Source organism: Leifsonia sp. SIMBA_070, assembly GCF_046534635.1.
Lineage (GTDB): Bacteria > Actinomycetota > Actinomycetes > Actinomycetales > Microbacteriaceae > Leifsonia.
Genome location: NZ_JAWRYK010000001.1, coordinates 1,248,300 through 1,304,618 on the forward strand (window position 1 = coordinate 1,248,300; position 56,319 = coordinate 1,304,618).

Genomic DNA, 56,319 nt, shown 5'->3' on the forward strand with positions numbered 1-56,319 from the left:
CGTGGTTCCGACAGCGGAAGACGCTCGCCGTGACCACTGCACTCGCCGTCGTCGTCGGCGTCCCGCTGACGGTCGCCGTGCTGCACAAGGGCTTCCCGGTGAACGCGGTCGACCTCGACACGCGCGACGTCTGGGTGACCAACGGCGAGAAGCTGCTCGGCGGCCGGCTGAACCACCAGATCGACGAGCTGGATGCCGCGGTCACCGGCGCCAGCGCCGACCTCGACGTGCTGCAGGACGGGTCGTCCTACTTCCTCACCGACCTGCCGCACGGGACGGTGGACCGCATCGACCCCGCATTCGTCTCCCTCGGCGGTCGCATCCAGCTTCCGCAGAACTCGCAGGTCGGCTACGGCGGCAACACGTTCTCGGTCCTCTCACCGGACGGCTCGCTCTGGGTCCTCGACGCGTCGGGGCGCCTCGACTTCGACCGGTCGAAGACCAAGCCGGTCGCGAAGGTCGGCCGCGGCGCCGAGCTGACGGTCGCGAAGTCGGGCACGACGTTCGTCGTGGCGCCGCAGGGCAAGAAGCTGCTCACGGTCGACCGCCCGGGAGCGACGGCGCAGACGCGCGACTTCCCGGTGCCGGGCGCTTTTCAGCTGACGGCCGTCGGCGACCAGCCGGTGGTCCTCGACACGCAGGGCAACACAGTGATCACCGGCGGAGGGACGACCGTCGCCCTCCCCGCGAAGGGGCTGAAGCTGCAGCAGCCGGGTCAGGACGACTCCGTCGCCCTCGTCGCCACGGCGAACAGCCTCCTCACCGTCCCGCTCGGCGGGGGAACGGTGACGTCCAGTCCGGCGGGGGCGACGTCCACGGGCGGGGAGAAGGCGGTCTCGGCACCGGTCCGGCTCGGCGCGTGCTCCTACGGCGCCTGGTCCGGCTCCGGTCGCTACCTCTACGCCTGCGACGGCAAGAAGCCGATCGGTCTCGACATCGAACAGCCGGTGCGCGGCGACGACCTGGAGTTCCGCGTCAACCACGGGGTGATCGCGCTCAACAATCTGCGTGACGGCAACGCCTGGGTCGTCTCCTCCGATATGCGCCTGGTCCAGAACTGGGCGCAGCTGAAGCCGAACGACACGACCGTCCAGGGCGACACCGGCGAGGAGAAGCCCGTCGTGCAGTCCTTCGCCGACACGCTCGCCCAGCGGACGGAGGTCAACCGGCCGCCGATCGCGGTGGACGACGCCTACGGGGTCCGCCCGGGGCGGTCCACGGTGCTGCACGTGCTCGCCAACGACACGGACCCGGACGGCGACGTGCTCACGATTTCCGACGTGTCCGCCATCCCCGCCGCGCAGGGCGAGCTTCAGACGGTGGAAGGCGGGCGGGCGCTCCAGTTCACGCCGAAGGAGGGACTGAGCGGCACGATCTCGTTCCGCTACTCCGTCGACGACGGCCGGGGCGGGACCGCGTCGGCGCAGGTGGACGCCACCCTCAAACAGCCGGCCGAGAACGCGGCGCCGGCCTCCACCCGGCCGAGCACGGCGCAGACCGAGGTCGGGCAGTCCGTCTCGTACAACGTCCTCAACGACTGGATCGACCCGGACGGCGACGACCTCAGCCTTGTGGCTGCGACGGCGACGACCGAGGACGACGTCCGCTTCAAACCCAACGGCGATGTGACCTTCACCAGCAAGACCGGACAGGCGGGGTCGAAGGAGGTCCGGGTCACGGTGTCGGACGGCCGAGCGTCCACGACCGGCAGCCTGATCATCACGGTGAAACCCGCCGGGACGCTCGAGCCCGTCGCGGTAACCGACTTCGGAGACGGCTTCACGGGGCGGCCGGTGGTGCTGCATCCGCTCGACAACGACCAGTCGCCGTCCGGCGAGCCGCTCACCCTGGTCGGGGTGAGCCTCGATGGTTCCGGCGCCCAGGTCACGGCCGACGCCGCCAAGGGGACCGTCACCGTCAAGAGCAACGCGCCCGGGGAGTACTACGTCGTCTACACGCTCGGCGCCGGCCCGAAGACCACGACCGGTCTGGCCCGGGTCGACATCCAGGCCCAGGGTGCCAGCCAGGCGCCGCCGATCGCCGTCACCGATAAGGCGTACGTGCGCCCAGGCGAGCCCACGTCGGTCGCCGTGCTCGACAACGACGTCTCACCGTCCGGCCGGGTGCTCGCCGTGCGCTCGGTCTCCGTCGGAAAGGGTGCGGAGGATCTCAACGTGGAGGTGCTCGACAACGCCGTCGTCAAGGTCACGGCGCCGACCGTGCTCACCCAGCAGGTGCAGCTCAGCTACGTCGTGTCCGACGGCGTCAACGAGGCGACGGCGGGTATCACCGTGGTCCCCGTCCCGCCGCTCGTGCAGCACCAGCCTCCCGTCGCCGTCGACGACCAGGTGCCCGTTCGCGCGGGCGACGTGGCCACAGTGTCCGTGCTCGACAACGACTACTCGCCGGACAACGCGCCGTTCACCCTCGACGCCCAGCTGCGGGATGCGAGCGGAGCCGGCGACGGCGCCACCGCGTTCATCAGCGGCGAGACCGTCCGCTACCAGGCCCCGACCGCCCCCGGGCAGTACAACGTGGTCTACGGCATCACCGACAAGTACGGGCAGAAGGCCCAGGCGACGGTCACATTCGTCGTCGGCGCGCCCGACAAGGGGTCCGATCACGCGCCGCAGCCGCAGCCGCTGACCGTGCGGGCGTTCGCCGGCTCCTCCGTGCCCGTCGAGGTCCCGCTCGACGGTATCGACCCGGACGGCGACTCGGTGACGCTCGCCGGACTCGCGACGCAGCCGACCCTCGGCCGGATCTCCGACTCCACCAGCCGCTCCTTCACCTACGAGGCGTACCCGGATTCGGCGGGAACCGACACCTTCACCTACCAGCTGAAGGACACGTACGGGAAGGCGGCGACCGGCACGGTCTCCATCGCCGTCATCCCGCGCCCGAGCCAGGTCCGTCCGCCGATCGCCGTCAACGACCCGGTCCAGGTGAGGCCCGGCCGCACCATCGCCGTCCCGGTCCTCGAGAACGACTCCGACCCGAACGGCTACGCCATCGCGCTGCAGAAGAAGCTGTTGCAGGTGGATGCGGGGCTTACGGCGTCGGTGCACGGCAAGATCGTCCTCGTCACGGCTCCCAAGGATGAGGGGTCGTTCGTGGTGCGGTACCAGATCACGAACGGGCAGGGCGGTGTGGCGAGCGCGTTCATCCAGGTGACCGTCACGCCGAATGCCAAGGACATCCCGCCGACGGCGATCGACCACGTGCTCGAACCGGACCAGGTCGCGAACAAGAGCAGCGTGAAGGTGAACGCGTTGAGCGGGGCGACCAACCCGTCGGGGCTCGTCGACGATCTGAAGGTCGAGGTCACCGGCCCCAACGCGTCCGCGGCAGACGTCGGCGAGGGCGGCTCGATCGCGGTGAAACCGGCCGAGCAGCGCATCGCCATCGCCTACACGCTGACCGACACGGTCACCGGGCTGAAGGGCGCGGCGTTCATCGTCGTCCCGCCCAAGGGCTCCGCCACCGCGCCGCCGCGGATCAGGGACGGCCTCCCGCAGCAGATCGTGCAGGCGGACGGGTCCAAGAGCTGGAAGCTCTCCGACATCCTTACGGTCCCCTCGGGCCGCGGCTACAAGCTGACCGGGGCATCCGGCGTCACCGCCACCAACAGCTCCGGAGGGTCGTCGTACGGCGACGACCAGACGCTGACCTTCACGGCCGCGAAGGGCTACCGCGGTCCGGCCGCCATCACGTTCACCGTGAACGACGGCCGGGAGGCCGGGCAGAACTCCGACCGCGTCACCACCCTGGTGCTCCCGATCACGGTCGGCCAACCCGACCAGTCCGATGTCGCGCCGACCTTCACGTCGCCGAGCGAGAAGATCGAGCCGGGCGAGGCTCCGCTGTCGGTCGACCTGCGGGCGTCGAGCTTCCATCCGAACCCGGACATCCTGAACAAGCTCACGTACTCGGGCGGGACGTCGTCCAACCCGAAGATCCAGGCCGCTCTCAGCGGGTCGACGCTGACGCTCTCCGCTCCGCTCGGCGTCCAGGCGGGGGAGACCGCCACGGTGGCGGTGACCATCAGCTCGGGCACGCACACGATCTCCGGCACAGTGAACGTGCAGGTCGTGAGTTCGAGCCGGCCGGTCGCGACGCAGAAGAACCCGCCCCAGACCGAGGAGGTCAAACGCGGGAACACCGCGACCCTCGACGGCGCCGCGAGCGACGCGCAGTGGGTGAACCCGTTCCCGGGCCAGCCGCTGACGATCACGGACGCCACGGCGCAGAGCGCTCCAGCGGGCGTGACGGTGACGCACACGGGCTCGTCGATCAGCGTCAGCGCGGCCTCCGGCGCGGCCATCGGCGCCGTCAACGTGATCTACCACGTCGAAGACGCCACGAAGGACCCCAAGCGGACCGCCTCCGCCATCGGGCAGCTGCGGGTGACCGTGCACGACGTGCCGGCGAAGCCGAGCGCGCCGTCGAACGCCCAGGCCACCGACGGGGAGGCCACCGTCACGATCTCGGCGCCGGCCGACAACGGCAAGCAGATCGACTCCTACGAGGTGAGCGGCGGTCCGAGCAGCGTGGTCGTTCCGAGCGTCGGGAAGGTGACGATCACCGGGCTCACGAATGGCAAGTCGTACGCGTTCGCGGTCCGCGCCCACAACTCCGACGGCTGGGGCGAGAAGTCCGCGCCGAGCGCCACCGTCACTCCGTACGGCACCCCGGCGAAGGTCGCGAACCCGAGGATCACCGGCGACCAGTACGCACCGAGCGATCTGACGATGAGCTGGTCGGCGCTCTCCGGAGTGGCCGAGACCGGTGGGGGGTCCGTGACCTACCACTACAAGCTGGAGGGCGGCAGCTGGGTCAGCACCAGGTCGACCTCCGCGACAGCGTCGAACCAGGGTGTCGGAACTTACTCGTTCGAGGTGTACGCAACGAACGACGGCAACGGCAAGCCCGGCGGCCACGCCACGTCGAGCGGGTTCCAGGTGCAGAAGAAGCCCGACCCGCCCGCGTCGGTCGACCTGGCGAAGGGCGACCTCAAGCCGGGATGGGTTCACAGCTACACGTACGACGTGACTCTCCACAACTTCCCGAAGAACGGGTCGTTCAGCATGCAGGTGCACTGCAATGGAGGGACGTTGTCGACCCGGACGATCTCGACCGACGGAAGCGGCTACGGCCACTACCACGGCAACGCGGGCAGCGACATCGAGCCGTGGTGCGGCTACCCGGGTGCGTACGTGGTCGTGAACGGCGTGCAGAGCAGTGTTCAGGACTGGTCCAAGTGACCGGCCGGAGTAAGGAGAAGCAGCGGTGGCAGTGACACAGGAGCAGGCGGACTGGTTCGCCGGAGCGTTCGCGCAACTGGTGGCGAACGTCGACAAGGCGATCCTCGGCAAGGAGCACAGCATCCGCCTGGTGATCACGGCGATGCTGTCGGGCGGGCATGTACTGCTCGAAGACGTGCCGGGAACCGGCAAGACGGTGCTCGCGAAGGCCCTCGCCAACACGGTCGAGGGCACGCAGTCGCGCATCCAGTTCACGCCGGACCTGCTGCCGTCCGACGTGACCGGCGTCACCATCTACGACCAGTCCACCGGGCGGTTCGAGTTCCACCCCGGCCCGATCTTCGCGACGGTCGTGCTCGCCGACGAGATCAACCGGGCGAGCCCGAAAACGCAGTCCGCGCTCCTGGAGGTGATGGAGGAGGGTGTCGTCACGGTCGACGGCGTCGGGCATCCGGTCGGGACTCCGTTCGTCGTCATCGCGACGCAGAACCCGGTCGAGCAGGCCGGAACCTACTCGCTGCCGGAGGCGCAGCTCGACCGGTTCCTGATCAAGACGTCCCTCGGCTATCCCGACCATGCCACGACGGTCGACCTGCTGCTCGACTCGTCCAACCGGTCGCGTGCGGCGGCCGTGCGCCCGATCATCGCCGCGGACTCGGTCTCGACGCTCGCCCAGCTGGCCTCGGAGGTCCACACCGACGCGAGCGTGATGGGCTACCTGAGCGAGATCGTCACCGCGACCCGCGACGACAAGGATGCCGCGCTCGGTGTCAGCATCCGCGGCGCGCTGGCGCTGGCGCGCGCGGCGAAGACCTGGGCGATCTCGTCCGGGCGCACCTTCGTCACGCCGGACGACGTCCGTGAACTCGCTCTGCCCGTGCTGGCGCACCGGGTGATCGTCGACCCGGAATCCGAATTCGCCGGAGTGACGGCGGCCGACATCGTCGAGCGGGCGGTCGCTTCCGCGACACCGCCGGCGTATCGCGCCGCCTGACCGCAGCCCGCATCCGCCCGACCGCATCCGCCCGACCGCATCCGCTCGACCGCAGAGGATCCCCGATGACCACCGACAGCCCCGCCCGCGCCCGGCGCCGCCGCGCCTCTGCGGCGGATCAGGCGCGGATCGCGGCAGGCCAGCTGGGCGCGGGGATCACACGTGCGGCGAAGGCCGCGGCAGGCCGGGGCGCGCCGCTCGCCCGGGCGGTCGGGGCCCGCATCGGTCCGGTCGTCGGCGTGGTGAGCGCGCTGGGCTGGATCGTCCTCGGCTCCGCTGCGGTCTCCATCGTGCTGGTGGTGTGGCTCGGGTGGGCCGAGTTCGCGTTCATCGCCGTGACGCTGATCGCTGCTCTGCTGATCGCGACCGCGTTCGTCTTCGGCCGCTCCACCTACCGCGTCGGCATCGAGCTCAACCCGCGACGAGTGGTCGCCGGCGACCGCGCGCTCGGCCGGCTCACTGTCGTCAACAGCGGGACGCGCTCTGTGCTGCCCACCCGGATGGAGCTCCCGGTCGGCGAAGGCCAGGCCGACTTCACCATCCCGCGACTCGCGCCCGGCGCCGAGACGGAGGAGCTGTTCGCCGTGCCGACCGCACGCCGGGCCCTCATCCTGGCCGGTCCGGCCCTCTCCGTCCGCGGCGACCAGTTGGGGCTGCTGCGCCGCACCAACCAGTGGACCGAGCAGATCGAGCTGTTCGTGCACCCGCGAACGGTCCGCCTCGCGGCGACGGCCCGTGGCCTGGTGCGCGACCTGGAGGGCCAGACCACCAAGGTCATCACCGACAGCGACCTCGCCTTCCACGCGCTGCGCACCTATGAGCCAGGAGACGACATCCGCAACGTGCACTGGCGCACCTCGGCGCGCACCGGGCAGCTGATGGTCCGGCAGTACCAGGAGACGCGCCGGTCGCAGCTCCTCCTGGCCTTCGACGCCGAGCGGTCGCACTTCGCGTCGGACGACGAGTTCGAGCTGGGCGTGGCCGTCCTCGCCTCCGTCGGCTGCCAGGTGATCCGGGAGGAGACCGAGATCCGGGCGCTCTGGCAGGGCGGCGCGATGCGGGTGGAGACACCGACGGCACTGCTCGACGACTCCTGCCGCATCCAGCCGGTGGACGGAGCGCACCCGACGCTCCGCGAGTTCCTGCGGCAGGCCACACTGCGGGTGCAGGCGCCGAGTCTCGCCGTGACCGTGGTCGGCTCCCAGGTCGAGGCCGCCGAGCTGCGCGGCGCGGCGGCCCTCTGGGGAGGCGACACCGAGACCATCGTGATCCGGGTCGACGAGGCGGCAGAGCCGCGGCTCACCCGCCTCGGGCGTTCCATGCTGATCACCGTGTCGGCGCTTCCCGAGCTGCCCGCGCTGCTGAAGCGGGCCGGCCGATGAGCGCGACCACGGGCGGCACTCGCTCACGCGCCGCGGCCTCATCGGCGGGCCTCGTCGACCGGCTCACGACGACGAGCTGGATCGACGTCGCCGTCCTGACGGGGCTCAGCCTGCTGGCCGTTGCGGGGTTCGAGCCGGCGTTCGGGCACTACGCGTTCGTCCCCGCGGCCGTCGGGGGGATCGTCGTCGGTGGCGGCGTCGCCCTGGTGGGGCGGCTGTTCCGGCTCTCCTGGCCGCTCACCGCCGTCATCGCGCTGGCCGCCTACTTCCTGCTGGGGACGCCGCTGGCCCTGCCGGGGCAAGCGCTGTACGGGGTGCTGCCGTCGCTGGACAGTCTGTCCGGGCTCGTCCTCGGCGCCGTCTTCGGGTGGTCGGATGCGGTGACGCTCCAAGCGCCCCTCGAGGCGCCGCCGTACGTCGCCGTCGTCCCGTACGTCGCGGGCTGGCTGGTCTCGCTGGTGTCGATCACGCTCGCCGTGCGGTGGCTTCCGCGCCCAGGGCGCCGTCGCTCTGCGGTCGGCCGGGCCGCTGTGCTGCTGGCCGGCCCGGCTCTGCTGCTGCTCGCGGCCATCCTGCTGGGGACCCGCGACCCCTACTTCGCCGGGGTGCGCGGAGTCCTGTTCGCCGCTGCGGCTCTCGTCTGGCTCTCCTGGCGCCGCGGGCGCTTCGCCAGGGACAGGATCGAGACGGACTCCGCCGTCCGGCGCAGCCGTCTGCTCGGCGGGGCGGCCGTGGTCCTCGGAGCGGTGCTCGTCGGCGCCCTGGCCGGCTCTGTGCTCGCACCGCCCGCCGCGTCGCGCTTCGTGGTCCGCGACGCGGTCACTCCGCCGTTCGACCCGCTCGACTACCCCAGCCCGCTCGCCGGATTCCGCAAGTACACCAAGGACCTGCAGAAGACGAAGCTGTTCACCGTGACCGGGCTCAAACAGGGCCAGGTCATCCGGCTGGCAACTATGGACAGCTACGACGGCATCGTCTGGTCGGTGGCCTCGCCCGGCAGCGACACGGACGCCTCCGGCGCCTTCGAACTCCTCGGGAGCACCATCCCGCAGCCTCCGCTGTTCAGCCCGGCGGGGTCGTCCACGGCGTCGATCGACGTGCTCGGCTACTCGGACGTCTGGCTTCCCACCCTCGGCTACACGAACCGCCTCACCTTCGACGCGCACACCGGTCAGGACCCGGCGAGCACCGTGCGCATCAACACCGCAACAGGAACGGCGGCGGTCACGAGCGGCGTGCGGGAGGGGCTGAGCTACACCGTCGGAGCGACCGCGCAGAAGGTGCCCAACGACCGCGCGCTGGCGAAGGTGCCTCCGGCGACGCTCACGCTGCCGACGGTCACCAACGTCCCGGACGTCGTCTCGGCGAAGGCCCAGGAATACGCAGGCTCCGCCGACACGGCGATCCAGAAGCTGCGCAACATCGAGCGGTCGCTCAGGTCGCTCGGGTTCCTCAGCCACGGCCGCGCGTCCGATCCCGTCCCCTCCCGGGCGGGCGAGGGAGCCGACCGGATGACCGACCTGCTCTCCAAATCGCCCATGGTCGGCGATCAGGAGCAGTACGCGAGCGCGTTCGCCCTGATGGCGCGCCGGCTGGGCTACCCGACGCGCGTGGTGATGGGATTCGCCCCCAAGGTCACCGGAAGCACGACGACCGTCACCGGTGACGACGTGACGGCGTGGGACGAGGTGGCGTTCCAGGGTGTGGGCTGGGTGCCGTTCTTCCCGACCCCGACGAAGACGGACGCGCCCAAGAACCAGACCACGAAGCCGAAGCTGGAACCGCAGCCCCAGGTGCGCCAGCCTCCGCCCGCCGACCCTCGCACTGAAGACCTCCTCACCCCGGTGAAGACGAAGGACAACGACCCGAAGGACAAGGCGTCGTCGTTCCGGATCCCCGTCTGGGCGTGGGTGGTGCTCGGCGTGATCGGCATCCCGTTGCTCGCCTACTTCGTGCCGCTGCTCGTGATCGGCGCGCTGAAACGCCGCCGGCGCCGCCGACGGGAGAACACCGGGCCGCCCGATCGGCGGGCGGCCGGAGCGTGGGACGAGCTGGCCGACGGCTACGCAGAACTCGGTCTCGCGGTTCCGGAGCGCGCGACGCGCCTGCAGACCGCTGCCGCGCTGGAGGCGCAATCCGGCGCGCAGAACCTGCCGGTGCCTCCCGGCGGCCTGCGCGACCTCGCCCGGCACGTCGACGCGGCCGTCTTCGACGGCACCGACGTCCACGAGGACAGGGTGCATCACGCCTGGAGGGCCGCTGACGACGCGATCGCCGCGGCCACGAAAGCCGCCGGCTCCGTCCGTTCCCGCCTCGCCGCGTTCCGCTACCGCCGCGCCCGCCGCGCCTGACCCGGCGCGCCGACGTGCGTAGGCCGACGTCCGTATAGTGGGCGGCATGGACGACAGCGGGTTCATCGTGCCTCCGCCCGGTCTCATCCCGTCGTGCCCGTCACCATCATCACCGGGTGCGTCCGACGGCCCCGTTCCCGTCCGTCCCTTACCGGCGTTCACGCCGCCCCCCGGCCCCGGTGCGCCTCCCGCACCCGTCCGCCCGGTCTGGCGTCTCCTCCTCCCGGGGGGACGAGCCGTGCCGGTCACCCGCACGATCCTCGTCGGCCGCAATCCGTCGCGCTCCGCCTACGCCGGCGCTGACGCCGCAGATGCCGAGCTGATCGCCCTCGACGACCCCACCTCCACCGTGTCGAAGACCCACGCGGCGCTCACCCCGGAGGGCGACACGCTCCGGGTGACCGACCTCCACTCCACCAACGGCGTCCTCGTCGGCGGTGCGCGCGCGGAACCCGGCGAACCCACGATCGTCCCGCCCGGCGCACGGCTGCTGCTGGGGGATCTGCTCGTCGACGCCGAGCGTTCCTGACCGAGCTTCCGGCCGGCCGGTGATAACCTGTCAGTCGTGTACGCGGGTCTTCTCCTCCTTAGCCGCCGCGGCGAGTCCTAGACATCAGGCCACCCTCGCCGCGGAGTCCGTCGACGGCTGATCCGTTCACACGCTAAGGAGTTCGCACGACATGAGCACCACTGTTCCCATTTCCACGGGGCCGCAGCCGTCCTCGGGGCCGCTGACGCTGGCCGAGAAGGTCTGGAACGACCACCTGGTCGCGAAGGGCGAGGACGGCTCGCCCGACCTCATCTACATCGACCTGCACCTGGTCCACGAGGTGACCAGCCCGCAGGCGTTCGACGGCCTCCGGATGGCCGGACGGCCGGTCCGCCGGCCCGATCTGACGATCGCGACCGAAGACCACAACACGCCGACGATCGGCATCGACAAGCCGATCGCCGACCTCACCAGCCGCACCCAGATCGAGACCCTGCGCCGTAACGCCGAGGAGTTCGGCATCCGGCTGCACTCGCTGGGCGACATCGAGCAGGGCATCGTGCACGTCGTCGGTCCGCAGCTCGGCCTCACCATGCCGGGCATCACGGTCGTCTGCGGCGACTCGCACACCTCCACGCACGGTGCGTTCGGCGCGATGGCGTTCGGCATCGGCACCAGCGAGGTCGAGCACGTGCTCGCGACCCAGACCCTGCCGCTCAAGCCCTTCAAGACCATGGCCATCACGGTCGAGGGCGAGCTGCGTCCCGGCGTCACCGCGAAGGACATCATCCTCGCGGTGATCGCGAAGATCGGGACCGGCGGTGGCCAGGGCTACGTGCTGGAGTACCGCGGCAGCGCCATCCGCTCGCTCTCGATGGAGGGCCGGATGACGATCTGCAACATGTCGATCGAGGCCGGTGCCCGCGCCGGCATGGTCGCGCCCGACGAGACCACCTTCGCGTACCTGAAGGGCCGTCCGCACGCCCCAGAGGGCACCGACTGGGACGAAGCGGTCGCGTACTGGAAGACCCTGCAGACCGACGACGACGCCATCTTCGACGCCGAGGTCTACCTCGACGCCGCCGAGATCGAGCCGTTCGTCACCTGGGGCACGAACCCCGGGCAGGGCGTCTCGCTCAGCCAGGCCGTGCCCGACCCTGCCACGATCGCCGACCCCAACTCCCGTGCGGCCGCCGAGCGGGCGCTGGAGTACATGGACCTGCAGCCGGGCACCCCCATGAAGAGCATTCCGGTCGATGCGGTGTTCATGGGCTCGTGCACCAACAGCCGGATCGAGGACCTCCGGGCGTTCGCCTCCATCATCCAGGGCCGCAAGAAGGCCGACGGCGTGCGCGTCATGGTCGTGCCAGGATCCGCCCGGGTGCGGATCGAGGCGGAGGCCGAGGGCATCGACAAGATCGTCGAGGAGTTCGGTGCGGAGTGGCGTTTCGCCGGCTGCTCGATGTGCCTGGGCATGAACCCGGACCAGCTGGCACCGGGGGAGCGCTGCGCGTCGACCTCCAACCGCAATTTCGAGGGCCGCCAGGGCAAGGGAGGCCGCACGCACCTGGTCTCGCCCCTGGTGGCGGCGGCGACCGCGATCCGCGGAACGCTGTCCAGCCCCTGGGATCTGGTGCGCGACGAGGAGATGGTGGACGCCTGATGGAGAAGTTCGAGACCGTCACCGGGACCGCCGTGCCGTTCCGCCGCTCCAACGTCGACACCGACCAGATCATCCCCGCCGTGTTCCTCAAGCGCGTCACCAAGACGGGCTTCGAGGATGCGCTCTTCCACGCCTGGCGTCAGGACCCGGACTTCATCCTGAACCGGCCGGAGTACCAGGGCGCCACCGTGCTGGTCGCCGGTGCCGACTTCGGCACGGGTTCGTCACGCGAACATGCCGTGTGGGCACTCCGCGACTTCGGGTTCCGGGTGGTCCTCAGTCCCCGTTTCGCCGACATCTTCCGTGGGAACGCGGGCAAGCAGGGCCTGCTGACGGGCATCATCACCGAGGAGGACGCCGAGCGCCTCTGGGAGGCCATCGAGGCTCAGCCGGGAATAGCGGCCACGGTCGACCTGGTTGCCAAGACTGCGACCGTCGGTGAGGTCCAGGTGTCTTTCGACATCGACGACTACACTCGCTGGCGTTTGCTCGAAGGGTTGGACGATATCGCCCTGACCCTGCGCGACGAGGCGCTCATCTCCGAATACGAATCGGGCCGCGCTCACTGGCGGCCCACGACCCTCCCGGTGAAACTTTGAACTCACTTCTTCAGGACGCACAGGCAGCTGGAGCACACGTCGGCCTCAAGGGCGACCGCATCACGATCAACGGCGGCATCCCCCTCCAGGGCCGCATCGAGGTCCGCGGCGCCAAGAACTTCGTCACCAAGGCGATGGTCGCGGCGATCCTCGGCGAAGGCCCGAGTGTTCTGCGGAATGTTCCGGACATCTCCGACGTCCGGGTCGTCCGCGGGCTCCTCGAGGTGCACGGCGTCAAGGTGACCAACGGCGCCGAGGAGGGCGAGCTGCTGCTCGACCCGAGCGCCGTCGAGTCGGCGCACATGGCCGACATCGACGCGCACGCCGGCTCCAGCCGCATCCCGATCCTGTTCTGCGGCCCGCTCCTGCACCGTCTGGGCGAGGCGTTCATCCCGGACCTCGGCGGGTGCCGCATCGGCGACCGTCCGATCGATTACCACCTCGAGGTGCTCCGCAAGTTCGGCGCCGTGGTCGACAAGCTGCCGAGCGGCATCCGGATGACCGCGCCGAACGGCCTGCACGGCGCGAAGCTCGAACTCCCGTACCCCAGCGTCGGTGCGACCGAGCAGGTCCTCCTGACCGCAGTGCGCGCCGACGGCATCACCGAGCTCAAGGGCGCGGCGATCGAGCCCGAGATCATGGATCTCATCAACGTCCTGCAGAAGATGGGCGCGAGCATCACGGTCGACACCGACCGCGTCATCCGCATCGAGGGCGTCGACAAGCTCGTCGGCTACAGCCACACCGCCCTGTTCGACCGCAACGAGGCCGCCAGCTGGGCCGCAGCCGCGCTCGCGACCGGTGGCGACGTCTTCGTCGGGGGAGCCCGTCAGCCCGAGATGCTGACCTTCCTCAACGTCTTCCGCAAGGTCGGTGGGGCCTTCGACATCGCCGACGACGGCATCCGGTTCTACCACCCGGGTGGCGAGCTGAAGCCGGTCGTGATCGAGACGGACGTCCACCCCGGCTTCATGACCGACTGGCAGCAGCCGCTCGTGGTCGCCCTGACCAAGGCGAACGGCGTGTCCATCGTGCACGAGACCGTGTACGAGCAGCGTTTCGGCTTCGTGGACGCGCTGATCGACATGGGCGCCAAGATCCAGGTGCACAAGGAGTGCCTGGGCGGTCACCCCTGCCGGTTCGGCCAGCGGAACTTCAACCACTCCGCCGTCATCATGGGCCCGGTCGACCTCAAGGGCGCCGACATCGAGGTCCCGGACCTGCGCGGCGGCTTCAGCCACCTCATCGCGGCCCTGACCGCCGAGGGGCGCTCAACGGTCAGCAATGTGGGCATCATCAGCCGCGGCTACGAGAACTTCATCACGAAGCTCGAGCTGCTCGGCGCCGACTTCACCCTCGAAGGCTGAACACCCGAGTTATCCACAGATTGCTCGTGTCTCACCCGTGATACAGTCCCCGCATGGAGACTGTAAGCGTGAGAGATCTACGCAACCATGGCGGCGACATCCTCGACAGGGTGGCACGCGGCGAACACCTGACCATCACGCGTGACGGGGCGGCGGTGGCCGAACTGTCACCGCTGTCCGGGCCGGGGCGAGCGCTCTCCGCGCTCATCTCAGCGCGGCGAACCCTCCCGCCGGTCGACCCGCGCGCTCTGCGGTCCGACATCGACGCGGTCGTGGACCAGCAATGGTGATGCGGCCGGGACTGCTCGACACCTCGACCCTGATCCTGCTCGACCGGGTCGCCGACCCGGGCGAGCTGCCGGACATCCCATCGATCAGCGCCGTCACCCTGGCCGAGCTGTCGGTCGGGCCGCTCGTCGCCACGAACGAAGTGGAGCGGGCTGCCCGCCAGGCGCATCTGCAGCTGGCCGAGGCGGACTTCGACCCGATCCCGTTCGACTCGGCGGCCGCGCGCGCGTTCGCGCAGGTCGCCCACTCTCTGCGCGAGGCGGGGAGAAAGCCCACTGCCCGAGCGTTCGACGCTCTCATCGCGGCGACCGCCATCTCGCGCGATCTGCCCCTCCACACCTGCAACCCGGGCGATTTCGCGGGCATCCCGCAGCTCGACCTCCGCCCGGTGACGGTGACGGCATGAACGTCCGTCCGAACTGCGCATGCCGTCACCGCGATGACCGTCACGGATAATGGGATGGTGCCTCCTACCGATTCACCCGTGAAGAAGCAGCGCTCCGAGAAGAGCCGCCCGTCCGTCTTCTGGGTCCTCGCCGGCCTCGTCGTCCCGATCGGCAGCCTGCTGGCACGGTTCCGGATCGTCGACGGCGACAAGCTTCCGCGTACCGGCGCGTACATTCTCACGCCGAACCACTACAGCGAGATCGACCCGGTCATGGTCGGCATGGTCGCGTGGAAGCTGGGCCGGCTGCCGAGGTTCCTCGCGAAAGAGAGTCTCTTCCGCATCCCGGTGGCGGGGTGGTTCCTGCGCAGGTCCGGGCAGGTGCCGGTCTCCCGTGGCGGCAGCGCACGCGGTGCGGCTCCGCTCGAGGCGGCTCAGAAGATCGTCGAAGAGGGCCGGATCGTCGTCATCTACCCGGAGGGCTCGCTCACCCGCGACCCCGAGATGTGGCCCATGCGCGGCAAGACGGGCGCCGCGCGCATGGCGCTCGAGCTCGACCTCCCGGTCATCCCGCTCGCCCACTGGGGAACCCAGCAGGTGATGGCGCGCTACGGCAAGAAGATCAGCTGGTTCCCCCGCAAGACCATCGACGTCAAGATCGGCGACCCCGTCGACCTGTCGGCCTTCCGCGGGCGGCCGCTCGACAACGCGACGCTCACCGAGGCGACAGCGGTCATCATGGATGCGATCTCCGCCCTGCTGGAGGACCTCCGCGGCGAGAAGGCCCCGGCCGAGCGGTGGGACCCGTCGCAGCACAACCAGAAGGAGACCGGCCGCTTCGATGGCTAAGGCAGTGAAGGCTCCCGTCGTCCGCCCCCGCCGGATCGCCGTCCTCGGCGCCGGCAGCTGGGGGACCACGTTCGCGAAGATCCTCGCCGACGGCGGCTCCGACGTCGTCCTCTGGGCGAGGCGCCCCGAGCTCGCGCGCGAGATCAACGAGGTCAAGCGCAACAGCGACTACCTGGAGGGCATCAACCTGCCCCGCAACCTGCGCGCCACCTCGCGGCTCGGCGAGGCGATGAGCGACGCCGAGCAGGTGTTCGTCTCGATCCCGAGCCAGACCCTCCGGTCCAACCTGGAGGCGATGATCCCGTTCCTCGGCCCGGAGACCGTCGTCGTGAGCCTGATGAAGGGCGTCGAGAAGGGCACCGGCCTCCGCATGAGCGAGGTGATCGCCCAGGGCCTGCCGATCGAGCAGGAGCGCATCGCCGTCGCCTCCGGCCCCAACCTGGCGCTGGAGATCGCCCGGGAGCAGCCGACCGCGGCGGTCGTCTCCTCCGCGAGCCTCGAAACAGCACAGGCGGTGGCGATCTCGGCGACGAACCGCTACTTCCGCAGCTTCGTCAACACCGACGTCATCGGCACCGAGTTCGGCGGCGTGCTCAAGAACCTCATCGCGGTCGCCATCGGCATCGTCGACGGCGTCGGCTACGGCGAGAACACGAAGGCGTCGATCATCACCCGCGGCCTGGTCGAGATGACCGACTTCGCCGTGGCGTACGGCGCGAAGCCCGAGACGCTGTCGGGCCTCGCCGGCCTGGGCGACCTGATCGCGACCTGCGAGTCGTCGCTCAGCAGGAACAACACCGCCGGGCGGCTGCTCGGCCAGGGCTACGGCTTCAACGACGTCGTGAAGCAGATGAACCAGACGGCGGAGGGTCTCGCCTCCGTCGCGCCCATCCTGAACCTCGCCGAAGCGCGCGGAGTCGAAATGCCGATCGTCCGTCAGGTGAGCCAGGTGCTCGCCGGTACGCTCGATCCGAAAGACATCGCACCGCATCTGACGACGGATTCGGACGAGCCGCAAGGCGAAAGGACTTTGGATGACGGACAGGATCGCGGTCGCGCTTCTCTTTGGGGGTCGCTCAAGCGAGCATTCGATCAGTTGCGCGACGGCGGCGGGCGTTCTTGAGGCGATCGACCGCGACCGCTATGACGTCATCCCGATCGGAATCACCCACGAGGGTGCATTCACGCTCCAGCCGGACGACGCGGCCCGCTTCGCGCTGAACGCCGAGAAGCTGCCCGAGGTCGACGACAACGGCACCCGCATCGTCTGGCCCGAGAGCGCGACGACGCGCGAACTCTCTGTCGCACGCCCGGACGGCACCCGGTCGTCGTTGGGCGACGTCGACATCGTGTTCCCGATCCTCCACGGGCCGTGGGGAGAAGACGGCACCCTTCAGGGGATGCTCGAGCTCGTCGGCCTCCCGTACGTCGGCAGCGGCGTTCTCGCCAGTGCGCTCGGGATGGACAAGCACTTCACCAAGACCGTGCTGCAGCAGGCCGGCATCCCGGTGGCCCCGTGGCGGACCGTCTCGGCGTACGAGTGGGCGACCGCCCCGGAGGCGATCCGCGACGGCGCCCGCGCGCTCGGGCTTCCGGCGTTCGTGAAGCCGGCTCGGGCCGGGTCCAGCGTCGGCGTCACGAAGATCACGGACTGGTCCGGGCTCGATGACGCCATGGCGACGGCTCTGGCCGAGGACGACCGTGTCCTGATCGAGTCGATGGTGGCCGGCCGGGAGGTCGAGATCGCGGTCCTGGGCGGGCGTCCCGGTGAGTCCGCACGGGCGTCGGTCGCCGGTGAGATCGTGCTCAGCGGCCGCGACTTCTACGACTTCGCGGCCAAGTACCTGGAGGCTCCCGGCATCGACCTGGTCTGCCCCGCCGACCTGACCCCGGAGCAACTGGCCGAGATGCGCGACCTCGGCATCCGCGCCTTCGACGCCATCGGCGGCGAAGGACTGGCCCGCGTCGACTTCTTCCTGACGGCGGAGGGATTCGTCGTGAACGAGATCAACACGATGCCCGGCTTCACGCCGATCTCCATGTTCCCGCGCTGCTGGCAGGAGTCCGGCCTCAGCTATCCGGCCCTGATCGACGAGCTCATCCAGGTCGCCCTGGCCCGCGCCGCCGCCTAGCGATCAGGGCGTCGGCGTCGCGGTCGGGTCCGTGTCGAGCGTGGAGAGGCACTTCTCGGTCTGCTTGATCGTGGAGATCGCGCTGGCGAACTCCGGCAGCACCGACGAGTCCGACACCCCGGAGACGTGGTCGATGATGACCTCCGTCGCCGGTGTGCGCCCGAACGTCTGGTAGACGATCGTCTTCGCGGCCGGGTCCGTCATGAGCACCCAGTCGACGCCGTTCACGTTGACGCACGGCTTCGTGGTCGCGCCGATGGGCGGCACACCGCAGCGCAGGATGACCGCGGCCGGATCGCCCCACGCCCCTGTCGCCTGCGCGTCCGTCTCGCGCGCCGCCTTGTCGGCGACGGTGTCCGGCAACCGGACGCTGATCTCCGCGCACCCGGGGGCGTTCGCGCCCTCCGCCGGGTCGAGCGAGACGGTCGGCGTGCAGCCGGCGAGGAGCAGCGCGGCGGCGGCGAGGAGGAGGGCCGGGAGGGTTCGGCGAGGGGACGTCATCGGTTTCAGGCTACCGTTTCAGATCATGGGAATCTCTGGGAGCGATCCGTCCGGCCTCACCCTCGGCGAGGCGTCGGAGCGGGAGGCGCTGCGTCGCATCTTCCCGCGTCTCCCGGAGTCCTCGGCGACGCTCGTGGGGCCCGGCGACGACGCCGCCGTGCTCGCGGCGCCCGACGGTCGTTTCGTGGTGACGACGGACATGATGGTCCACGGTCCGGACTTCCGGCTCGCCTGGTCCGGCCCGGTCGACCTCGGCTGGAAGGCCGCGGCGACCAACCTGTCCGACGTCGCCGCGATGGGCGCCGTCCCCACCGCTCTCGTCGTCGCCATCGCGGCCCCGCCCGAGACGACCGTGGAATGGCTGGAGGGCGTCGCGGATGGCTTCCGGCTCGCCTGCGAGACGCTCGCACCCGGGTGCGGGGTGGTCGGCGGTGACCTGTCCGTGTCCGCAACGCTCACCTTCGCGGTGACGGCGTTCGGCGACCTGGAGGGTCGTGCGCCCGTCCTCCGCAGCGGCGCCCGGCCCGGCGACGTCGTCGCGGTCTCGGGTGCGCTCGGACAGGCCGCGTCCGGCCTCCGGCACCTGTTCGCCGAGGCGGTGGATGCGACGGGGGAGCCGGACCCGGAACGCTTCGCCGGCGTGGCTGCCGCGCATCCCGAGTCGGTGGGCGCTCAGCTCCGGCCGACGCCGCCGATCGCGGACGGCCCGCTCGCCGCCCTCGCCGGCGCCACCGCGATGCTCGACCTCAGCGATGGTCTTGCGCTGGACGCGCGGCGCGTCGCCGAGGCCAGCGGGGTCGCCGTCGACCTCGACTCCAGTGCTCTCGGGCCCGATGCGCGCACGGCGCTGACCGGCGGCGAGGACCACGGCCTGTTCGCCGCGTTCCCGGCCGGGACGTCGCTTCCCGGCGGCTTCCGTGCCGTCGGCACCGTCCGCGAGGGCACCGGTCTGCTGGTCGACGGCGTGCCGTTCGACGAGCGCGGCGGCTGGGACCCGTACCTGGAGTGGGACGGCGGCAGCGGCTAGGCCGGTCCGAGCCAGAAGATCGCCGTCTCTCCGTAGTCCTTCCGCCGTTCGAGCACGAGCCCGTCGGGGAGCGCGGGTTCTGCGCCGCGCGCGCTCCGCTCGACGCAGACCACGGCCTCCTCGGAGAGCAGGGGCACGAGAGCGGTCAGCACGGCCGAGACGTCGGCATCGCCCACGTCGTACGGCGGATCGATGAAGACCACGTCGAAGGGTCCAGCGGCCTGCGTCAGGTACGACTGCACGGAGGCCGCCCGCACCTCGATGCTGGGAGGGGGACCGCCGTGGCGGCTGCTGGACCGTGCTGCGGCCGCCACCGCAGCCGCGTTCCTCCGGCACACCTGGGCCGCCGCGGCGCTGCGCTCGACGAGCACCACCGACGACGCTCCGCGGCTCCCTGCCTCCAGGCCCAAGGCGCCGGATCCGGCGTACAGATCGAGCACGCTCGCCCCTCGCAGCGCGTCACGAGCCTCCAGTGCCGAGAAGATGGCCTCCCGCACCCGGTCGCTGGTCGGACGCGTGCCGCTCTTCGGCACCTGGAGGGTCAACGATCCGGCGAAACCGGCGACGATTCGGGTCATGGCCCCACGAGCCTAGCGGTGCGCCGGATCCAGCGGCCAAGATATGAGGATGGAGGAACGCCTGGAGCAGGCAGAGCTCGACCGCCTGTGGCTCCCCGGCGACCCGATCGCCTCCGCGGAACGGCTCGCCGATGCTGCCGCGCGCCCGGACCGGTCGGAGCTCGTGCGCGCCGAACTGGAGACGCAACGCGCGCGTGCGCTGGGCCTCCAGGGGCGGACCGAGGAGGCCGAGGCCTTGCTGGACTCCTTGGAGCCGGCGACGGGCGTTCTGGAGGTCCGGGTGCTGCTCGAGCGCGGCAGGCTGCGCGTCGGCGCCGGCCGGCCGGAGGAGGCCGCCCCGCTGCTCGAAGCCGCGCTCCGAGCCGCACGCCGGGACGGCGAGACCGGCTTGGCGATCGAGTCGGCCTTGGCTCTCGCCGAGGCGGACCGTTCGCGCACCGACCAGTGGATCGAGGAGGGTCTGGCGGACCTCGTGGGCACCACCGACAGACGCATCCTGCGCTGGGGCGCCGTGCTGCTCGACGTCCGCGGGTGGGCCCGGTTCGCCGACGGCGACGCCGCAGCCGCCCTCGTCTCCTTCGAGGACGCCGTCCGCTACGCCGACCGCTATGGCACTCCGGATCAGCGATTCGCCGCGCAGTGGGCGGTAGGGCGCGCCCTGCGGGAGCTGGGGCGCACGAACGAAGCGCTGGCCCTGCAGAGCACTCTGGCCGCTGAGCGACCGGAGGAGCCCGCGGTCGCCGCCGAACTCACCGAACTCGCCGAACTCGCCGCGCTCGCCGAACCGGCGGACACCGCGGCCACCGGGAGCACTGCGGCCACCGGGAGCACCGCGGCCACAGACGACGAGGCGCGTACCGCGGACGACCGCACAGAGCACCCGGTGACGGGGGAGACGCATACCATCGAGTCATGACCTCCGCCTCCGCCCCGGCCGCCCCCGGGAACTCCGATGCGGGCGCCGTCGGCCTCGATGCTCGCCTGAGCGGCGTCCTCGGCGGCCGGACGGCGTCGGCGTTCGAGAAGGCGTTCGGGATGCGCACGATCGCCGACCTGCTCAGCCACTACCCGCGGCGTTATGCGAAGCGCGGCGAGCTGACCGCCCTGGCGAACCTCCCGCTCGACGAGAACGTCACCATCATCGCCGAGGTGCTGCGTGTGCAGGAGCGGCCGATGCGGGCGAGGCGCGGCAGCATCCTGGAGGTCAAGATCTCCGACGGCGAGGGCATCCTGACTCTCACCTTCTTCAACCAGGCGTGGCGATCCCGTGAGCTGATGCCGGGGGTGCGCGGCATCTTCGCCGGCAAGGTGTCTGCGTACCGCGGCGCTCTGCAGCTGGCACATCCCGACTACGAGCTGTTCGAGCCGGACGCCGAGAACGCCGTCGTGCCGGGAAGCGCGGCCGCCAGGGAGTGGGCGCTGACGCCGATCCCGATCTACCCGGCGACGGGGACGGTGGCGAGCTGGCAGGTCCAGAAGGCAGTGGGGCTGGCACTGGATGCGCTCGGGCCCGTGCCCGATCCGATCCCGGAAGCCGTGGTGGCCGAGCGCGGGCTCGTGCCGTTCCGCGACGCGCTCGAGGGCATCCACCGCCCGCAGAAGGACGCCCAGTGGCAGCGGGCGCGCGACACGCTGCGCTTCCAGGAGGCGTTCGTGCTGCAGGCGGCTCTGCTGCAGCAGCGGGCTGCGACGAGGGAGGTCGCCGCAACTCCGCGGACGCCCGTCCCTGGTGGACTGCTCGAGCGCTTCGACGCCGCGCTGCCGTTCGCCCTCACCGGCGATCAGGATGTCGTCGGCGGCGAGATCGAGCGCGACCTGGCCGGCACGGCGGCCATGCACCGGCTGGTGCAGGGAGAGGTGGGTTCGGGCAAGACGCTGGTCGCCCTCCGCGCCATGCTGGCGGTCGCCGACTCGGGTGGTCAGTCCGCGCTGCTCGCGCCCACCGAGGTCCTGGCGTCGCAGCACCTCCGCTCCATCGCAGCGATGCTGGGGCCGGATCTCTCCGCGCAGCTCATGCCGACGCTCCTGACCGGCCAGCTGTCGGCGGCGGAACGCAAGCGCGCCCTGCTGCGGACCGTGTCCGGTCAGGCGCGCATCGTGGTGGGCACGCACGCGCTGCTCGGTGACGCGGTGACCTTCTTCGACTTGGGGCTCGTCGTCGTCGACGAGCAGCACCGGTTCGGCGTCGAGCAGCGGGAGGCTCTGCGTGCGAAGGGCGGAACGCCGCCACACGTCCTCGTCCTCACGGCGACGCCGATCCCGCGCACCGTGGCGATGACCGTCTTCGGCGACCTGGACATCTCGACGATCGCCCAGCTTCCTGCCGGCCGGCAGGGGATCGAGAGCTTCGTCGTTCCGCTCGCCGACCGCCCCGGGTGGGAGCGCCGGATCTGGGAGCGCGCCTCCGAAGAGATCGGGAAGGGCCGCCAGGTGTTCGTGGTCTGCCCGGCCATCTCGGGCAAGGATGCGGAGGACGACGGCGAGGAGCCGGAGCCCGAGGCCGAGCAGGCCGACGGCGCACCGCCGCGGCCGGTCGCCAGCGTGGAGGCCGTCGCCGCACAGGTGCGTGCCGACCCGCTCTTCCGCGACGCCCGCGTCGGCGTCCTCCACGGCCGCCTGCCCTCGGACACGAAGGACGAGGTCATGCGGGCCTTCGCTGCGGGCGACCTCGACCTCCTCATCGCCACGACGGTGATCGAGGTGGGCGTGAACGTTCCGAACGCCTCGGCGATGGTGGTGCTCGACGCGGACCGCTTCGGCGTCTCGCAGCTCCACCAGCTGCGCGGCCGGGTGGGCCGGGGCGACATCCCTGGGCTGTGCCTGCTGGTGACGGCCGCCGAGCAGGGATCCCTCGCCCGCGAGCGGGTGGAGGCCGTGGCCGCGACGCTCGACGGCTTCGAGCTGGCCAACGTCGACCTGGAGCTGCGGCGCGAGGGCGACGTGCTCGGCAGCCGGCAGTCGGGCGGCCGGTCGTCGTTGCGGCTGCTGCGCGTCGCCTCCGACGGCGAGCTGATCGCGGAGGCCCGCGTCGCCGCTGAGGAGACGCTGGAGGGCGATCCTGCTCTGGAGCAGCATCCCGCCCTGGCTGCAGCGCTGGCCCGGCGGCTGGATGAGAGCGAGCGGGCGTTCCTCGGCAAGTCCTGAGAGGCGCCGTCCGCCACGCGGACGAAACCCGTTGGTAACGGATTCACAACGAAATGCCGGTTTCCGCGGGTTAGTCTGAAGGTCTATGAACAGGATCGCCGTTGTCCCTGGATCGTTCGACCCGGTCACTCTCGGGCACCTCGACGTGATCGAGCGTGCGGCGGGGATGTGGGACGAGGTCCACGTCGTCGTGGTCCACAACCCCGACAAGTCGGCACTCCTGCCGATCGCTCAGCGGGTCGCCCTGCTGGAGCGGTCCATCGAGGATGCGGGCATCGTCGGCAACATCGTCATCGCCTCCTGGTCGATGGGGCTGCTGGTGGACTACTGCACTGACGTCGGCGCGCACGTGCTCGTGAAGGGCATCCGCTCGCAGGTGGATGTGGCATACGAGACGCCGATGGCGATCGTGAACCGCCACCTCGCCGACGTGGAGACGGTCTTCCTGCTCCCGAACCCCGCCAACGCGCACGTGTCCAGCTCGCTCGTCCGGCAGGTCTCCGCCCTCGGCGGGGACGTCAGCCCGTACGTGCCGGCGGCCGTCCACGAATACCTCCAAGAGACGTGAGCTGAGAGCCATGAACAGTTACGCGACGCGCCAGCCCACCGAGTCCTCGGTCGCTCCGGAGGAGCAGACGGACGACGTCGTGCGGATGGACCTGGACGAGCTGCGTCGCGCCGCCGAGCAGATCACCACCAACGTCGAGTCGGTCATCGACGGCAAGCACGAGGCGGTACAGACGGCGCTCGTCGTGCTGCTGGCCGAGGGGCACCTGCTGATCGAGGACGTTCCAGGGGTCGGCAAGACCATGCTGGCGAAGTCGCTCGCCAAGTCCGTGGACTGCACGGTGAGCCGGATCCAGTTCACCCCCGACCTCTTGCCGAGCGACGTGACGGGCGTCTCGGTCTACAACCAGGTGGAGCGGCGCTTCGAGTTCAAGCCGGGCGCCATCTTCGCCAACATCGTCATCGGCGACGAGATCAACCGGGCCAGCCCGAAGACGCAGTCCGCCCTCCTGGAGTGCATGGAGGAGCGACAGGTCACGGTCGACGGGTCGACGTATCCGCTGGCTGCGCCGTTCATCGTGGTCGCCACGCAGAACCCGGTCGAGATGGAGGGCACGTACGCCCTCCCGGAGGCTCAGCGCGACCGGTTCATGGCGCGCATCGCGATGGGATACCCGGACGAGGGCTCCGAGCTCGCCATGCTCACCACGCGCGACACGTCGAGCCCGCTGTCGCGCATCCGCCCGGTCGTCACCTCGGACGAGCTGCGGGCGATGATGATCACCGCACGCAACGTCTTCGCCTCGACGCCCGTGAAGCAGTACGCGGTGGACCTGGTGCGCGCGACGCGTGAGGACCGCGACCTCCGCCTCGGCGCGAGCCCGCGCGCGACCCTCCAGCTGATCCGCGCGGCGAAGGCCATGTCCGCGCTTGCCGGCCGCGACTTCGTCCTGCCCGACGACGTGGATGCGTTGGCCGTGCCCGTTCTCGGCCACCGGCTCCTGCCGACCAGCCGCGCTCTCGGACACCACCACGAGAGCGCCCCGGTGATCGCCGACATCGTCCGGCGCATCGTCGCCTCGACGCCGGTCCCGGTCGGCTCCGGGTCCGGTTCCGGATCGCTCGGCGCCGGCCCGCTCGGCGCCGGACCGGTCCGCGCTGCGGGCGGTTCGGGGCGCTAGCATGCCGGTCCGCGGTCGCGCCTCCTCTCCGCTCAAGCGGCCGCGCCCGACCGCGCGCGGCTGGACCCTGGGCGGCGTCGGCGTGGCCGCGCTGGTCGCCTCCGCCCTGCTCGGACGGACCGACGTGCTGTTCGTCGGCGTCTTCCTGACCGTCCTGCCGCTCGCCGCGATGATCTCGGTCACGGTCGACCGGCCACGACTGACGGTGACCCGCAGCTTCCACCCCGACGTCGTCGCGGTGGGGGAGCGGACGACCATCGTCACCACCGCCCGCAACCAGTCGTCGCGTCCCAGCCCGGCCGCCCGCTGGCGGGAGTCCGCTCCGGCGTCGGTGGGCGTGCAGCGGTCGGCTCTCTTCCCGCGCCTCGGAGCCCACCAGGCGGACGGGCCGCTCGGCCGGGACGCGGTCGTCCTGCGGCAGGATGTCGTCCCCGAGCGCCGCGGGGCGCACCCGGTCGGGCCGCTCGTCGTGAGCCGCACCGACCCGTTCGGAGTCGCCTACGCGGAATACGCCATCGGCCAGCCGCGTCAGCTCCTGGTGACGCCGCGCGTCGTGCCGCTCTCGCGCGGAGAGCTGGACGTCGCTCACAGCGAGGGGACGGAGCACGAGCTCCTCCGGCACAGCATCCCGAGTGCGGACGAGCTGATCGCCCGCGAGTACCGTCCGGGCGACCCGCTGCGGCGGGTCCATTGGCGCGCGACCGCCCGGCACGACCAGCTGATGGTGCGGCAGGAGGAGCAGCGCAGCAACCCGGAGGCGTGGATGCTGATCGACACGCGCCCGCTCCCTGTGCACGCGCCGTCCGCCGCCGCGGAGTTCGAGACGCTGGTCGACCTCGTCGCCTCGATCGGCGTCCACCTCCTCGACGAGGGCTTCGTCGTCAGCGTCGTGGAGACCGGCGATCGCCAGTTGTCCGGCCGGAGCGGCGCAGGCCGGACCGGGACCCTGGGCTCGACGACGGCGACCTACGACTCCGGAAGCGCCGACCGGATGCTGCTGGCCGACCTCGCCGGGGTCGAGACCTCGGTGAGGGCCCGAGACGACGCCGTGGCGGAGCTGGGCGCCGGACTCAGGAAGGCCGAACGGGCGGTCCCGGTCTTCGCGGTTCTGGCCGGCACGGCGCCGGCGGAGCTCGGCGCGCTGGCGTCGCTGCGGTCGATGGGCGACCCCGCGGTGGCGTTCGTCGGCTCCTCCTCTCCGGCCGAGACGGCCGACATCCTCGCCGACGCCGGCTGGCTGTGCGTACGGTTCGAGGCCGGTGAGGACCCTGCCGAGTGCTGGCAGCGCGCCCTCCACCGCCAGCGGTCGCGGGTGGTGCCCAGTGGCGACTGAGTCGATCGCCCTCGCCGTCCCGCGCGTCGCCGGGCGTCGGCGGATCGGGTACTGGAGGATCACCGGTGCGCTCATGCTGCAGGTGGTCGCGGTCAGCTACGCGCTGATCGGGCTGATCCAGGGCGGCGGCTGGTGGTTCGCGCTGGTCGGCACCGCAGCGCTCGTCCTGGCGACGGGAGCAGCGCTGCGCAGCATCGGCGTCCCGCGGGGCGTCGTGCCGGTGCTGCTGGCGGTGGAGTGCGCCGCGATCATGACCGCGGCGTTCGGTCGCGGAACGGGACTGCTCGGTCTCTTCCCGACCCCGGCGACCTTCGCCGCCTGGGGCCAGTACCTGCAGCAGGCCATGCTCTCCATCTACCAGCAGGGGACGCCCGCCGACGCGCTTCCCGAATTCCTCTTCCTCGTCGTGGGCGGGGGCTGCCTCCTGGCGCTGATGCTCGACATCCTCGCGGTCGCGATCCGGACGCCCGCGTTCACCGCCGTCGCCATCGCGTCGGTGCTGGTCGTGCCGGCCGCGCTGCTCGGGGACGGACTGGACCCGATCGCCTTGGCGGCCTCCGCAGCGGCGTACCTCTGGCTGCTGCGCAGTGACGTACGCACCCGTCGCTCCGCCACCCCGCGGCCCGGCGCGGCCTTCTCGGTGGGGGCGGCGGCCGTCGTGGTCGCGGTGGTCCTCGGCGGGACGGCGCCGGGCTTCGAGCAGGGTGGTGCGACCTCGTTCACCGCAGGCGGCATCTCGATCGGCGGGACCGTGACGCCGCTGGTCGACCTCGGCAAGGACCTCCGCCGTCCGGCCGCCGTGCGCGCTCTGACCTATACGACGTCTGCTGCCAACGGCCAGTATCTGAAGCTGGCCTCACTGGACCAGTTCACCGGGTCGGTGTGGAAGCACCGCGAACGCGACACCAAGCGGCTCACGGACGGCAGCACGATCGGGGCGGTCGCCGGCCTGTCCACTGCCGTGAAGACCACGAAGATCACGTCGACGGTCGAGATCGACAACATGACGAGCCGGTGGCTGCCCGCGCCGGCGCCGGTGCGATCGGTGAAGGGCCTCAGCGGGACCTGGTCGTGGGATCCCGACGACCTCACGATCGGCGGCATCAACTCCACCACCCAGAACCAGAAGTACACCGCGACGAGCCTGATCCTCGAACCGACTGCCGACCAGCTGAAGGCGGCGGGCGGCTTCGTGCCGGCGGACGTTCAGCGCGACCTGTTCCTCCCGCCGAACATGCCGTCGATCATCGAGCAGACCGCCCTGACGGCGACGAAGGATGCGCTCACCGAGTACGACAAGGCGGTCGCACTGCAGGACTACTTCCGCGACAACGGATTCGTGTACTCCACCCAGACGCCGCTCAAACAAGGCTTCGACGGCGACGGCTCCCGCGTGATCGCCCGCTTCCTGGAGGTCAAGAGCGGCTACTGCGTCCACTACGCCTCGGCGATGGCACTGATGGCACGCACGCTCGGCATCCCGTCCCGCGTGGCGGAGGGGTACCTGCCAGGAGCGACGAGCGGAGGGACGGCCACCAACCCCGGCGAGTACACGGTCACCAGCGACGACCTGCACGCCTGGCCGGAACTGTACTTCGCCGGCGTCGGCTGGGTGCCCTTCGAGCCGACCGTCGGCCGCGGCACGGTTCCCGACTACACCCGGCCGCAGACGGACCCCGCCGCTCCGCCGCCCACCTCCGCCTCCACCTCCGGTGCGGCGCCCCGCGCCCTGGTGCCCACGGACCCCGCCAACCCGTCCGGATCGGCGAGCTTCACGCCGCAGTCGAGCGCTCAGCCGATCGCGACCGGGATCGGCGTCGCACTGCTGGCCGTCGCCGTGCTTCTCATCCCGGCCGTCTGGCGTCGCCTGCGCCGGCGGAGACGGTTGCGCGAACTCACGGAGGAGTGGGGCGGCGCGACGATCGTCTGGTCCGAACTGCGGGACACGGTGCGGGATCTGGGCTGGTCGGCGCCGCCGACGGAGACCCCGCGTGTCTTCGCCGGGCGCGTCTCCGCAGCGGTGGCGGGCACGCCGGGGGAGGAGGCTGTGCGGCGGCTCCTCGCCGAGCTGGAGCGCGACGCCTACGGTCCGCCGTCGCGACGGTGGTCGGGCGGGCTCGCCGACGACCTGACCGCAGTGCTGTCGGCCCTCGAAGCGCAGGCCGGACCTGTCCTGCGGATGAAAGCCGCGCTGCTTCCTGTGTCCTTGCTGCCAGCGGGCTGGCCTTCCGCCGCGCGACCCCGGAACGCCGCGTAAAATAGTTCCTCGTGACTACGAAGAACTCCCCGTACGCGGTCAATGTGTACGACCTCATCCGCCACCCGGGCGCCATGCGCGAACAGCGCATCAGCATCCCGGTGACGGAGAAACTGGGCGAGGGTCTGCTCAGCGTCCCGGAGGGCGCGACCATCGATCTCGACCTCCGCCTCGAGTCCATGCACGAGGGCATCCTGGCGACCGGCGATGCCGAGACGACGGCCGTCGGCGTGTGCGGACGCTGCCTCACCGACATCGAAGAGACCGTCCAAGTCGATTTCCAGGAACTTTTCGCGTATCCTTCTGACGAAGCTTTCGATCATGAGGTTCACGACGACCACGTGGATCTTGAACCTCTGATCAGGGATGCGGTGGTGCTGTCACTGCCCTTCCAGCCGGTGTGCCGGCCGGACTGCCCGGGTCTCGACCCCGAGACCGGGGAGAGGCTGGCGGATGTACCGGATCGTGAGCCCTCGCAGATCATCGACCCGCGCTGGTCTGCGCTCACGGCCTTCCAGGCTTCCGACACCGATGAACCCCGTACGAATCCTCGCGGAACGAATACAGAGAAGAGATAGTCATGGCCGTCCCCAAGCGGAAGCAGTCGCGCGCCAACACCCACGCCCGCCGTTCGCAGTGGAAGGCTTCGGTCCCCACGCTGGTCAAGACCATCGAGAACGGCAAGGTCACCTACAGCCTCCCGCACCGCGCGAAGGTCGTGGAGGACTCCGCCGGCACCGAGCTCTTCATGGAGTACAAGGGCCGCAAGGTCGCCGACGTCTGATCGTCGCCCCCAAGCGGCGAACACAGGCGCAGTGAACACCGTGGTCGGAGAGAACACTGACCGCAGCGCACTTCTCGAGAAGCTCGGGGTCGAGATCGACCCCGAGCTTCTCGAGCTTGCGCTGACGCACCGGTCGTACGCGTACGAGCACGGGGGCATCCCCAACAACGAGCGCCTGGAGTTCCTGGGCGACTCGATCCTCGGCCAGGCCGTCACGGTCAAGCTGTTCCGTGAGAATCCGGACCTCGACGAGGGCGAGCTCGCCAAGCGACGAGCGAGCCTGGTCAGTTCGGTCGCCCTCGCCGAGGTCGCGCGGGGCATCGGGCTGGGGGAGTACCTCCGCCTCGGCCGTGGCGAGAACCAGAGCGGCGGCCGTGAGAAGGCGTCCATCCTGGCCGACACGGTCGAGGCGCTCATCGGCGCCGCCTACCTCGACGTGGGCGGGGATGCGGCGACCGCGCTCGTGCTCCGCCTGATCGAGCCTCTGCTCGACGACCCCGAGCGGTTCGGGGCCGCCATGGACCCGAAGACGAGCCTCCAGGAGGCCGCCGCCCACCGCGGGGCCGGACTCCCCGTCTACACGGTGACGAACACCGGGCCTGACCACTCCAAGACCTTCCACGCGACCGTCGCGGTCGGCGAGCTCGTCACCGCGACCGGCGAGGGCACCAGCAAGAAGCAGGCCGAGATGGCCGCGGCGCTCAGCGCGTGGACGGAACTGACGAGAAAACGTGCCAGAGCTTCCCGAGGTTGAGGTCGTCCGGGCGGGACTGGCTCCCGCGGTCACCGGCGCGACCATCCTCGGTGTGGAGGTCTTCGAGCCCCGCTCGCTGAAACGGCACGATCCCGTCGCGGGGGCTTTCGAAACCTTACTGACCGGCCGTGTGATGCAGGTTCCGGTCCGTCGCGGCAAGTTCCTCTGGATACCGCTCGACGGTGCTCCTCGTCGTGCGATCGTGGCGCACCTCGGCATGAGCGGACAGATCCTGCTGCGCGAGCCGGGGACGGAGGAGGCGGGCCTCCTCCGCATCCGCCTGCACATCGAGAGCCCCGACCACGGCGAGCTGTGGGTGCACTTCGTCGACCAGCGGATCTTCGGGTCCATGGCCGTGGACACGCTGGTGCCGACCGCCGACGGCGCGCACGGTGGGCTGGGCACGGATGAGGCGCTCATCCCGTCCCAAGTGACGCACATCGCCCGGGACCCGCTCGATCCCGCCTTCGACGACGCGCGCTTCGCCGCAGCGCTGTCGCGCAAGAACACCGGCATCAAGCGGGCGCTGCTCGACCAGACCCTGGTGAGCGGGATCGGGAACATCTACGCCGACGAGGCGCTCTGGGCTGCGCGCATCCACTACGCCCAGCCGGCGAACTCGCTGAGCCGCCCGAAGGTGCGCACTCTGCTCGCCGAGGTGCGGCACGTCCTCGAGAAGGCGCTGGCCGAGGGCGGCACGAGCTTCGACGCGCAGTACGTCAACGTGAACGGCGCCTCGGGCTACTTCTCGCACAGCCTGAACGCCTACGGCCGTCAGGGAGAGCCGTGCCCGCGCTGCGGCACCCCGATCGTGCGCGAGCAGTTCATGAACCGCGGCTCCCACTTCTGCCCGCACTGCCAGCGCCTCCGCACCCCCACGCCCCGCAAGCCCTCCTGAGTTCAGGAGGGGTCAGCGCTCTTCCATACGTGACCCCTCGAAGATCAGGAGACGCAACTCGCGGCCCTTCGTGCCGCGCTCCTCGCGGGCGAGGCGAGCGGCGAGCCGGAGCCTTTCGACTTGGACGCCTTCATCGCGTTGAAGCGGTCGTGAGGGTTTTCCGTCTCATTCCGGCCGCGCAGCAGGACCTCTCCTCGATCTGGGACTTCGCCGAGGAACGCGGGGACGACCGTCCAGCTCACGACAGGGTCTTCTGCCAGTGGCCGGTGAGCGCATGCGGACGGAAGCCGAAGGCGCGGTTGATCGCGAGCATCGGGTCGTTCTCGTCCGCGTTCCAGGTCAGGATGCGCCGGATGTGCGGGGCGCGGCGGCCGAGCTCCTGGATGTTCCGCAGCTTCACCGCCGTCCCCAGCCGGTGGCCGCGGTGAGCACGCGCGACGAGGGTGTCGTACTGCTCGGCCTTCGTCCCGTCCGCCGGGACCGCCAGCTCCGTGTAGGCCGCGATCTCGCCGGTCGCCTCGTGCACCGCCGCCGTGACCAGCAGCGGTTCGCCGCGCGCGACCAGGGTGCGTTCCTGCGAGCGCACCCGCTCGCCGTCCCAGTCCTCCGGGTCGACGGCGATGCCGCTCTGCGGGATGTCGGTGGACATCCGCGCCTTCATGGTGGCGAAGCGCTCCAGCAGCTCGTCCGGGGCCGAGCCCCACCAGGACACCAGGCGGAAGCCGTTGAGCGTCATCGTCAGCCCGGCCTCCCGCTCGGGTGGAAGGGGGAGGTGCAGCTCGCTGGATCGCTCGACCTGCCCCAGCGAGTAGCCGTGGCGGAGCGCGAACCGGACGTCGGGCGACGCCGCGGGCAGCCCCGCCGTCCCGGCCGGCGCCCGCACGAACCGGTCGACGCCCTCCAGAGTGCGGATGGGGTGCTCGGTGTAGACGGAGACGACACGCCGTCCGCCCTCGGCCGCGAGTTCTTCACCCGTCTCGAGCAGCGCCGAGCCGATCCCGCGCCCACGCACGGCCGGCGCCACATCCACCAGTAGCGACACCGTCTCCGAGTCCTCGTCGAGCGGGAAGATCGCCTCCACGCGCCCGACGATCGTGCCCTCCTCGACGGCGACATGCACGATCCGTTCTGCGTACTCCTGCTCCCGGTGCGCAGCGAGCGCCTGCTCCGCCGTCTGTACGAAATCGTCGTCGCCCCAGAGGTCGACGACGATGCCGTTCAGCACGCCGACGAGCTCCTCGAAGGCGGCCGACTCCCGCGTGCCGAGCGCATCGGGGATGGGCAGCCGCATCACGTGCATCGGGACACCTCCTCGAGCCGGTCCGGGCAGGCATTCAGACTAACCAGGGACGCGCGACCGTGTGAAGCCAGGGGCACGGTTTGGTTTCGATCGTGTAAATCTGCGTTCGAGTCGTGGTTGCAAAACGTTGCGAGCCCTGTATTCTCAGCACACATATTCGTGGCACGAACCGGCGAAAACGGCGAGTTCGTGACGGATTAACGTCGAGAGGCAAGAGATGCTACGGAAGAAAGTCATCATCGGTGCGGCTGTTGCAGCGTCAGTCGCACTGTTCCTCGCGGGATGTGCGAACCAGCCGTCCACGGGAGGTTCCAGCAACGGGAACTCGTCCAAGGTCGACATCCCGGCGATCACGTCGGTCGATGTCCCGAAGGACGCGGTGCTCCCCGCTGGCGACGGCAAGGCCACGTGCCCTGCCGGCCTGACCATCGGCTACGTCGGCGCCGAGACCGGCCCGAACGCACAGCTCGGAATCAACATCTACAACGGCATCCAGCTGGCGATCAACCAGCACAACGAGTCCAACAAGGGATGCCAGGTCGCGTTCAAGAAGTTCGACACCGAGGGTGACCCGAACAAGGCGACCGGCCCGGTCACCCAGGCGGTCAACGAGGCCGACATCGTCGGCGTCGTCGGCCTCCCGTTCTCGGGTGAGTCGAAGGCCACCGGCAACATCTTCGAGCAGCAGGGTCTGGTCCACATCACCCCGTCGGCGACGAACCCCGGCCTGACGCAGAACGGCTGGAAGACCTTCTTCCGCGGCCTCGGCAACGACGCCGTCCAGGGTCCCGCAGCAGCGAAGTTCCTCACGGACAAGCTGCAGGCCAAGAAGGTCTACCTGGTCCAGGACGACTCCGACTACGGCATCGGCCTCGGCACCCAGACCTCGAAGGCGCTCGGCGACGCGCTCGTCGGCACCGACAAGGTGACCACCGGCCAGAAGGACTTCTCCGCGGTGATCTCCAAGATCATCAACGCGAAGCCCGACGCGGTCTACTACGCCGGCTACTACGCCGAGGGCGCTCCGTTCGACCAGCAGCTGGTCAACAAGGGCTACAAGGGCACGTTCGTCGGCCCGGACGGTGTGAAGGACGACCAGTTCATCAAGCTGGCCGGAGACGCGTCCAGCAACGCGTACTTCACCTGCCCCTGCATCCCGGGTGAGCTCATCACCGACTTCGAGTCCGCCTACAAGAAGCTCGCGAACGCCGAGCCGGGCACCTACTCGATCGAGGGATACGACGCCGCCACCGTCCTGCTCTCCGGCATCGACAAGGGCAAGACGACCCGCGCCGACCTGCTCGACTTCGTGAAGAACTACGACGCCGACGGTCTGAGCAAGCACTACAAGTGGGACTCCACCGGTGAGCTCCAGGCCCCGGCCGTCTACGGCTACAAGGTCGAGAGCGGCAAGATCGTGCCGATCGGCACGATCGGCTGATAGCGACACCGGAGGGTGCCGCGGGCCCCGGGCCCGCGGCACCCTCGTTCTTTCGACTACGCTCGCTACCGACCGGATCGACGATGATCCGGCACTGAACCCTGGATGTTCGAATGCTCGAAACCCTCGTCCTCCATCCCGCCCTCGATAGCTCCTGGATCAACTTCGACGTCAACGCGCTCGTCCAGAACTTCTGGAGCGCAACGTTCGACGGCCTCACCTTCGGTGCGGTCTACGGTCTGATCGCCGTCGGCTACACGCTCGTCTACGGTGTGCTGAACCTGATCAACTTCGCCCACTCCGAGGTCTTCATCGTCGGCGCCTACGGCGTCGTCGTTACCCTCACCGCGCTGGGCTTCGGCCCCAGCGCACCCACCCTCGGCCCAGCAGCCCTGATCGGCGACCTGATACTGGCGCTCATCGTCGGTATGCTCGCCTCCGCCGTCACCGCGTGGATCCTGGAACGCGTCGCGTACCGTCCGCTGCGAAAACGGAACGCCCCACGTCTCGTGTTCCTGATCACAGCCATCGGCGCCTCGTTCACGATCCAGTACCTGATCTTCCTGATCCCGGGTGTCGGAGCGAACGCGATGCCGGCCGTCACCATGTTCATCCCGCAGCCGATCTTCGATGTCTTCGGGACCATCGTGAACAGCCAGCAGCTGATCATCGTCATCGCCTCGGTGATCCTCATGATCGCGACCGACTGGTTCATCCGCCGCACCCGCACCGGCCGCGGCATCCGCGCGGTCGCTCAGGACCCGGACACGGCCACCCTGATGGGCGTGAACAAGGAGCGGATCATCCAGATCACGTTCATCACCGGCGGCATCCTCGCCGGTGCGGCCGCCCTCTTCTACGTGATGCTCGTGCCCTCCGGTGTCATCTACAACGGCGGCTTCATCCTCGGCGTGAAGGCGTTCGCCGCGGCCGTGCTCGGCGGGATCGGAAACGTCCGCGGCGCGCTGCTCGGCGGTCTGCTCCTCGGCGTGATCGGCAACTACGGCCAGATCCTGCTCGGTGACTCGCAGTGGACCGACGTCGTCGCCTTCGTCGTCCTCGTCCTGGTGCTGCTCGTCAAGCCGAGCGGCATCCTCGGCACCTCGCTCGGAAGGAGCCGCGCATGAGCATGACCGAAGGTCCCCGGGTCCTCCCGGACGGGCGCGAAGAGCAGGCGGTCGACCAGTTCGAGGCGAGCCGCGGCAAGCGCAGCACCGGCCCGTTCGCCCAGCTGCGCGACCGCTGGAACAACCTGCCCCGGCCGGTCCAGTGGGCCTGGCTGCTGATCGTGGTCGTCATCGCCTACGCGCTGCCGTACCTGAACTTCTTCCCGCTCAGTACCGAGCCCGGCAACGACTGGGCGCTGGCCTGCTTCTCGATGGCCGTGTACGCGCTCATCGCTATCGGCCTCAACGTGGTCGTCGGCTACGCCGGACTGCTCGACCTCGGGTACGTCGCGTTCTTCGCCGTGGGGTCGTACACCGCGGCGATGCTGACCAGTCCCGACTCTCCGTTCCTGAAGATCCCGTACCTGTGGACGATCCCGGTCGCCATCGCGGTGACGATGACGTTCGGCATCATCCTCGGCGTCCCCACGCTGCGGCTGCGCGGCGACTATCTGGCCATCGTGACGCTCGGCTTCGGTGAGATCGTCCGCATCCTGGCCACGATCATCCCGGCGATGAAGGGTCAGGTCGGCTTCCAGAACGTCGGCCACCCGCCGGGGGAGAACGCCCGCGGCATCCCGATCTTCTCCAACTCGAACGGCGTGCCCTGGTACTGGCTGACGCTGACCGTGATCATCGTCATCCTGCTGCTCGTCGGCAATCTGGAGCGCAGCCGCGTCGGCCGCGCCTGGGTCGCGATCCGCGAGGACGAGGACGCCGCGGAGATCATGGGCGTCCCCACCTTCAAGTACAAGGTGTGGGCCTTCGCGATCGGCGCCGGCGTCGGCGGCCTCTCCGGTTCGCTGTTCGCCGGACAGGTCGGATTCGTCAACAACCAGAAGTTCGACGTCCAGACGTCGATCCTGTTCCTCGCGGCCGTCGTCCTCGGCGGTGCGGGCAACAAGGTGGGCGCCATGCTGGGCGGCGCGATCGTGGCGTACATCCCGCTGCGGTTCACCGTGATCGCCGACTACAAGTACCTGATCTTCGGGATCGCGCTGGTGCTCATCATGATCTTCCGCTCGCAGGGTCTGTTCCCGGCGCGGCAGAAGCTGCTCGCCTACGGCAGGCACGCCTACGCCCGCGTGGCGGAGGCGGTCGGTAAACGGCCGGGGACGCCGACCGCGTCGACGCCTGTCGTCGACGCCGGGTCCCTGGATGGCGACGGCGCGAAGGGAGGCGCACGATGACGGACGCGCAGAACGCGGCTCCGGAGGAGCCGGCCCTCGGCGTGAACGAGGACGAGCTGGAGGCCGCGGGCGTCGACCTGTCGGTCGCCGAGGCCGCGGCCCCTGATCGCGAGATCGCGGTCGAGGTCGGCGAGAACATCGTCGAGGTGCGCAACCTGACGGTGAAGTTCGGCGGTCTGACGGCGCTCGACGATGTCACGTTCGACATCCGGCGCGGCGAGATCCTGGGCCTGATCGGCCCGAACGGCGCAGGCAAGACCACCTGCTTCAACGCGATGACGGGCGTCTACAAGCCGACCAGCGGCGACGTGCTGCTGGAGGGCCAGACGATCAAGGGCCGCAAGCAGCACCAGATCACCCGGATGGGGCTGTCGCGCACGTTCCAGAACATCCGGCTGTTCGGCGAGATGACCGCGCTCGAGAACGTCGTGGTCGGGCTGGACGCCCGGCACCGCACCTCGGTCCCCGGCGCCCTGCTGCGTCTGCCGCGGCACACGCGCGAGGAGAAGTCGGCGGTCGAGCGCGGCATGGCGCTGCTGGAGTTCGTCGGCATCGCCGATCACGCCGCTTCGCTCTCGCGGTCGCTGCCGTACGGCTACCAGCGCCGGCTCGAGATCGCGCGCGCTCTGGCGACCGACCCGAAGGTGCTCTGCCTGGACGAGCCGGCCGCCGGCTTCAACCCGGCGGAGAAGGAGGAGCTCATGGAGCTCATCCGCACCATCCGGGCGGACGGCTACACGGTCCTGCTGATCGAACACGACATGCGCCTGGTCATGGGCGTCACCGACCGGATCGTCGTGCTCGAGTTCGGGCGCAAGATCGCCGACGCCACTCCGGAGGCCATCCGGAACGACCCGCGCGTGATCGCCGCCTACCTCGGGGAGCCAGAAGATGACGTTGCTTGAACTCAAGAACATCAGTGTGTCCTACGGCCGGATCGAGGCCATCCACGACATGTCCTTCTCGGTGGAGGAGGGCGAGATCGTCAGCCTCATCGGAGCGAACGGCGCAGGCAAGTCGACGACCATGAAGACGATCTCGGGCATCCTCAACCCGACGAAAGGGTCCATCCTCTTCGACGGTGAGGACATCACCAAGATGAAGGCGCACATCCGCGTCATCCGCGGGATCTCCCAGGCCCCGGAGGGCCGGGGGATCTTCCCGGGTATGACCGTGATGGAGAACCTCGACATGGGTGCGTTCGGCCGCAAGGACCGCTCCTCGATGGGAGCGGACTTCGACCGGGTCTTCGCGCTGTTCCCGCGTCTGGCCGAGAGGAAGACGCAGGTCGGCGGCACGATGTCGGGCGGCGAGCAGCAGATGCTCGCGATCGGCCGGGCGCTGATGTCGAACCCGCGCCTGCTCCTCCTCGACGAGCCGTCGATGGGTCTGGCGCCGCAGTTCATCCGCCAGATCTTCTCCATCGTGACGGAGATCAACAAGCAGGGCACGACGGTGCTGCTGGTGGAGCAGAACGCCAACCAGGCGCTGGCCCGCGCGCACCGCGGCTTCGTCCTGGAGACCGGCTACATCACCCGCGCCGGCACCGGCCGCGAACTCCTCGCCGACCCCGCGATCAAGGAGGCCTACCTCGGCGTAGCCTGACCCCCACCGTCGAGTACACAAAAACTGCACGCTTTCGTGGCCGAAAGCGGGCAGTTTTTGTGTACTCGACGGAGGCGAATGCTTCTGCGTCGCGGTCCAGGTCGCGAGGGAGCGCAGGTGGCCCGCGGACTGGGTCGATCTCGAACCGTTCCTCGGGGAAGACCCCGTCTCGGTCCGGCTCCGTCGTTCCACGTGACGGGCGCCCTGCGGCGCTCCGGCGCGGTTCGGGGGTGAACGTCGGGTAAATTCGCCTCGTGTACTTGAAGAGTCTGACGCTCAAAGGCTTCAAGTCGTTCGCGCAGCCGACGACCTTCGCCTTCGAGCCCGGCGTCACCTGCGTCGTCGGCCCGAACGGGTCCGGCAAGTCGAACGTGGTCGACGCGCTCGCCTGGGTGATGGGGGAGCAGGGCGCCAAGACTCTTCGCGGCGGCAAGATGGAGGACGTCATCTTCGCCGGGACCGCCACACGCGGCCCGCTCGGCCGCGCCGAGGTGCAGCTCAGCATCGACAACTCGGACGGCGCGCTGCCCATCGAGTACTCCGAGGTCACCATCTCGCGCACGCTGTTCCGCAACGGCGGCAGCGAGTACGCCATCAACGGACAGTCGTGCCGCCTGCTCGACGTGCAGGAGCTGCTCAGCGATTCGGGGCTCGGCCGCGAGATGCACGTCATCGTCGGCCAGGGGCAGCTGGACGCGGTGCTGCATGCCAGCCCGGAGGACCGCCGCGGCTTCATCGAAGAGGCAGCGGGCATCCTGAAGCACCGGCGCCGCAAAGAGAAGACGCTCCGCAAGCTGGAGGCCATGCAGGCGAACCTGACCCGCCTCAGCGACCTGGCGGGCGAGGTCCGCCGGCAGCTGAAGCCCCTCGGGCACCAGGCCGAGATCGCCCGCGAGGCCCAGTCCATCGCCGCCGTGGTGCGGGATGCGCGAGCGCGACTGCTCGCCGACGAGGTCGTCACGCTGCGCCGCACGCTCGACGACCACAGCCGCACCGAATCGGAGCGGCACAGCGAGCAGATCGTCCTGCAGGAGCAGCTGGAGCAGAAGCAGCTCCGCCGCACCCGTCTGGAGCAGGCGCAGGTCGGCGACGCCGTCGATGCGGCACGCAGCACGGCTTTCGCCCTCGAGTCGGTGCAGGAGCGGCTGCGCAGCCTGTTCACCCTCGCCAACCAGCGAGTGGCGCTGCTCGGCAGCCAGGGTGACGCACCCGATTCCGGCCCCAGCGTGACGCCGCAGAACGTGCAGGACGCCCGCGACGAGGTGGAGCGCCTCCGTGGAGTCGTCACCGAGGCGGAGGCCGCCTGGACGGCCGCGCAGACCGCGACCCGGAACGCCCGCGCCCGGCTCGACGCGGTGGACGAGGAGATCGCCGCGCAGAGCGCCCTGGTCTCCCGCCACGACCTCGAGATCTCGAAGCTCAACGGCCAGGCCGACGCGGCCGCCCAGCGGCTGGCCGCCGTCCGCGGCGAGGTGCTCCGTCAGCAGAACGCGCTGGATGCTGCCACCGAACGGCGTGAGCGCGCCCGCGCCGAGTTCGCCGCCCGCGAGGCGGAGGCGGCGACGGCGGACGTGGGGGAGGGCGACCTCGATGAGGCGTACGAGCTGGCGCAGGCGACCGTCTTCGAGGCGGAGGGCGAGATCGAGCGGCTCCGGGAGGAGCTGCACACCCTGGAGCGCGAGCGCGACGCCGTGGCCGCGCGCACCAGCGCCCTCTCGCGCGCCCTCGACCAGAAGGACGGATCGGCTGCGCTGGTCGCCGCACGGCTCGACGGCGTCCGCGGACTCGTCGCCGAGCATGTCCGCGTCCATCCCGGCTTCGAGGCCGCCATCGCGGCCGCGCTCGGGACGCTCGCCGATGCCGTCCTGGCCGATCGCCGCGACGCTGCACGCGACGCCGTCGAGTACGCCGCGACCGAGGACCTGGGACGCGTCGAGGTCGTCATCGCCGACGCCACGGCAGCCTCCGTCGACCTGTCGGGAGTGGCCGGCGTCGTGCCCGCCACCAGTGTGCTGGATGCACCGGACGGCGTCCGCGGCATCCTCGCGTTCACGGCCATCGCCGACGATCTGGAGGCCGCCCAGCGCGCCTTCGACGCCTTCCGCAGCCGGAAGCTCGGCGGGCCCGTCACCATCATCACCCGGGGCGGGGATGTGCTCACCGAGCACGTCCTCCGCGGCGGCTCAGGCGCGAAGCAGAGCCGCATCGAGCTGATCGCCGACCGGGATGCCGCCCAGGAGCGGCTGACCGAGGTCACCTCTCTGAGCGATCGGGCGAAGTTCGCGCTGGCTGAACAGCGCGGCGTCCTGCAGGTCGCCAAGGAGCAGTCGCAGGCCGCCCTCGCGACGCTGCGCGAGTTCGACGCGAAGCTGGCCGCCCGCAGCGAGCAGCTGAACCGGCTGAAGGTCCAGCTGGAGGCCTCGCAGGCCGAGTTCGACCGGCTCAGCCGGGCGCTCGAGCAGGCGGCAGAGCGCGTCGCCGAGGCGGAGCAGGCCGCGGAGAAGGCGAAGGCCGAGCTGGAGACCGCGCGCTCGCGCCCCCGTCCCATCCTCGACGTCAGCGCCCGCGACGCCCTCTCCACCGAGCTCGACGCCGCGCGCGAAGCCGAGGTGGAGGCCCGCCTGTCCGTCGAGACGGCGAAGGAGCGCGTCCGGGCCGAGCAGGCCCGCGGCGAGGTGCTGGCACGACGTCTGGAGGCCGAGCGCGCCGCCGCCGAGGAGGCCGCCCGCCGTGCGGTGATCCGCCGTCGCCAGCTGGATGCGGCGGAGAGTGTGATCGCCGCCCTCCCCGCCGTGCTCGCCTCTGTCGACCGATCGGTCGCCCAGGCCCGCCTCCAGCTGGCCACGGCCGAGGCGGAGCGCGCCAGCCAGAACGAGGAACTCAGGGCCCTCCGCCGGGAGGAGAACGCGGTCCGCGAGCGACTGCAGGCGATCACGGAGTCGGTGCACGGCCTGGAGCTGCAGATCTACGAGAAGAAGCTGCACCTCTCCAGCCTCTTGGAGCGCGCGGGCAGCGAGCTCGGGCTGGTGGAGGACGTGCTGGTCGCCGAGTACGGGCCGGCCGTGCCCATCCCGGTCGATGTGGTGCGCGACGAGGAGGCTGATCCGGAGGCAGAGCCGGAGACCGTCCCCTTCGACCGGGAGCAGCAGAAGAAGCGTCTCTCCGCCGCAGAGCGCAAGCTCGGCCAGCTCGGCCGGGTGAACCCGCTGGCGCTGGAGGAGTTCGCAGCTCTCGAACAGCGCCACAAGTTCCTCACCGAGCAGCTGGCCGACCTCACCAACACCCGCAAGGACCTCCTCACGATCATCGAGGACATCGACGAGCGGATGCAGATCATCTTCGAGTCGGCGTTCGCCGACACGGAGGCCGCGTTCCGCCGCGTGTTCCCCGTGCTGTTCCCCGGCGGCCAGGGCAGCATCACCCTGACGAACCCGGATGACCTGCTCACGACGGGCATCGAGGTCTCGGTGAAGCCGGCCGGCAAGAAGATCGAGCGGCTGTCGCTGCTCTCCGGCGGCGAGCGCTCGCTGGCCGCGGTCGCGCTGCTGATCGCGATCTTCAAGGCCCGACCGAGCCCGTTCTACATCATGGACGAGGTGGAGGCTGCGCTCGACGACGCCAATCTGGGCCGGCTCCTGACGATCTTCGAGGACCTCCGTGAGAGCAGCCAGCTGATCGTGATCACGCACCAGAAGCGCACGATGGAGATCGCGGACGCGCTGTACGGCGTCTCGATGCGCCAGGACGGCGTCTCGGCGGTCGTCGGCCAGCGCGTCGCTCAGGAGCAGGAGCGCGCCCAGGAGCGCGCGAGTTAGCTCCCGACCACCACGAGTGGCGACATCTAGCCACCACTCGGACGAGATAGGAGCATCGACTCACGTCTCGACGGCGTCGAGCTTCGCCTCGAGGCCGGCGAGGAGCTCCTGGGCGCGCGTGTCGCATTCTGTCGCGAGCAGCGCGATGCCGGTCGTCGCGGCGGGGCTGAGCGGACGTTTCGCCGCACTCGCGCGCAGGTGGCGGGCCAGCAGGACCAGGTCGCGGTGGTCGCCGAGGGCGTCGTGCACCGCTTCCGCCGCGGCGGCGACCCGCACCGCCTCACGGCCGACGTCGTCGACGACCGCTTCGGCCGCGTAGCGGAGCCGCCGCGCCGCCTTGCGGGTCTCGTGGCGCTCCGCCAGTGACGACCCCGTGCGCTCGTGGACCCGGGCGACGGCCCGTGCCAGTCCTTTCCGGGTGACCCGGCGGGAATGCCGGCGTCCCGGCTTCGCGAGGGGAGGATCGGCCGCGAAGCGCTGCAGGTCCGCCATCAGCTGCCGGTGCGCACGCCCGCGGAGGTGCCGTACCAGCGCCTCGCGGCCGCGGTCGTACTCGGCGCGAACCTCGGCCACCAGCGCCTGGACCGCGTCGACGAGGTCGGGAGGCGAGTCCGCGTCGAGCAGCGCCTCCAGGTCGCGTGCCCGCACCTCGGCGTCGCGCACTCTCCCTAGCCGCGTACCGAGCCGTTTCAGCCGGTCGCGCATCGCGTGGCGCGCATCCCGGTCGAACGCCTTCCCGTACACGCTCAGGATGCTGCGCAGCCGGCGCACGCGCGTCCGCGCCTGGTGCACCGCGTCGTCTCCATCCGTCTCGATCGCCACGAGCTGTTCTGCCAGCTCGGCGGAGACCCCCACCAGCCCGTACATGAGCACACCGTACAACCCCGGCTAGTCTGATCATCATGGCTGACCGCACCCCCTGGTCTCTGTCGGGCGCCCTGCGCGGGCTGTTCGCGAAGAAGACCATCGACGACGACACCTGGGACGACCTCGAGACGGCGCTGATCACGGCCGACTTCGGCCCGGATGTCACCGAGGCGGTGATCGACGACCTCCGTTCGAAGGTGGAGCGCTACCACACCACCGACCCCGCCGATCTGCAGAGGATGCTGCGCGAGACGATGGAGGAGCGGCTCTCGAAGCTCGACACCACCCTCAAGCTGAGCGACCGTCCCGCGATCGTGCTGGTGGTCGGCGTGAACGGTGTGGGCAAGACGACCACGATCGGCAAGTTCGCCAAGTTCCTTCGCACCTACGACAGAACGGTCGTCGTGGGGGCGGCGGACACGTTCCGCGCCGCGGCGGTGGAGCAGTTGGCCACCTGGGCCGAGCGTGCGGGCGCCGAGATCGTGCGTCCGCAGCAGCAGGGTCAGGACCCGGCCTCCGTCGCGTTCCAGACGGTCGAGAAGGCCAAGCGCGACGGCACGGAGATCGTCATCATCGACACGGCGGGACGTCTGCAGACCAAGGGCGGTCTGATGGATGAGCTGTCCAAGATCAAGCGGGTCGTCGAGAAGCAGTCGCCCATCGCCGAGGTGCTGCTGGTTCTCGACGCGACCACCGGGCAGAACGGCCTGGCGCAGGCGGAGGCCTTCCTCGAGCACGCCGGCGTCACCGGGCTGGTCCTCACCAAGCTCGACGGCTCCGCCAAGGGCGGTTTCGTTCTCGCTGTGCAGGAGCGGACGGGCATCCCCATCAAGCTCGTCGGCCAGGGCGAAGGCATCAACGATCTGACCGGATTCACTCCGCACGTCTTCGCGCAGCAGCTGGTCGGATAGGGGCGGACGATGGCGATCGAGCACGACTTCTTCGGCCTCATCGACGAGACGGCGAGCGGAGGTCTCGCCTGGGGCGACACCGTCGAGCTGGGCGACCAGGCCGTCGAGGTGGAGCTGCTGGCCGACGACGAGAGCCGGGTCCCGGAGGTCGCCCTGGATTCGGCCGCCGCGCTCATCCAGGCGCTGGAGGGGTTCGACGCCCGCGCCCGCGACGCCCTGGTGGCCGAGCTGAGCTCACGGCAGTCGGCGACGACCAGCTACATCGACGACCACGTCAACATGCTGGGCGAGAGCCTCGTCGATCTCCTCGTCTACAACTCCGGCGATATCGCCATCGACGTGCTGCGGTCGCTGCAGCTGCTGACCGTGGTCATCCAGGCCGATCACGCCGATGAGGACGAGGTCTTCGCGACGTTCGACTACTCGATCGCCCCGGACGAGTCGGACGCCCTGCTCACCGTGTCCTTCGACGTGCGCGGCGACGTGGTGGCGGTCGAGACGCAGTCCTGACCGACAACCGTACGGACGTGGCCCGCGCGCACGGCCGTCCATCAGTCGGTCCCGGTAGAATGGCACGATCATGGCTACTTTCGGCTCGCTGTCCGACCGTCTTGCGGACACCTTCAAGAACCTTCGCACCAAGGGCAAGCTCTCGCCGGCCGACGTCGACGGGACCGTGCGCGAGATCCGTCGCGCGCTGCTCGACGCCGACGTCGCGCTGCCGGTGGTCAAGGAGTTCACGGGCAAGGTGCGCGAGCGCGCACTGAGCGACGAGGTCAACAAGGCCCTGAACCCGGCCCAGCAGGTCGTGCAGATCGTCAACGAAGAGCTGGTCGGCATCCTCGGCGGCCAGCAGCGCCGCCTCCAGTTCGCCAAGCGTCCCCCGACGGTGATCATGCTCGCCGGTCTGCAGGGTGCCGGTAAGACCACGCTCGCCGGAAAGCTGGGCAAGTGGCTGGTGAAGGATGGGCACACGCCGCTGCTCGTCGCCGCCGACCTCCAGCGTCCCAATGCGGTGACCCAGCTGCAGATCGTCGGCGAGCAGGCCGGCGTGCCGGTGTTCGCGCCCGAGCCGGGCAACGGCGTCGGCAACCCGGTGAAGGTCGCAAAGGACGCGCTGAAGTTCGCCGAGACCAAGCAGTACGACACGGTCGTGATCGACACCGCCGGACGGCTGGGCGTCGACGCAGAGCTGATGAAGCAGGCGGCCGACATCCGCAAGGCCACCGACCCGGACGAAGTGCTGTTCGTCATCGACGCCATGATCGGTCAGGACGCCGTGGCGACGGCGAAGGCGTTCCAGGATGGCGTCGACTTCACCGGCGTCGTGCTGTCCAAGCTCGACGGCGACGCCCGCGGTGGTGCGGCCCTCTCGGTCGCTTCCGTGACCGGCCGCCCGATCATCTTCGCCTCGACCGGTGAGAATCTGGACGACTTCGAGCCGTTCCACCCGGACCGCATGGCGTCGCGCATCCTCGACCTCGGTGACATCCTCACGCTCATCGAGCAGGCCCAGGAGGCCTTCGACGAGGAGGAGGCGCGGAAGGTCGCCGAGAAGTTCGCGACCGACAGCTTCACGCTCGACGACTTCCTCAAGCAGATGCAGCAGCTGCGCAACATGGGCTCCATCAAGAAGATGATGGGGATGCTGCCCGGCGCAGGCCAGATGAAGCAGCAGCTCGACAACTTCGACGAGCGCGAGATCGTTCGGACCGAGGCGATCATCCAGTCGATGACGAAGGCGGAGCGCACCAACCCGAAGCTCTTGAACGGCTCGCGCCGCCTCCGCATCGCCAAGGGCTCCGGCTCGACCGTCACCGAGGTCAACCAGCTCGTCACGCGCTTCGAGCAGGCCGCGAAGATGATGAAGACCGTCGCCAAGGGCGGCGTGCCCAACGTCCCCGGCATGGGCCCCATCCCGGGCGCGTCGTACGGCGGCCGCAAACCGCAGAAGAACAAGAAGAAGGCGGGCTCGCGCTCCGGCAACCCGGCCAAGCGCGCGGCCGAGAACGCCGCTCTCGCTGCAGGGGTCAAGCCCGGCGGCGCGGCGCAGGCGAGCGGCAGCGGCTTCGGGCTCGGGGGAGCGGCTGCTCCGCAGGGCGCTCAGGGCGGCCAGGGCGGTCCCTCCGAGGAGGAGATGGCGGCGCTGCAGAAGTTCCTGGGCCGGTAGGGCTTACAGCGCCGGCTACAGCGCCAGGTTGAGCGGCCTCAGCTTCGACTCGATGGTCCGAGCGACGACCTTCTGCCCGGCGGCGTTGGGGTGGATGCCGTCCGCCTGCACCAGGTCCGGGTGACCGACCAGCGGGAAGCCGATGTCGAGCCAGGTGCCGTCGACGTCGCGCACCGCGTCGCCGACGATCCCGTCCACGTGCGTCATCGTGGCGGGCGGGGCGTCCGCTCCCCAGATGCCCGTGACGCCGATGATGGTCGCGTCGGGGAACTTCTCGCGCAGCTCGCGCAGCATGCGGTCCGCGTTCGCGGTGACGGCCTCCAGGCTCTGCTCACGGTCGTTCCGCGTCGCCGCCAGCAGGATCACCTGCGGGTGGAGGCGGAGCGCGGCATCGACCTGCTGCCGGTAGGTGGTGCCGTTCCAGCCGGGCTTCACGAAGCCGGAGCCGGACACGGCGAGGTCGGTCAGCCTCCAGCCGTGGTCGGCCGAGACGAGGGCCGGCCAGGCCTGCTCCGGCGTGACGCCCTTGCCGAAGGCGATCGAGTCGCCGATCGCGACCGCGTCGACCGTGCCTGTTGTGCCCTGCCGAACCGTCCCGGCGGCCGGCGCGGCGAGTGCCGTCGACCGCGCCTGCGATCCCTGTGCGGGAGCGGCGAGGGGATGTGCGGCGGGGAGTGCGGAGCACCCGGCGAGGGCCAGCATCGCTGCGGTGAGCGCTGCGGGCGCCAGCAGTGCGAGGCGGGGGCCGAGCGGGCGCTGGCGGCGTCGGGTGTGGGTGCGCACGGGAGTGAGGCTAAACGCATGAACCTGCGAGAACGCTGTGGCTCACTTTCTGGCGTGTCGCAGCGGTGGTAGCGGCGCCGGTCAGCGCTGGAACCGTTGGGCGGCGATGCTGTTCGCGATCGTCGTGGCGAGGAGGCGCTGGCCCGCCACGGTGGGGTGCACATGATCGGCCAGCACCAGGTCGGTCCGGCCGGCGAACGGCTGGCCCAGGCCCACCCACGAGCCGCCGACGTCGAGCACCGCATCCCTCACGGTGGCGGAGATGATGGGCACCTGGGCCGGCGCGTCGTCCGACCCCCAGAGCGCGCTGACCCCGATGATGCGGGCGTCCGGCAGCGCGGTGCGCAGTCGCTGCAGGGCGGCCGTCGCCGCGGTCTTCAGGGTCGCGGTCGTGGCGAAGAGATCGTTGCGCGTCGCGCCCACCAGAACCACGTCCGGGTGGATGCGGATCACCGCGCTCACCTGATCGTCGAACGTGTGCGTGTTGAGCCCCTCCACCGTGAATCCGGCCGCGCTCTCGCCGAAGTCGCTCAGCGTCCAGCCGAAGCGCTGGGCGACGAGCAGCGGCCACGCGTCCTCGGCGGGCACGCCGTTCCCAATGGCGATCGAGTCGCCGATCGCGGCCGCGACGACGGGCCGCGGAGTCTCCGTCGGACTCGGCACGGGGACCGGCTCGGCGGTCGGCGCTGCCTGTCCTGCCGCCATGCATCCGACGAGGGAGGCCGCAGCGAGGCCGGCCGTCAGAAGCGCGGCGACGTGGGCGAGGGGTGAGCGTCGGGTCGTCACGGGATCAAGGATAGGAGAGGCTTCCTCGGGGAAACCTCTACGCCTCGAGCTTCGACTCGACGACGGCGGCGATCGCCTGCTGGCCGGGGAGGGTCGGATGCTCGCCGTCGTCCTGCTCCAGTCCGGCGAGGTCGCGGTACGGTTCGCCCAGGTCGACCCAGCTGCCGTGTACGGCGTCCACCGCCTGCTGCAGCGCAGAGTCGAGCGGGGCGAGGTCCGCGTCTCCGGCCTCGCCGGAGAGCGCGTTGTAGCCGACGATCCTCGCGTCGGGCAGGGCTGAGCGAAGACGGGCGACCTGCGTCTGCATGGCATCGGCCACCTGCGTCATGTCCGTGCCGAGGTCGTTGTCGGAGGCTCCGATGAGCACGAGCTGCGGTTTCGAGGCGATGGCCGCGTCCACCTGGGCGGAGAAGTCCGCGCCGTTCGATCCTTGCGCCACGAAACCGGCGCCGGGGACGCTCAGGTTGTCGAGCTCCCAGCCCTCGGTCTGGGCGACGAGTGCGGGCCAGGCCTCGTCGGCGTCGAGCCCGAGCCCGGACTCGATGGAGTCGCCGATCACGGCCACGCGCTCGGCCGTAGCGGAAGCCGTTCCGGAAGCGCTGGGGGAGGACGGCGCGCCCGCGCCGCCGGCTACAGCTCCCACGTCCGCCGTCGTGCATCCCGAGAGGGCCGTCAGGGCCAGCAGGGAGGCGGTCGCAGCGGTGGCCGCGATCGCGAGGGGGCGTCGACCGAACATGGCCCAACCGTACGCCCGGATCCTATGCATCGGTTATGTCGCGCATCGCGGCCGGCTGGAAGGATCAGCGGCCCAGGCCGCTCCGCAACTCGTGCGTGAGCGAGCTCACCACGGCCTGCAGGCTGCCGCCGTTCTGCTCGGCGACGGCGAGCTGGCGCTGGTAGCTCCCGCCGGTCTCCAGGATCGTGAGCACAGTCGCCAGCTCGTCCATGCATCCCAGCCGCTCGGCTTCGGGCTGCAGGTCGTCGACCAGCTCGCGGAGCGCGTCGGAGACCAGCCGCTCGCTGCCGTCCGGCGCGACGATGATCTCCGCGTCGAGCCCGTAGCGCGCCGCCCGCCACTTGTTCTCGCGCACGAACCAGGGTTGGAGGGTGACCGGCTCGATGCCCTCGTCCAGCCGCCCCGCCATCCGGTCGGTGAGGCAGTGGATGAGGGCGGCGACGGCTCCCACCTCGTCGGCGGTCGACAGTCCGTCGCACGCGCGCATCTCGACGGTTCCCCACTTCGGCGACGGGCGGATGTCCCAGCGCACCTCGGAGTGGTCCTCCACGACGCCGGTCGTCACGAGGTCCTGCACGTATTCCTCGTAGTTGGCCCAGGTGCCGAACTGCCACGGCAGGCCGGCCGTGGGGAGCTGCTGGAACATCAGGGCGCGGTTGGAGGCGTACCCGGTCCGCGAGCCCGCCCAGAACGGGCTGGAGGCGCTGAGCGCCTGCAGGTGCGGATAGTAGGTGAGCAACCCGTTCACCACGGGGAGCGCCTTGTCGACGGAGTCGATCCCGACGTGGACGTGCACGCCCCAGATCATCATCTGCCGTCCCCACCACTGCGTGCGGTCGAGGAGGCGGTCGTAGCGCTCGTTCGGCGTCACCTTCTGGTCGAACCACTGGGCGAAGGGATGCGTCCCCGCGCACATCAGTTCGACGCCGAGCGGATCGGTCACCCTGCGGACGAGCCCGATCAGCTCCTGCAGGTCCGCGATGGCCGCCGGCACCGTGTTGTGCACCCGGCTGACCAGCTCCACCGTGTTCAGGAGCAGCTCGTGCGTGATCTGCGGGTGCTCCTGGCCGTCCGCTGTGCCCAGTTCCCGGAGCACGTCGTCGGCGATCTGAACGAGGTCGCCGGTGGCGCCGTCCACCAGTGCGATCTCCCACTCGATACCGACGGTGGAGCGCTCGGACTCCGAGAATTCGATCTGCATACGGTCGTCCCGTCCGTCCGATTGTTCAAAGCAGGGCAGTATCTGACAGAATAACTAGTTGAGTTCGACGTGCCCGACCCTCTATCCGGCACGTGGGACGAACATTAGACCTCCTGCCGAGTGTGCCCCCACGCCCGCGGCAGTCAGTTCGACACATCTCATCCACTCACACAGGAGAATCGTGGCTGTCAAAATCCGTCTGAAGCGCCTGGGCAAGATCCGCGCTCCGTACTACCGCATCGTCGTCGCCGACTCGCGCACCAAGCGCGACGGTCGCGTCATCGAAGAGATCGGTCTGTACCACCCGACCGAGGAGCCTTCGCGCATCGAGGTCGACTCCGATCGTGCGCAGTACTGGCTGAGCGTCGGCGCCCAGCCGACCGAGCAGGTCACCGCGCTGCTGAAGCTGACCGGCGACTGGGGTCGCTTCAAGGGCGACAAGAACGCCGTCAGCACCGTCAAGGTCGCCGAGGGCAAGGCGGAGTTCGTCGCCGACGAGAAGAAGAAGCCCGTCCTGAAGCCGAAGGCCGACAAGACCGCCGAGGCGGCTGCTGTCGTCGAGGCCGAGGCCGAGGCCGAGGTCGAGGTCGTCGCCGAGGCCGAGGCCATCGCCGACGACGCCACCGACGAGAAGGCCTGACGTCTTGCTCGCACCCGCGCTCACGCACCTGGTCAAGGGGATCGTCGATCACCCTGACGACGTCCACGTCGTGGCCAAGAGTTCCCCGCGTGGCGAGGTCCTCGAGATTCGCGTGAATCCCGAGGACCTCGGCCGGGTGATCGGCCGCTCCGGCCGGACGGCCAAGGCTCTCCGTACGCTCGTGGCCGCACTGGCCGACGGCCGGCGCGTCCGCGTCGACGTCGTCGACGACTGAGGTGGCCGACCACAAACTGCCCCGCAAGGAGGTCGCCCCACGGCCCGGTCAGACCGAGCTGCGCGTCGGGCGCCTCACGAAGCCGCACGGCCTCAAGGGCGCCCTCAAGCTGGAACTGTTCACGGACGAGCCGGAGAAGCGGTTCGTTCCGGGAGCGGTGTTCACCCTGCAGGTGCCCACGGCCTCCAAGTGGCACGGCAAGACGCTGGAGCTCCGCGAGCTCCGCTGGTACAACGGCCATCCGGTCGGGTTCTTCGCCGGCGTGGATGACCGCACGGAGGCCGAGACGCTCGTCAAGGCCATCCTCTGGGTCAGCCAGGACGTGAAGGAGCTGCCCGAGGAGGACGACGCCTGGTACGACCACCAGCTGGTCGGTCTGGATGCGGTCCGCGATGGTGTGACCGTCGGCCGGATCGCCCGCGTCGATCACCTGCCCGCGCAGGACCTGTTGGCGGTCGCCACCGACAGCGGCGAGGTGCTGGTGCCGTTCGTCAGGGCGATCGTGCCCGAGGTCGACATCGCCGCCGGCACGGTGACCCTCACTCCGCCCCCCGGGCTGTTCGAGGAGCTTCCGGACGACGACCCGGAGCCGGAGGAGGTCGCCGAGCCGGCGGAGACCGCCGAGCCTGAACCCTCGACCGGAGCTGACGCCGACAAGGACTGACGCGGCTCAGGAGACGATGGCGAGGCCGCGTCCCCGCAGCGTCCGGGCCTGAGAGTCGAGTGCCGACACCAGTCGCTCGTGGGTGCCGACGATGTGGTCGTGGATGAGCGCGGCCGCATCGTCCGCTCGTCGCGCTGCGATGAGGCGCACGATCTCTCGGTGCTCGTCCCAGGCCTCCTCGCTGCGGGCGACCAGCCAGCGCGATCGGGCCAGCCGCGTCATCGCGGAGTCCACCGCGTCGGCGAAGAAGTGGTTCCCGGACAGAGCTGCCAGGCGCACATGGAACTCCGTCCCCGCCTGCACCGCCTCATCAGCCGGGCTGTGCGGATCGATGCCGTCGAGGTGCGCGGCGAGGGCCGCGAGCTCCGCGTCCGTGGCACGGGCCGCGCTCAGTCTGGCGGCCGCCGTCTCCAGGGCGTCACGGAGCTCGCTGAGCCGGGCGATCTCGCCGAGGTCGATGGGGGAGACCTCCCAGGCGCGGCCGTCCCGGACGACCAGTCCGTCGGCTTCGAGCCGCATCAGTGCGGCGCGGAGCGGTGTCCGCGAGGCGCCCAGCTCGGATTCGAGACCGCGTTCGGTGAGCCGCGAGCCCGGGACGCGGTCCAGGTCGAGGATCTGGGCGCGCAGGGCGGCGTAGACCGCGAGCGGCTCTGACATGGTCCTCCTTTGGTATACCGACTCGGTATACCGCTAGGGTATACCCATGGATCGCCGAATCGCCCGCACCCCCCGCCCCTGGCTGATGCTGGCGTTCGGCGTGCTCGCGCAGGCCAGCTCGACGGTGTTCGTCTCGACACCGGCGTTCCTCATCCCGCTCCTGCACACCGAGCGGGGGCTGAGCCTCGCCCAGGCAGGACTGCTGGCCTCGGCGCCGACCCTCGGGCTCGTGCTCACCCTCATCGCCTGGGGAGCGCTCAGCGACCGGATCGGGGAGCGCTGGGTCATCGCCGCAGGTCTCGCGATCACCTCCCTCGCCGCGGTCGCGGCCATGTTCGTCGACTCGTACGTCGCGCTCGGAGCGCTCTTCCTGGTCGGCGGGATGGCCTCTGCCAGCCCCAACGCCGCCAGCGGGCGCGTCGTGATCGGCTGGTTCCCGAAGGAACGACGCGGCCTCGCCATGGGGATCAGGCAGATGTGTCAGCCGCTGGGTGTCGCCATCGCCGCGCTGAGCATCCCGTTGCTGGCCGCGAACGGGGGGATCGCGGCGGCGCTCGTCGTGCCCGCCGTGCTGTGCGGCGTCTCGGCCGTGCTGTGCGTGATCGGCATCGTCGACCCGCCGCGGCCGGCCCGGCACTCCGAGGACGGCGCCGAGGCGCACCCGCAGGCGGTCTGGCAGCCGTACCGCGAGACGTCGCTGCTGTGGCGCATCCACGCCGTGTCGATGCTGCTGGTGGTTCCGCAGTTCACGGTCTCCACCTTCGGGCTGGTCTGGCTCGTCGCCGAGCTGCACTTCTCCTCGCTCGCGGCGGGCGTCGTCATCGGCGTGAGCCAGTTCGCCGGTGCTCTCGGCCGGATCGGGATCGGCGTGCTCAGCGATCGCGTCGGCAGCCACCTCCGGCCGCTGCGCTGGGTCTCGCTCTGCGCCGTCGGGGTGATGCTGCTCATGGCGGCGGCCTCCGCCCTCGGTTCCGTTGCAGCGGCGGTGATCCTCATCGTCGCGGCCATCGTCACCGTGGCCGACAACGGGCTGGCCTACACGTCGGTGGCCGAGATCGCCGGGCCGTTCTGGTCGGGGCGCGCTCTCGGTGCTCAGAACACCGGTCAGTTCCTCGCGGCGTCCATCGTGGGGCCGGCCGTCGGAGCCCTGATCGGCTGGGTCGGCTATCCCATCGCCTTCGCGGTGGTGGCGCTCTGCCCGGCTGTCGCCACGCCGCTGGTGCCCCGCGACCGGGAGCTCGCCGTCGTCCCGGCTTAGGACGCGCCTCCAGAATCCCCGTCTCCTAGAATTCAGGGATGCGCATCGACATCGTCACGATCTTCCCGACCTTTTTCGATGTGCTCGACATCTCCTTGCTCGGGAAGGCACGGCAGTCCGGTCTGATCGAGCTGGGCATCCACGACCTGCGGGATTCGACCCACGACCGCCACAGGACGGTCGACGACACCCCGTACGGCGGGGGAGCCGGGATGGTCATGAAGCCGGAGCCCTGGGGCGAAGCGCTCGATGGCATCCTGGAGGGTGCCGCCGACCCGGTCGTGATCTTCCCGTCGCCGGCCGGCGAAGTCTTCACCCAGGCGACGGCACGGGAGCTGGCGCAGGAGCAGCACCTGGTGTTCGGCTGCGGTCGCTACGAGGGCATCGACCAGCGGGTCTTCGACCACACCGCGGAGCGCGCCCGCGTTCGCCTGATGAGCATCGGCGACTACGTCCTGAACGGGGGAGAGGTCGCCACCATGGCGATGATCGAAGCCATCGGGCGGCTGATCCCCGGAGTCGTCGGCAACCCGGAGAGCCTGGTGCAGGAGTCGCACGAGGACGGCCTGCTCGAATACCCGAGCTATACCAAGCCGGCGATCTGGCGCGGGCTCGAGGTGCCCCCGGTGCTGCTGTCGGGCAACCACGGCGCCGTCGACGCGTGGAGGCTCGAGCAGCAGCTCGCGCGCACCCGCGCGGTCCGGCCCGACCTGCTGCCGTGACCTGCGTCGGCGGCCGCGGGTCGGCGGCGCCGGGCTACGGCGCGCTCAGGATGAGCGGGCCGTCCGGCGTGATCGCGATGGTGTGCTCGAAGTGGGCGCCGCGGGATCCGTCGGCGCTCCGGAGCGTCCAGCCGTCCGGGTCCGTATAGATCTCGTCCGTCGTCTCGAGGAACCACGGCTCGATCGCGATGACGAGACCGGGGCGGAGCGGGTAGCCGCGGCCGGCCCGTCCGTCGTTCGAGATGTGCGGGTCGCCGTGCATCGTGCGGCCGACCCCGTGGCCGCCGAACTGGGTGTTGATCGAGTAGCCCTCTGCGCGCGCGACGGCGGCGATCGCTGCCGAGATGTCGCCGATCCTGCCCCCAGGCTGCGCCGCCTGGATTCCCGCGGCGAGCGCGCGACGGGTCGTGTCGATGAGCCGGAGGTCTTCGTCGCGCGGCGTGCCGACGACCAGGCTGACCGCCGAGTCCGCCACCCAGCCGTCCACCGACGCGGCGAAGTCGAGGGTGAGCAGGTCGCCGTCCTGCAGCCGGTAGTCGTGGGGGAGTCCGTGGAGCACCGCGTCGTTCACCGAGATGCAGATCACCTTGCCGAACGGGCTCGCACCGAATGACGGGTGGTAGTCGATGTAGCAGGACTCGGCCCCCCGGCGACGGATCATCTCGTGGGCGAGCGCGTCGAGCTCCAGCAGGTTGACGCCGACGCGGGCCGCAGCAGCGGTCGCCGCCAGCACCTCGGCGACGAACTTCCCCGCTGGCCGCATCTGCTCGATCTCGGCGGGTGTCCTCAGCTCGATCACAAGAGCTCCTCTTCTTCTTGTCCTACCGTTCCAGTCTGTCAGGTCCGCGTCCGGCAAACCCGCAGCCGCAGCACAGGCGACCGCGGCTACGCTGATGCCGTGATCATCCGCAAGGCGTTCTACTGGTGGCTCTTCCCGTCCGCCGTGGTCCTGCCTGTCTGGCTGCTGATCGGCTGGGCGGCGTTCCACCAGGGCAGCGGCTGGTCGTTCCTGGGCCTCCTGGTGCTGTGCCCCATCCTGTTCGTCGCCATGCTCGTCGTCGGCGGCATCGTCATGGCCCGGCGCAGCGTCCGTGATCGCCGCGCGGTTTCGTGGTGGGACGCGGGCCTGTTCGCCCTGTGGCACCTGTCGATCGTCGGCTTCGGCTTCTTCCTGCCGGTCGCGAGCGGGTGGCTGGCCGTGGCGGGGATCCTGCTCTTCATCGCCATCTTCTGGGTGTCGGTGTGGGAGCTCCTGACCGAGACGCGGGCGCGCGTGCGGCAGACCTTCGCGGCCTACGAGCGCGCCGCGCAGCCCAGGATGACCGCCTCCACGCCCACCGATTCGGTCGACGACGGCGAGTACATCGTCATCGAGGAGCGCCGCGACCGGAACTGACCTGCGGGCCTCGCCGAGCTCGACTTTGGCAAAGCAGGCCCGCGCATGGCAGAATTGAGCCTTGTGCCGCGGCCAGGCTCTGCCATAGGGGAGCCAGCACTTCTCGCGACACCCACACACCGAACCCAGAAGGCCGAAACTCCCTGAGCGGAGCCGGCCCCGAGTCCGTCCCCGACCTGTGGCGGGTACAGAGAGCGAACAGCCATGCACATCCTCGATCAGCTCGACGCCGCGTCCCTCCGGGAGGACATCCCCGAGTTCCGCGCCGGCGACACCGTCAAGGTGCACGTGAACATCATCGAGGGCAGCCGCTCTCGTATCCAGGTCTTCCAGGGCGTCGTCATCGGCCGCTCCGGCGAGGGCGTCCGCGAGACCTTCACGGTCCGCAAGGTCAGCTTCCAGGTCGGCGTCGAGCGTACGTTCCCTGTGCACTCCCCGGTCATCGACAAGATCGAGGTCGTCACCCGCGGTGACGTCCGCCGTGCGAAGCTCTACTACCTGCGCGAGCTGCGCGGCAAGAAGGCGAAGATCAAAGAGAAGCGCGAGAGCTGAGCGTCTCGCTCCGTCAGCTTCCCAGAACTCCCGGTCCGTTTTCGGACCGGGAGTTCTGTCGTTTCACGGCAGGCCGGGGAAGGCGGAGCGTTTATCCTGGAACGGCCGGAGAGCGTGACGAGTGCGAACGAGTGCGACCGGCGGAGAGTTCGGCGCGGAGGAGTGAAGAGCGGATGATGACCCCGGTGTCGCCGTCGCTGCGGTTCGAGAAGGCGCTCTACCGTGAGGGCGTCACCTCCATCGTCGCGGTGGACGAGGTCGGCCGCGGTGCTCTCGCCGGTCCCGTCGCCGTCGGGATGGTCGTCATCGACACCGCTGTGAAGCGCATTCCGCCAGGGCTGCGCGACTCGAAGCTGCTCCCGGAGCCCGTGCGCGAATCGCTCGACCCGTTGTGCCGCAAGTGGGCGATGCATCACGCGGTCGGGCTGGCGTCCGCCGCAGAGGTCGACGCGCTCGGCATCATGCGGTGCCTCGGCCTCGCCGGCGCCCGCGCGCTCGCTCAGCTGGAGGAACAGGGTGCCCTCGTGCACGAGAGCACCCTCATCCTCGACGGCAACTACGACTACCTCAATCCGGCCCTCCTGCGGCCGGCGAAGGTGGTCACGCGCATCAAAGCGGACCGGGACTGCGCATCCGTCGCAGCGGCGTCGGTCATCGCGAAGGTGCATCGTGACCGCATGATGATCGCGCACGACCGTGAGTATCCGGGCTACGGGTGGGCGAGCAACAAGGGGTACTCGTCCGCCGAGCACTTCGCCGCCATCGCGGAGCTGGGGCCGAGCGCGTTGCACCGGCTCACCTGGCTGAAGCAGCCCGCGCTGATCGATATCCCGGACTGAATGGGCTCCTGCCCACCCGGCCATTGTCCACAGGACGGGTCCGTCCGAAGCGCGCGCGTCCCATCCGGCATAGACTTGACGGACGATGGATGAAGACGAGTTCGACGACTACGACCGCGAGGTCGAGTTGGCTTTGTATCGCGAGTACCGGGACGTCGTCTCGCAGTTCAAGTACGTGATCGAGACGGAGCGCCGTTTCTACCTCGCGAACGAGGTGGAGTTCGTGCGCCGGGACACCGAGCACGACTTCTACTTCGAGCTGACGATGAACGACGTCTGGGTGTGGGACGTCTACCGGGCCGACCGCTTCGTCAAGTCGGTGCGCGTCCTGACGTTCAAAGACGTCAACATCGAGGAGCTCTCCTCCAAAGAGTTCGAGCTGCCCAAGGAGCTCGCCCTCGACGAGTGAGCGTCTAGCCACCGCTCACCGTTCGTAGGTGCCGGTGATCCGGCCGCGCGCGAGGACGTGCCCGCTCATGGCCTCGACGACCGTCCGCGGCCGCAGGGTCCTATCGCCGGGAATCGGCCGGTCGAGCGCGTACAGCTGGAACACGTACGAGTGCGCTCCGTGCCCCGGCACGGGACGCGGGCCGTGATAGCCACGGCGGCCGAAGGCGCCGATGCCGTCCCCGTGCACCGCGCCCGCCTCGAGCTCGC

At 70.1% G+C, this 56,319-nt stretch carries 53 protein-coding genes and 1 pseudogene (1 of these 54 cut by a window edge); 43 read left to right on the plus strand and 11 right to left on the minus strand.

All coding sequences use genetic code 11. The features are described 5' to 3' along the window. Nucleotides 1-29 precede the first annotated feature (29 nt). The 13 genes from SB754_RS05845 (at nucleotide 30) to SB754_RS05905 (ending at nucleotide 17,764) form a co-directional block, all read left to right on the plus strand. The gene (locus tag SB754_RS05845) at nucleotides 30-5,264 is read left to right on the plus strand and encodes an Ig-like domain-containing protein (RefSeq protein ID WP_410781410.1); all 5,235 of its coding nucleotides are present in this window, start codon (nucleotides 30-32) and stop codon (nucleotides 5,262-5,264) included. A gap of 31 nt (nucleotides 5,265-5,295) precedes the next feature. Beyond that, nucleotides 5,296-6,258 carry an AAA family ATPase gene (locus tag SB754_RS05850; RefSeq protein ID WP_410783266.1) on the plus strand — a complete coding sequence of 321 codons (963 nt, stop codon included), beginning with the start codon at nucleotides 5,296-5,298 and terminating at the stop codon, nucleotides 6,256-6,258. Between the two features lie 65 nt (nucleotides 6,259-6,323). Continuing rightward, entirely contained in the window at nucleotides 6,324-7,640 is a 1,317-nt protein-coding gene (locus tag SB754_RS05855) for a DUF58 domain-containing protein (RefSeq protein ID WP_410781411.1), read from the plus strand. Next, nucleotides 7,637-9,991 carry a transglutaminase-like domain-containing protein gene (locus tag SB754_RS05860; protein WP_410781412.1) on the plus strand — a complete coding sequence of 785 codons (2,355 nt, stop codon included), beginning with the start codon at nucleotides 7,637-7,639 and terminating at the stop codon, nucleotides 9,989-9,991. Before SB754_RS05855 ends, SB754_RS05860 begins: the two co-directional genes overlap by 4 nt. A gap of 46 nt (nucleotides 9,992-10,037) precedes the next feature. Then, entirely contained in the window at nucleotides 10,038-10,520 is a 483-nt protein-coding gene (locus SB754_RS05865; RefSeq protein WP_410781413.1) for an FHA domain-containing protein, read from the plus strand. A gap of 151 nt (nucleotides 10,521-10,671) precedes the next feature. Further along, nucleotides 10,672-12,144 (plus strand): 3-isopropylmalate dehydratase large subunit, encoded by a 1,473-nt coding sequence (gene leuC, locus SB754_RS05870; protein ID WP_410781414.1) that lies wholly within the window; start codon nucleotides 10,672-10,674, stop codon nucleotides 12,142-12,144. After that, on the plus strand, nucleotides 12,144-12,743 hold the full coding sequence (leuD, locus tag SB754_RS05875; protein WP_410781415.1) for a 3-isopropylmalate dehydratase small subunit: 600 nt from the start codon (nucleotides 12,144-12,146) through the stop codon (nucleotides 12,741-12,743). Before leuC ends, leuD begins: the two co-directional genes overlap by 1 nt. Then, nucleotides 12,740-14,110: a UDP-N-acetylglucosamine 1-carboxyvinyltransferase gene (gene murA / locus SB754_RS05880; RefSeq protein WP_410781416.1), complete on the plus strand. Its 1,371-nt coding sequence runs from the start codon at nucleotides 12,740-12,742 to the stop codon at nucleotides 14,108-14,110. The genes leuD and murA overlap by 4 nt, the downstream gene beginning before the upstream one ends. Before the next feature lie 53 nt (nucleotides 14,111-14,163). Beyond that, nucleotides 14,164-14,400: a type II toxin-antitoxin system Phd/YefM family antitoxin gene (locus SB754_RS05885; RefSeq protein ID WP_410781417.1), complete on the plus strand. Its 237-nt coding sequence runs from the start codon at nucleotides 14,164-14,166 to the stop codon at nucleotides 14,398-14,400. Then, complete coding sequence (locus SB754_RS05890; RefSeq protein WP_410781418.1) at nucleotides 14,394-14,804, plus strand: type II toxin-antitoxin system VapC family toxin; 411 nt, start codon at nucleotides 14,394-14,396, stop codon at nucleotides 14,802-14,804. Before SB754_RS05885 ends, SB754_RS05890 begins: the two co-directional genes overlap by 7 nt. Nucleotides 14,805-14,858: 54 nt before the next feature. Next, nucleotides 14,859-15,632, plus strand: a complete 774-nt coding sequence (locus tag SB754_RS05895) for a lysophospholipid acyltransferase family protein (protein WP_410781419.1) — start codon at nucleotides 14,859-14,861, stop codon at nucleotides 15,630-15,632. Continuing rightward, a complete protein-coding gene (locus SB754_RS05900) occupies nucleotides 15,625-16,755 on the plus strand; it encodes an NAD(P)H-dependent glycerol-3-phosphate dehydrogenase (protein WP_410781420.1) in 1,131 nt (376 codons plus the stop codon). The genes SB754_RS05895 and SB754_RS05900 overlap by 8 nt, the downstream gene beginning before the upstream one ends. Beyond that, nucleotides 16,667-17,764: a D-alanine--D-alanine ligase family protein gene (locus SB754_RS05905; protein WP_410781421.1), complete on the plus strand. Its 1,098-nt coding sequence runs from the start codon at nucleotides 16,667-16,669 to the stop codon at nucleotides 17,762-17,764. The genes SB754_RS05900 and SB754_RS05905 overlap by 89 nt, the downstream gene beginning before the upstream one ends. A 3-nt stretch (nucleotides 17,765-17,767) precedes the next feature. On the opposite strand, the gene SB754_RS05910 is transcribed toward SB754_RS05905, so the two are convergent. Then, a complete protein-coding gene (locus tag SB754_RS05910) occupies nucleotides 17,768-18,265 on the minus strand; it encodes a DUF3515 family protein (RefSeq protein WP_410781422.1) in 498 nt (165 codons plus the stop codon). A gap of 25 nt (nucleotides 18,266-18,290) precedes the next feature. Here SB754_RS05910 and thiL point away from each other — a divergent pair, with 25 nt between their 5' ends. Next, entirely contained in the window at nucleotides 18,291-19,292 is a 1,002-nt protein-coding gene (gene thiL / locus SB754_RS05915) for a thiamine-phosphate kinase (protein ID WP_410781423.1), read from the plus strand. Here thiL and rsmD read toward each other — a convergent pair. Then, nucleotides 19,289-19,870, minus strand: coding sequence for a 16S rRNA (guanine(966)-N(2))-methyltransferase RsmD (rsmD, locus tag SB754_RS05920; RefSeq protein ID WP_410781424.1), 582 nt, complete (start codon nucleotides 19,868-19,870; stop codon nucleotides 19,289-19,291). The genes thiL and rsmD overlap by 4 nt on opposite strands. Before the next feature lie 49 nt (nucleotides 19,871-19,919). Here rsmD and SB754_RS05925 point away from each other — a divergent pair, with 49 nt between their 5' ends. The 11 genes and pseudogenes from SB754_RS05925 to SB754_RS05975 all read left to right on the plus strand — a co-directional run. Further along, entirely contained in the window at nucleotides 19,920-20,786 is an 867-nt protein-coding gene (locus tag SB754_RS05925; protein WP_410781425.1) for a hypothetical protein, read from the plus strand. After that, nucleotides 20,783-23,014: an ATP-dependent DNA helicase RecG gene (locus tag SB754_RS05930; RefSeq protein WP_410781426.1), complete on the plus strand. Its 2,232-nt coding sequence runs from the start codon at nucleotides 20,783-20,785 to the stop codon at nucleotides 23,012-23,014. Before SB754_RS05925 ends, SB754_RS05930 begins: the two co-directional genes overlap by 4 nt. A gap of 85 nt (nucleotides 23,015-23,099) precedes the next feature. Further along, nucleotides 23,100-23,582, plus strand: coding sequence for a pantetheine-phosphate adenylyltransferase (gene coaD, locus SB754_RS05935; RefSeq protein ID WP_410781427.1), 483 nt, complete (start codon nucleotides 23,100-23,102; stop codon nucleotides 23,580-23,582). Nucleotides 23,583-23,592: 10 nt separating this feature from the next. Continuing rightward, entirely contained in the window at nucleotides 23,593-24,702 is a 1,110-nt protein-coding gene (locus SB754_RS05940; protein WP_410781428.1) for an AAA family ATPase, read from the plus strand. A gap of 1 nt (nucleotide 24,703) precedes the next feature. Further along, complete coding sequence (locus tag SB754_RS05945; RefSeq protein ID WP_410781429.1) at nucleotides 24,704-26,035, plus strand: DUF58 domain-containing protein; 1,332 nt, start codon at nucleotides 24,704-24,706, stop codon at nucleotides 26,033-26,035. Further along, nucleotides 26,025-28,292, plus strand: a complete 2,268-nt coding sequence (locus SB754_RS05950) for a transglutaminaseTgpA domain-containing protein (protein ID WP_410781430.1) — start codon at nucleotides 26,025-26,027, stop codon at nucleotides 28,290-28,292. Before SB754_RS05945 ends, SB754_RS05950 begins: the two co-directional genes overlap by 11 nt. Nucleotides 28,293-28,303: 11 nt before the next feature. Further along, entirely contained in the window at nucleotides 28,304-28,870 is a 567-nt protein-coding gene (locus tag SB754_RS05955; protein ID WP_410781431.1) for a YceD family protein, read from the plus strand. A gap of 2 nt (nucleotides 28,871-28,872) precedes the next feature. Further along, nucleotides 28,873-29,076, plus strand: coding sequence for a 50S ribosomal protein L32 (rpmF, locus tag SB754_RS05960; protein WP_410781432.1), 204 nt, complete (start codon nucleotides 28,873-28,875; stop codon nucleotides 29,074-29,076). 40 nt (nucleotides 29,077-29,116) lie between these two features. Beyond that, complete coding sequence (gene rnc, locus SB754_RS05965; protein WP_410783267.1) at nucleotides 29,117-29,830, plus strand: ribonuclease III; 714 nt, start codon at nucleotides 29,117-29,119, stop codon at nucleotides 29,828-29,830. Further along, on the plus strand, nucleotides 29,808-30,728 hold the full coding sequence (gene mutM / locus SB754_RS05970; protein WP_410781433.1) for a bifunctional DNA-formamidopyrimidine glycosylase/DNA-(apurinic or apyrimidinic site) lyase: 921 nt from the start codon (nucleotides 29,808-29,810) through the stop codon (nucleotides 30,726-30,728). Before rnc ends, mutM begins: the two co-directional genes overlap by 23 nt. Nucleotides 30,729-30,776: 48 nt before the next feature. After that, nucleotides 30,777-30,881, plus strand: a pseudogene (locus SB754_RS05975) (type II toxin-antitoxin system ParD family antitoxin); the annotation flags it as partial. A gap of 85 nt (nucleotides 30,882-30,966) precedes the next feature. Here the strand turns inward: SB754_RS05975 and SB754_RS05980 are convergent. Continuing rightward, nucleotides 30,967-32,028, minus strand: coding sequence for a GNAT family N-acetyltransferase (locus SB754_RS05980; RefSeq protein ID WP_410781434.1), 1,062 nt, complete (start codon nucleotides 32,026-32,028; stop codon nucleotides 30,967-30,969). 217 nt (nucleotides 32,029-32,245) lie between these two features. Here SB754_RS05980 and SB754_RS05985 point away from each other — a divergent pair, with 217 nt between their 5' ends. The 6 genes from SB754_RS05985 to smc all read left to right on the plus strand — a co-directional run bounded on the left by SB754_RS05985 (nucleotide 32,246) and on the right by smc (nucleotide 41,245). After that, nucleotides 32,246-33,469 carry a branched-chain amino acid ABC transporter substrate-binding protein gene (locus SB754_RS05985; RefSeq protein WP_410781435.1) on the plus strand — a complete coding sequence of 408 codons (1,224 nt, stop codon included), beginning with the start codon at nucleotides 32,246-32,248 and terminating at the stop codon, nucleotides 33,467-33,469. Nucleotides 33,470-33,582: 113 nt separating this feature from the next. Further along, nucleotides 33,583-34,596, plus strand: a complete 1,014-nt coding sequence (locus SB754_RS05990) for a branched-chain amino acid ABC transporter permease (RefSeq protein ID WP_410781436.1) — start codon at nucleotides 33,583-33,585, stop codon at nucleotides 34,594-34,596. Beyond that, nucleotides 34,593-35,825 (plus strand): branched-chain amino acid ABC transporter permease, encoded by a 1,233-nt coding sequence (locus tag SB754_RS05995; RefSeq protein ID WP_410781437.1) that lies wholly within the window; start codon nucleotides 34,593-34,595, stop codon nucleotides 35,823-35,825. Before SB754_RS05990 ends, SB754_RS05995 begins: the two co-directional genes overlap by 4 nt. Next, entirely contained in the window at nucleotides 35,822-36,730 is a 909-nt protein-coding gene (locus SB754_RS06000) for an ABC transporter ATP-binding protein (RefSeq protein ID WP_410781438.1), read from the plus strand. Before SB754_RS05995 ends, SB754_RS06000 begins: the two co-directional genes overlap by 4 nt. Then, nucleotides 36,723-37,430 carry an ABC transporter ATP-binding protein gene (locus SB754_RS06005; RefSeq protein ID WP_410783268.1) on the plus strand — a complete coding sequence of 236 codons (708 nt, stop codon included), beginning with the start codon at nucleotides 36,723-36,725 and terminating at the stop codon, nucleotides 37,428-37,430. The genes SB754_RS06000 and SB754_RS06005 overlap by 8 nt, the downstream gene beginning before the upstream one ends. Nucleotides 37,431-37,684: 254 nt before the next feature. Continuing rightward, a complete protein-coding gene (smc, locus tag SB754_RS06010; protein WP_410781439.1) occupies nucleotides 37,685-41,245 on the plus strand; it encodes a chromosome segregation protein SMC in 3,561 nt (1,186 codons plus the stop codon). A gap of 60 nt (nucleotides 41,246-41,305) precedes the next feature. On the opposite strand, the gene SB754_RS06015 is transcribed toward smc, so the two are convergent. Next, nucleotides 41,306-42,112, minus strand: a complete 807-nt coding sequence (locus tag SB754_RS06015) for a CHAD domain-containing protein (RefSeq protein ID WP_410781440.1) — start codon at nucleotides 42,110-42,112, stop codon at nucleotides 41,306-41,308. 35 nt (nucleotides 42,113-42,147) lie between these two features. On the opposite strand from SB754_RS06015, the gene ftsY reads away from it, so the two are divergent. From ftsY to ffh, 3 genes are all read left to right on the plus strand, one after another. Then, complete coding sequence (gene ftsY, locus SB754_RS06020) at nucleotides 42,148-43,023, plus strand: signal recognition particle-docking protein FtsY (RefSeq protein WP_410781441.1); 876 nt, start codon at nucleotides 42,148-42,150, stop codon at nucleotides 43,021-43,023. A gap of 9 nt (nucleotides 43,024-43,032) precedes the next feature. Beyond that, entirely contained in the window at nucleotides 43,033-43,533 is a 501-nt protein-coding gene (locus tag SB754_RS06025; RefSeq protein WP_410781442.1) for a DUF2004 domain-containing protein, read from the plus strand. 70 nt (nucleotides 43,534-43,603) lie between these two features. Continuing rightward, the gene (gene ffh / locus SB754_RS06030) at nucleotides 43,604-45,193 is read left to right on the plus strand and encodes a signal recognition particle protein (protein ID WP_410781443.1); all 1,590 of its coding nucleotides are present in this window, start codon (nucleotides 43,604-43,606) and stop codon (nucleotides 45,191-45,193) included. Nucleotides 45,194-45,208: 15 nt separating this feature from the next. Here ffh and SB754_RS06035 read toward each other — a convergent pair whose 3' ends face one another. The 4 genes from SB754_RS06035 to SB754_RS06050 form a co-directional block, all read right to left on the minus strand. Further along, a complete protein-coding gene (locus tag SB754_RS06035) occupies nucleotides 45,209-45,976 on the minus strand; it encodes an SGNH/GDSL hydrolase family protein (protein WP_410781444.1) in 768 nt (255 codons plus the stop codon). Nucleotides 45,977-46,057: 81 nt separating this feature from the next. Beyond that, nucleotides 46,058-46,762, minus strand: coding sequence for an SGNH/GDSL hydrolase family protein (locus SB754_RS06040; RefSeq protein ID WP_410781445.1), 705 nt, complete (start codon nucleotides 46,760-46,762; stop codon nucleotides 46,058-46,060). A gap of 37 nt (nucleotides 46,763-46,799) precedes the next feature. Then, nucleotides 46,800-47,498, minus strand: coding sequence for an SGNH/GDSL hydrolase family protein (locus tag SB754_RS06045; protein WP_410781446.1), 699 nt, complete (start codon nucleotides 47,496-47,498; stop codon nucleotides 46,800-46,802). A gap of 64 nt (nucleotides 47,499-47,562) precedes the next feature. Then, a complete protein-coding gene (locus SB754_RS06050) occupies nucleotides 47,563-48,699 on the minus strand; it encodes a glutamate--cysteine ligase (protein WP_410781447.1) in 1,137 nt (378 codons plus the stop codon). 181 nt (nucleotides 48,700-48,880) lie between these two features. On the opposite strand from SB754_RS06050, the gene rpsP reads away from it, so the two are divergent. Genes rpsP through rimM form a run of 3 tightly spaced genes read left to right on the plus strand, consistent with a single transcriptional unit; the run spans nucleotide 48,881 to nucleotide 50,238 of the window. Beyond that, on the plus strand, nucleotides 48,881-49,339 hold the full coding sequence (gene rpsP / locus SB754_RS06055; RefSeq protein WP_410781448.1) for a 30S ribosomal protein S16: 459 nt from the start codon (nucleotides 48,881-48,883) through the stop codon (nucleotides 49,337-49,339). A gap of 4 nt (nucleotides 49,340-49,343) precedes the next feature. Further along, nucleotides 49,344-49,574 (plus strand): RNA-binding protein, encoded by a 231-nt coding sequence (locus tag SB754_RS06060; protein ID WP_090042196.1) that lies wholly within the window; start codon nucleotides 49,344-49,346, stop codon nucleotides 49,572-49,574. A 1-nt stretch (nucleotide 49,575) separates the two neighbouring features. Then, on the plus strand, nucleotides 49,576-50,238 hold the full coding sequence (gene rimM / locus SB754_RS06065; RefSeq protein WP_410781449.1) for a ribosome maturation factor RimM: 663 nt from the start codon (nucleotides 49,576-49,578) through the stop codon (nucleotides 50,236-50,238). A 6-nt stretch (nucleotides 50,239-50,244) separates the two neighbouring features. Here the strand turns inward: rimM and SB754_RS06070 are convergent, their stop codons facing one another. Then, nucleotides 50,245-50,895: a GntR family transcriptional regulator gene (locus SB754_RS06070; RefSeq protein WP_410781450.1), complete on the minus strand. Its 651-nt coding sequence runs from the start codon at nucleotides 50,893-50,895 to the stop codon at nucleotides 50,245-50,247. Between the two features lie 46 nt (nucleotides 50,896-50,941). Between SB754_RS06070 and SB754_RS06075 the strand changes: the two genes are divergently transcribed. Together SB754_RS06075 and trmD are read left to right on the plus strand one after the other, a co-directional pair. Beyond that, nucleotides 50,942-52,153 carry an MFS transporter gene (locus SB754_RS06075; protein ID WP_410781451.1) on the plus strand — a complete coding sequence of 404 codons (1,212 nt, stop codon included), beginning with the start codon at nucleotides 50,942-50,944 and terminating at the stop codon, nucleotides 52,151-52,153. 38 nt (nucleotides 52,154-52,191) lie between these two features. Next, entirely contained in the window at nucleotides 52,192-52,875 is a 684-nt protein-coding gene (gene trmD / locus SB754_RS06080; RefSeq protein WP_410781452.1) for a tRNA (guanosine(37)-N1)-methyltransferase TrmD, read from the plus strand. Nucleotides 52,876-52,909: 34 nt separating this feature from the next. Here the strand turns inward: trmD and map are convergent, their stop codons facing one another. Beyond that, on the minus strand, nucleotides 52,910-53,674 hold the full coding sequence (gene map, locus SB754_RS06085; protein WP_410781453.1) for a type I methionyl aminopeptidase: 765 nt from the start codon (nucleotides 53,672-53,674) through the stop codon (nucleotides 52,910-52,912). A 99-nt stretch (nucleotides 53,675-53,773) separates the two neighbouring features. Here map and SB754_RS06090 point away from each other — a divergent pair, with 99 nt between their 5' ends. The 4 genes from SB754_RS06090 to SB754_RS06105 all read left to right on the plus strand — a co-directional run bounded on the left by SB754_RS06090 (nucleotide 53,774) and on the right by SB754_RS06105 (nucleotide 56,071). Next, nucleotides 53,774-54,271, plus strand: coding sequence for a hypothetical protein (locus SB754_RS06090; RefSeq protein ID WP_410781454.1), 498 nt, complete (start codon nucleotides 53,774-53,776; stop codon nucleotides 54,269-54,271). 204 nt (nucleotides 54,272-54,475) lie between these two features. Then, the gene (gene rplS / locus SB754_RS06095) at nucleotides 54,476-54,823 is read left to right on the plus strand and encodes a 50S ribosomal protein L19 (RefSeq protein ID WP_410781455.1); all 348 of its coding nucleotides are present in this window, start codon (nucleotides 54,476-54,478) and stop codon (nucleotides 54,821-54,823) included. A gap of 176 nt (nucleotides 54,824-54,999) precedes the next feature. Further along, the gene (locus SB754_RS06100) at nucleotides 55,000-55,662 is read left to right on the plus strand and encodes a ribonuclease HII (RefSeq protein ID WP_410783269.1); all 663 of its coding nucleotides are present in this window, start codon (nucleotides 55,000-55,002) and stop codon (nucleotides 55,660-55,662) included. Nucleotides 55,663-55,747: 85 nt separating this feature from the next. Then, a complete protein-coding gene (locus tag SB754_RS06105) occupies nucleotides 55,748-56,071 on the plus strand; it encodes a DUF2469 family protein (RefSeq protein ID WP_018190696.1) in 324 nt (107 codons plus the stop codon). Between the two features lie 15 nt (nucleotides 56,072-56,086). On the opposite strand, the gene SB754_RS06110 is transcribed toward SB754_RS06105, so the two are convergent. Beyond that, nucleotides 56,087-56,319: the final stretch of a YbhB/YbcL family Raf kinase inhibitor-like protein gene (locus SB754_RS06110; protein ID WP_410781456.1), read on the minus strand. The gene runs 313 nt beyond the window's last position; only the last 233 of its 546 coding nucleotides appear in the window; the start codon falls outside the window, past its right edge — the gene reads right to left on this strand; it ends in the stop codon at nucleotides 56,087-56,089.

Bases quoted from the DNA above. Each gene is read 5' to 3' on its own strand.
- SB754_RS05995 (WP_410781437.1), top strand. From the start codon at position 34,593: ATGAGCATGACCGAAGGTCCCCGGGTCCTCCCGGACGGGCGCGAAGAG.
- SB754_RS05945 (WP_410781429.1), top strand. From the start codon at position 24,704: ATGCCGGTCCGCGGTCGCGCCTCCTCTCCGCTCAAGCGGCCGCGCCCG.
- rpmF (WP_410781432.1), top strand. From the start codon at position 28,873: ATGGCCGTCCCCAAGCGGAAGCAGTCGCGCGCCAACACCCACGCCCGC.
- SB754_RS06045 (WP_410781446.1), bottom strand. From the start codon at position 47,498: ATGTTCGGTCGACGCCCCCTCGCGATCGCGGCCACCGCTGCGACCGCC.
- trmD (WP_410781452.1), top strand. From the start codon at position 52,192: ATGCGCATCGACATCGTCACGATCTTCCCGACCTTTTTCGATGTGCTC.
- SB754_RS05865 (WP_410781413.1), top strand. From the start codon at position 10,038: ATGGACGACAGCGGGTTCATCGTGCCTCCGCCCGGTCTCATCCCGTCG.
- thiL (WP_410781423.1), top strand. From the start codon at position 18,291: ATGGGAATCTCTGGGAGCGATCCGTCCGGCCTCACCCTCGGCGAGGCG.
- SB754_RS06100 (WP_410783269.1), top strand. From the start codon at position 55,000: ATGACCCCGGTGTCGCCGTCGCTGCGGTTCGAGAAGGCGCTCTACCGT.
- SB754_RS05910 (WP_410781422.1), bottom strand. From the start codon at position 18,265: ATGACGTCCCCTCGCCGAACCCTCCCGGCCCTCCTCCTCGCCGCCGCC.
- SB754_RS06025 (WP_410781442.1), top strand. From the start codon at position 43,033: ATGGCGATCGAGCACGACTTCTTCGGCCTCATCGACGAGACGGCGAGC.
- SB754_RS05905 (WP_410781421.1), top strand. From the start codon at position 16,667: ATGACGGACAGGATCGCGGTCGCGCTTCTCTTTGGGGGTCGCTCAAGC.
- SB754_RS05925 (WP_410781425.1), top strand. From the start codon at position 19,920: ATGGAGGAACGCCTGGAGCAGGCAGAGCTCGACCGCCTGTGGCTCCCC.
- leuD (WP_410781415.1), top strand. From the start codon at position 12,144: ATGGAGAAGTTCGAGACCGTCACCGGGACCGCCGTGCCGTTCCGCCGC.
- SB754_RS06015 (WP_410781440.1), bottom strand. From the start codon at position 42,112: ATGTACGGGCTGGTGGGGGTCTCCGCCGAGCTGGCAGAACAGCTCGTG.
- SB754_RS06050 (WP_410781447.1), bottom strand. From the start codon at position 48,699: ATGCAGATCGAATTCTCGGAGTCCGAGCGCTCCACCGTCGGTATCGAG.
- SB754_RS06070 (WP_410781450.1), bottom strand. From the start codon at position 50,895: ATGTCAGAGCCGCTCGCGGTCTACGCCGCCCTGCGCGCCCAGATCCTC.
- SB754_RS05940 (WP_410781428.1), top strand. From the start codon at position 23,593: ATGAACAGTTACGCGACGCGCCAGCCCACCGAGTCCTCGGTCGCTCCG.
- SB754_RS05885 (WP_410781417.1), top strand. From the start codon at position 14,164: ATGGAGACTGTAAGCGTGAGAGATCTACGCAACCATGGCGGCGACATC.
- SB754_RS05860 (WP_410781412.1), top strand. From the start codon at position 7,637: ATGAGCGCGACCACGGGCGGCACTCGCTCACGCGCCGCGGCCTCATCG.
- SB754_RS05985 (WP_410781435.1), top strand. From the start codon at position 32,246: ATGCTACGGAAGAAAGTCATCATCGGTGCGGCTGTTGCAGCGTCAGTC.
- rplS (WP_410781455.1), top strand. From the start codon at position 54,476: ATGCACATCCTCGATCAGCTCGACGCCGCGTCCCTCCGGGAGGACATC.
- SB754_RS05855 (WP_410781411.1), top strand. From the start codon at position 6,324: ATGACCACCGACAGCCCCGCCCGCGCCCGGCGCCGCCGCGCCTCTGCG.
- coaD (WP_410781427.1), top strand. From the start codon at position 23,100: ATGAACAGGATCGCCGTTGTCCCTGGATCGTTCGACCCGGTCACTCTC.
- SB754_RS05890 (WP_410781418.1), top strand. From the start codon at position 14,394: ATGGTGATGCGGCCGGGACTGCTCGACACCTCGACCCTGATCCTGCTC.
- SB754_RS05900 (WP_410781420.1), top strand. From the start codon at position 15,625: ATGGCTAAGGCAGTGAAGGCTCCCGTCGTCCGCCCCCGCCGGATCGCC.
- SB754_RS05895 (WP_410781419.1), top strand. From the start codon at position 14,859: ATGGTGCCTCCTACCGATTCACCCGTGAAGAAGCAGCGCTCCGAGAAG.
- ftsY (WP_410781441.1), top strand. From the start codon at position 42,148: ATGGCTGACCGCACCCCCTGGTCTCTGTCGGGCGCCCTGCGCGGGCTG.
- rsmD (WP_410781424.1), bottom strand. From the start codon at position 19,870: ATGACCCGAATCGTCGCCGGTTTCGCCGGATCGTTGACCCTCCAGGTG.
- SB754_RS06105 (WP_018190696.1), top strand. From the start codon at position 55,748: ATGGATGAAGACGAGTTCGACGACTACGACCGCGAGGTCGAGTTGGCT.
- SB754_RS06000 (WP_410781438.1), top strand. From the start codon at position 35,822: ATGACGGACGCGCAGAACGCGGCTCCGGAGGAGCCGGCCCTCGGCGTG.
- SB754_RS06075 (WP_410781451.1), top strand. From the start codon at position 50,942: ATGGATCGCCGAATCGCCCGCACCCCCCGCCCCTGGCTGATGCTGGCG.
- ffh (WP_410781443.1), top strand. From the start codon at position 43,604: ATGGCTACTTTCGGCTCGCTGTCCGACCGTCTTGCGGACACCTTCAAG.
- leuC (WP_410781414.1), top strand. From the start codon at position 10,672: ATGAGCACCACTGTTCCCATTTCCACGGGGCCGCAGCCGTCCTCGGGG.
- SB754_RS05930 (WP_410781426.1), top strand. From the start codon at position 20,783: ATGACCTCCGCCTCCGCCCCGGCCGCCCCCGGGAACTCCGATGCGGGC.
- SB754_RS05990 (WP_410781436.1), top strand. From the start codon at position 33,583: ATGCTCGAAACCCTCGTCCTCCATCCCGCCCTCGATAGCTCCTGGATC.
- SB754_RS05980 (WP_410781434.1), bottom strand. From the start codon at position 32,028: ATGCACGTGATGCGGCTGCCCATCCCCGATGCGCTCGGCACGCGGGAG.